The sequence below is a fragment of the Mucilaginibacter limnophilus genome, from assembly GCF_004005815.1.
Lineage (GTDB): Bacteria > Bacteroidota > Bacteroidia > Sphingobacteriales > Sphingobacteriaceae > Mucilaginibacter > Mucilaginibacter limnophilus.
The window spans coordinates 1-57,671 of record NZ_SACK01000002.1 but is presented as its reverse complement, the minus strand read 5'-3'; the positions used below and the strand labels follow the sequence as shown (position 1 = coordinate 57,671).

Here is a 57,671-nt window from a genome sequence, read left to right as displayed (position 1 = left end):
TGATATTCGGCCACCACTTCGGCTGATTTATGCCCAACAAAAAGCTGCGATAATGAAAACACCGTTGCAACAGCCAACGCTATTTTAAATGATACGCGGGCAAAATGTATATGCCGTTGTTTAATCAGATAATATGCACTGATGCTAAGTACCAGGAAAGCACCCGCCAAAAATGATCCTATCCAAACGTGCGTAAGGCGTGTAACTGATGAAGGATTAAAAACCATGGCCCAGAAATCGGTTATCTCTGCACGGGCGTGCATGTCTTTACCTACAATATGATAACCCGCCGGTGTTTGCTGCCACGAGTTGGCTACAACTATCCACACGGCCGAGAACATCGAACCCAGCGTAACCATAACCGTTGAAAAGAAATGTACACCTGGTTTTACCTTATTCCAACCGAAAAGCAGTATGCCAAGGAAGCCCGATTCAAGCGCGAAAGCGAATATGCCTTCAGCAGCCAATGCGCTCCCAAACACATCGCCCACGTAGCGCGAGTACACCGCCCAGTTGGTGCCAAACTCAAACTCCATAACAATACCGGTGGCTACGCCGATTCCGAATATCAACGCAAATATTCTGACAAAGAAACGGGTCATCTGCTCGTACAGCTTTTTACCGGTTTTAAGGTACATGCCTTCCATTATTGACATGATTAAACCCAGGCCAATACTTAACGGCGGATAGATGTAATGAAAAGCGATAGTAAAGGCAAATTGAATGCGGGCTAAAATTTCAACATTCATAAATTATTTATTTTGAGCAGGATATATATCGGCAAATGTCGTTACTGAACGCTGCATTGTAACATTGCTGCAACATAAAAGTACAATTTAGAAAGTATATGAATTGAAAATTTATTTGGAGGGTGCATGGCGGATAGAGCTAAAAACTGTTATTGCGAGCGTGGCAATCTCTTTAAACTCAGTGCTCCGTGAGGAATGGCAGTGTGCCTTATGTAAGCCAGTGGATGTTCATTTTCTTTGTCTTAGCCACAAAGAAAACGAACCAAAAGAAAAGGCCAAGCCAGCAAAAACCTACCCTGCCCACAGGCAAAACACCCGGCCACGGTTTGCTGGCGGGGCCTTTGCGCACTTTTTTAAATTCGCCTGCTTGGTCATGCTGAACTTGTTTCAGCATCTCACTTGCAAAGTAAGCATGTCATGAGAGATCCCGCAACAAGTTTGGGATGACTTATTGGAAAGCATAAGGAAATCAGCAGTTCAGACAACCATGCGCCCATCTGCCGCCGCCCACCCACAAAATCCCCCCTTTTGGGGTTATAACCAATGGTGTTATTGGCATATTACTGCTAGCGTTTGGTGCCCAACTTTGATAAAAAAATAACACCATGAAAACTAAGATTATCCTGCTTTGCCTGGTTATGTTATCAGCCACTGCAAACCTGTTCGCAAATAATGATCCTGATCCTAAAAACGTAGCTGCATATAACTCTCTTATCCGCGATTATATTAACTGCCACATGACCGGCGATGCAAAAAACCTTAACCGCATACTTGACGAAAACGCCAGCTACAAAATTCCGCGTGGCGAAAAAGTAATGCTACAGGGTAAATCAAAGCTGGTTGAGCAAATGCGTAAAGAAAACGGCATACAGCAAAACTGCCAGTCGGACTACCAGATACTTGCCGCCAGCGATGCCATGGTAATTGCCAAAGTTGATTTTACTTATGGCGATTGCCTGCAAAGCAATTATGTGATAATGGAAAAAAGCGCCGATAAAGTGTGGAAGATCACGCAGGTATGCAAGTTTTTTGGTGACGTAAAAAGCGCCGCGCTAACACAACCTGTTGCCAGCAAATAATGTAACACCGGCAGCCTCTCATCATCTAAAGTATTAATCACCCCAAGGGGGTGATTTTTTTTATTTTTAAATAGCCGTATTTTAAAGTTGTTTTGCTGTGTATCAGCAGCATATATGTGTAACGTGTTGAAAAGGCCTCAATTGTTTTTAAAGTTTAAGCTATTTGCGGTATTGGCCGTGCTGTTTTGTGCTGCGCCATTATTTGCGCAAAAATACAATTTCACCCATTATGATATTGAGGATGGACTGATACAATCGCAGGCGACAATGATCGGTCAGGATGCGCAGCACCGCCTGTGGGTAGGTACCTATGGAGGCGCCTGCCGTTTTGATGGTAAAGATTATTTCAATCTTACCAAGGCAACGGGCTTAAACAGTAACCTGGTGTATGCGGTGTTTACCGATAAACAGGGTCGGCTGTGGCTGGGCACGCATAAAGGGCTTTCAAGCTATGACGGTAATAAACTGATCAATTTCCGTGCGCCCGATAGTGTGAGAAATAAATGGGTAATGCAGATAGTGCAGGATAAAGAAGGCAATATCTGGACCGTGATGGATAATCATCTGCTAAAAATAAAAGGCCTTAAACTACAAGCTGAGAAAGTAAATGGCGTTGAAGATGGTTACGTAACCAGCCTAACCGTGCACACCGATGGCAATTTGTATGCTGCCGTATATAAAAAGGGTGTTTATGTATTAACACAGGGAAAATGGCGGCCTTTTATCAGGCTGCCTGATGCCATGCCACCGCATATTACTAAAATAGCTTTTGACCGCAAAGACAGCCAGACAGTTTACCTGCTTACTTTTAAAGGTCTTTACGTTTCAAAAAAGGGGATAATAACACCAGTTTTTCCAAAGCAGCTCGGCGATAACCTGTTTACCTGTTTAAGCTTTAAACAGGATAATGAAAATAACTTATGGATAGGTACATCGCATGGCGTTTATTGCATTAAAGGAGGCCGTACACTACACTTTATAGCAGCTAACGGCTTTACCGATAATCCCGTAACTGATATATATACCGATGCGGGCGGCAATACTTGGCTGGCTACAATGGGCAGCGGTATTTTCAAATATGGCGGCGACGCATTCGTTACGTACGATGAAACCAACGGGTTAAAAGACAACCAGGTGGTAATGGGTTTAGCACGTTATCAAAACCGCCTGATTTTAGGTACGGAAGCCGGACTGGTACAACTTGACGGCAACAAATTTTCAAGACTTACCGACAACAACGGCCGTACTGTAGGAAGGGTGCAATGCTTATTCACCGATAGCAAAGGCAATTTATGGGTGGGTGCAGAAGCCGGCTGGAAGTATAATGCCCAGGGCTTTAAAATGATTAAGGGAACTGAAAAGCATACGGTTATCGCATATGCCGAAGATGAACACGGCACAATATGGATAGCTACTCCATCGGGTTGTTTTTATTATGAAAATGACAGCCTGAAACATGTAGAAGGCAGCAATATGTTCGTCACGTCGATATTATCATTGGGTGGCGATTCAATATTACTTGGCACACAGGAAGGTGTGAGTTTGGTTGTAAATAAAAAACACGTGCCTGTTTATAAAGAGCTATCAGTGCTCAGGCATTCATCCATATTCGGTATGCTGAAAACCCGGAACGGCATACTGTTCGCTACTGATGACAGAGGCGTGTTTGTTTGGAATCAGCTTGCACATAAAGTATATAACTATACCGAACGCAACGGCCTGCGCTCGAACACGGTTTACAGCTTGGTAAGTGATAATAAAGGCATGGTGTGGATTGGTTCGGGAAGAGGCATGAACCGGATGATCTTTAAGGGCAAAAGCTGGCAGGTTCTACCCGACCAGAACGAATACCCTGTTGTTGAATCGAACCAAAATGCTGCATTATATTATAACAGCCGGGTATATATCGGTACGGCAAAAGGACTATCCGTTTATAACCCGAATGTAAAGCAGCAAACATCTGTAGCGCCGTATGTAATGATAGAAGATGTGCGCTCGTTTAGGGATGGAAAGGCCCACCTGCTTAATCCGTCAGGTGATAGTGCCGATAACAGGTTGCCTGCCGATGGTAATCATCTGTCGATATCATTTGCGGGTATTTACCTGAGGGATGCACGCAGCGTCACCTATCAGTACCGCCTTGTAGGTCTCGAAGATAAATTCTCTCAACCCGTAAAAAATAACTCGGTTGATTACCCCTCGCTTCCACCGGGTAAATATACGTTCGAGGTGCGGGCATTAAGTCCGGATGGTGCGGTATCAAAAAACACGGCTACTTTCAGTTTTGAAATAGTGCCGCCTTTTTATAAAACTACGTGGTTTATCGTGCTTTCGTTATGGGTTATAATAGGGCTTGTGGTAGGTGCACAGGCGCTGTGGCATCGTCAAAAAATACAAAAGCAAAAAGCCATTGAGGCTATCAAGCGCGAAGAAAAGCTGAAGATTCGCCAGCAAACGGCAGAAGACTTTCATGACGACCTTGGGAATAAACTCACACGCATTACAGTGCTGTCTGAAATGCTGAATGTTAAAATTGAAAAGCCTGAGCAAAAGCAATTGGTAGAGCAGATCAGGCAGAACGCGGCATCGCTTTACAATGGCACACGTGATATCCTTTGGGCGCTCGACCCCAAAAGCGATAATTTATACGAAACGCTGAAACATATTGAAGAAATAGGCGTCGAACTGTTCAGAGATACCGAGATCACCTTTAAGCACGAAGGTGTTAGCGATGAGTTTAAGCAGGTTAAGCTGTCAATGGAGTATAACCGCAATATCACCATGATATTTAAGGAGCTTTTGAACAATGTGCTAAAACATGCCGATGCCGACCTGGTGGTATTAAAAGTAGGCAAGCTTGAAAAAAACGAGGTGCATATCAGCCTTACGGACGATGGCAAGGGTTTTGAATCTAAAGAAACATCACGCGGGCACGGACTAAAAAATGTTAAAACGCGCGCCGGGCGTATCGGCGGCGGCTTAAATTTCGTATCGTCTCCTGACAAGGGAACCGAGGTAACGCTCAAATTCAATATAACTACTAAAACGCAGCCGGCATGAACACACGCAATATTAAAGTAAGTATTATTGAGGATGATGAGACCATAAGGCACGGTTATTCATTTTTAATTGGCGAAACAGAAGGTTATGAAGTAGTAAGCGCTTACAGTTCGTATGAAGATGCTGCACGCAAAATAGCTTTGGATAAACCGGAAGTAATATTGCTGGATATCGAACTGCCCGGCACCAACGGTATTGATGCCATTCCGAAATTAAAAAAACTGGTGCCGCAGGCCTATATACTGATCCTCACAGTATATGAATCAGAAAAACAGATATTTAATGCCCTGTCAAACGGCGCATCAGGATATCTTACCAAAAACACACCATCGGCGCGTATCATCGAATCAATAAAAGAAGTAAAAGATGGCGGCGGGCCAATGAGCATCAACATTGCCAAACTGGTGATCCGGTCGTTTCAAAAGAACCAGGAATCGCCCTTGTCAAAACGCGAGACCCAGATATTGGAAATGATACGTGACGGCAAAAACCGAACACAAATAGCCCGTGAACTCTTTATCGATCCTGAAACCGTGCGTAGCCATGTTAAAAACATCTATGTAAAGCTTGATGTAAACTCGCGCGCCGATGCGATAAAAACCGCACGGGAAAATAAATTGATTTGATATACTCCCCTGTCATTTCGAACGATAGAGAGAAATCTTCTATGACATGCATATTAGTTCATATTGCTTGCAGAAGATATCTCTTCGTACCTAGTCGATGTGGCACTTCGCTGATTGCGTATGTCTACCCGTTCCCTCTTAACCATAAATTAATCTCATAAATCCCCCACTTCGGGGGATACTTGGCCCTTTTCTATCATCTAAATTTGGAATATCGGAAGTTCATTTTACTGACCGGCTTCTGAGCAATTAACCCACCGGAATATCCCAGTTAACGTTTTTACTTTAAAGTAACTCTGCTGTTTCCGGGCAACAAGCACAATTAGCCGGTATGGTAACTGAAATGAAGTTGAAATATGTTCCTGTTTATGCAGGCGATTTTGAAGAACAGCTAAAGTTCTACACAGAAAAGCTGGGCTTTAAGGTAGCCGACAATGTTCTTTTTTACGAAGATGCTGAATGTACACTACTCGAAACAGGAGATTACGACGTTTTACTTGCCATTTCAAAACACAACCCGCACACCGACACTAAAGGCTGTATTATTTTAAACACCGATGATTGCCTGAACGATCATTATCGGTTACGTACCGCGGGTGTGCAATTTGATACCGAACCCGAATACCAGCCTATTGGCCTGGTAGCCGAGTTTAGCGATCCGTGCGGAAACAAATTTGTGCTGCTTGAAGAAAGAAATTATAACGAATTGTAAGTACACTACCTATGGACTACGCTTTGACCCTTCGTAATAATAACAAGATCTACAGCCGCATTAACACACGGCAGCACGATCTGCAATGCTCGGCCGATTTTAACATCCGGTTTGTAATGAGCGGGAGTGAGAATTATCAGCTTGGCAAACGCCAGCTGTATATCCACCCCGATTCGTTCCTTATCCTGAACAAAGGCACGCAGTATGCCAGCAGCGTGGCATCAAATGATCCGGCACGGTCATTCTCCATAAACTTCGATCAAAAGTTTCTGGACGATTTTAAAAACTGCTGGATGCACAAGCACGAAAACCTGTTAAGCCAGCCCGACCTGATTCAAAAGCAGGAAAGGGAATTTAACGAAACCATTTATCCTTTTAAAGGCGATATCAGATATAACATTTTCCATCTTAAACACCACCTTGATAACAACACACAGGACGAGCTGCTGATAAACGAATACCTGCACCACTGCCTTATTAATTATTATCGTATTTATAACGACGAGATATTTAAAAAGGCCGAACGGCTTAGCTTTTTAAATAACAGCACGAGGGTTGAAATTTTAAGGCGACTTAACCTGGCAAAGGAATACTTGTATAGCTACTATAACAAAAATATTAGCTTGGAAGAACTTGCCGCGCATGCATGCCTTTCTGTAAATCATTTGCTGCGCACTTTTAAGCAGGCTTTTAACGTTACCCCACACCAATTTTTGGTTCAACTGCGTTTACAGCGTGCGCAATTATTGTTAAAAACTACCCGTTATCCAATAAACGAGGTAGTAAGCATGGTAGGCTTTGAATGCCCAAGCTCATTCATCAGGCTGTTTCGCACACACTATAAGGTAACGCCTTTAAAATACCGCCAAACGGCTTAACTATATTACATTCCTAATTAACGGAGGCGGTATTATTACCGCCTTTTTTATTACCCAATAGTCAGTTTATTGCCACAAACCTGCGCCGATATGCGAAAATTAGCATAATGGTGATTGCCGCATATTCGCCCGGCTATGCTTTCGCTAAAATTACACTTAACGTTTGCTTCATTGTGAATTTACATCTGTGCAGCCCCCGCCACCTGCGCACAAAACAATTGGTATATGCAGAAAGATCATCCTACTTAACAACCCCGTTATGAATTATTGACAGCCCCAAATGGGCTTTTGCTTTAGTATTAATTGACCACATAAAAAGTATATGAAATTAAAATTACTCTCAATTTTATTGCTTGGCCTTTTTGCCGTTTCGGCAGCTAAGGCGCAAAGCAAAACGGTTTCCGGTACGGTTACCGGTAAAACCGACGGGCTGCCCCTGCCCGGCGTATCTGTAACAGTTAAGGGCACAACCGCCGGTACACAAACAGATGCCAACGGACACTATAACCTGGCAGTACCGGCAGAAACATCGGTTTTAGTGTTCAGCTACTTAGGATATCAATCTACAGAAATCCCTGTTGCCGGCCAAACTACCATAAACGCTACTTTAACTGACGATACACGCCAGCTGGCCGAAGTGGTAGTAACCGGTTATCAAACCAAAATGCGTACCGATGTATCATCGGCCATATCAACTGTACAAGGCCGTGAAGTTGCCGACAGACCTGTACCCAGCATTGATAATTTACTACAGGGTAAAGCTGCCGGTGTACAAATAACCAGCGAAAACGGCCGGCCGGGCGGTAACGCTTACATACGCATACGTGGTGTGGGCTCTATAAACGCTGGTCAGCAACCGTTACTGGTGGTTGACGGACTACAAGTACCGGATGACGTAGCACCACAGTTTTATACCACCATAAACGCCAACGATATTGAAAATGTATCGGTATTAAAAGACGCGGCAGCGGTATCGCTATACGGAGCACGCGGATCAAACGGTGTAATAGTGATCACTACCAAAACCGGCGCCGGTAAAGATAAGCCTGAAATTGCCTACACCTTCCAGTACGGTACAAACGCCAAGATACCCGATAACTTTAAACTGATGACCACTGCGCAAAAGCTGCAGTATGAATATGATTTGGGTTATGAAAATGCCGAGATAACCAGCTATCTGGGTCAAAACAACTTCCCGGATGGTGCTGATCTTTTTAATATAACTGATGCGCAGCGTCAAACAGTGTGGGATGCTTTGATACGCCAATCGCACAACTGGCTGAATGATATATTGCGAACCGGTAAAATCCGTCAGCACCAGTTATCAGTAAGCGGACATGAGAATAAGACCAATTATTATGTATCGTTCCAGATGTTTGATGTGGACGGTATAGTTGTAGGGTCAGACTATAAACGTTATACCGGCAAAGTGAACCTGAGCACACAGATAAAGCCATGGCTTTCGTTAAGCAACAATATGAGTCTTGGTCATAAAAAAACCAATGAACTGCGTGACGTTTATAACGCTCAAAACCCTTTTTATGCTATTTATGGTTATAACAGCTATGAGCCTGTGTACAATCCCGATGGTACTTATAACCTTACGGTGCAGGGATTTCCGATACTCGAAGCACTTAAAGAAAACCCTGAAACGCAGCGTTTCCTTAGCGGGTATAATATCACCACGCTTGATTTTCACCCGATAAAAGGATTGAATGTATCATCATCAATAGGTTTAACTTATGATGATTACAAACGTGCTGCGTTTATAAGACCCGGCTCTATACTTGACCAGTACATTGGCGACCCTACGGCGCCCGGCTCAAAGGTTGATAATGGCTCTACGGAATTTGCCTATGATTGGATAAACAAGGCGATATACAAATTTGACCTGAATACCGATCACCATTTTAACATTCTGGCTGTACAGGAGTTTCAAAAAGATCAGCTTGATAGCTACGGCCTCGAAAAGAAAGGCTTTGTGTTAAGCGATTATGTTAGCACTCAGGATAACGGTGCTGCCAACACCGGTACTAATACTACCTCACAATCTATCTGGACCATCGCTTCGTTGCTGGGTGAGCTTGATTATAACTATAAAAACAAATACTATGTTACCGGTAGCTTCCGCCGCGATGGTTCGTCAAGGTTCGGGCGCAATAACCGCTATGGCAACTTCTACTCGGCAAGCTTATCATGGGTGCTTACTAACGAGGAATTTATGAAACCGCTTACCTGGGTTAACGCTTTAAAACTACGCGGCTCGGTTGGTACAGCGGGTAACTTCAGCGGCTTGGGCAACTACCAGTCGTTAAGTTTGTACCGGTTTGGTACCTACAACAACCTGCTAACAGCATTCCCGGCGCAAATACCAAACCCCGACCTTACCTGGGAGAAAAAGCTGAAACGTGACGTGGGTATCGATTTTGAACTGTTCAATTCGCGTATCAGCGGTACGTTTGATTATTATAATGAAAATACTACAGCATTGCTGCTGAACGTACCTGTATCACAAACAACCGGTTTTGCATCGGTTATTAAAAACGTTGGTGCAATGAACAACAGCGGTATAGATATATCGCTTAACGGCGAGATCATTCGCAGTAAAGATCTGCGCTGGTCTGTTTACGGTAACCTGAACTATAACCGCAACAAAATAACCGAGCTGTACAATGGCGCTACCGAAATTGCTGATCTAAACCAATTAGGTACTGTTAAACCAGGTTATGCCATTAATACTTTTAAATTAGTGCGTTATGCCGGCGTTAACCCTGAAACAGGCGCGGCGCAGTTTTATACCAAAGACGGCGAAATAACCGAAGAATACTCAGGAGATGATGCTGTTATTTTAGAAGGCAAAAGTCCTAACCCTAAATTTTTTGGTGGTTTCGGCACTAACCTGAATTACAAAGGATTTGAGTTTTCAGCCGACTTTACCTATACCCTTGGCCAGTACATCTTTAACTATAATAAAGAGATACTGGTATCATGGGGCGACCAGGTGTACTATCCGCAGGCACAGGAAGCGCTTAACTATTGGAAACAACCAGGCGACACCAATGTACTGCCAAAACCCGACCCGAATAACTTTACATACGATACTGATTATTATCTGCAAAAAGCATCATACATCAGACTGCGTAACGTAACACTGGGATACACCATTCCATCGGCCATTACCCAAAAGTACCATGTGCGCAACCTGCGCTTCTTTGTAACCGGGCAAAACCTGCTAACCATCAACCCGAACAATTTCTTCGGCGATCCGGAAGTGGGTATAGGTAGCGAGGAAAGTTTTACTACTACTATCCCGGGTCAGGCTACGCTGTTTGCGTATCCTACAACAAGGCAGTTCACCTTTGGCGTTAACCTGACCTTTTAATTGACTATTAAAGAAAAAATGATGAAAAAGACATATTTATACGCATTAATATTGTTGTTTTTAGCAGCAAACGGATGCAAAAAAGAAATAGATCAGGATCCGCATGATGGTATCCCGTCTGAAGACGCCTTTATAACGCCTGATGATTTTACCAATGCCATTCGCGGCGCGTATTCTTCACTACGCGGCCTGTCATATTACGGCGGTCAGGATAACGACGCCATGACCAGTACCCCCGATGTGCTGTCTGATAACCTGGTGCTTAACCAGCAGGGCCGCCACTCGCAGCTGAAGTTTTACACCTATAACTATGTAAGTACCGATACGTGGCAACTATGGGGAAATGCTTACCGGGCAATACTGCGTACCAACTTTATACTGGCTAATATTGATAACCTGCCCGATGGCGATTTTAAAGACAACGTACATGGCGAGGCCTTAGCTATAAGGGCACTGGCGCATTTCGATTTATTGCGGGTATATGCTAAGGCTTATGGATCAGCCAGCGATGCCGACCTTGGCGTACCATATGTAACCACCGTTGACTTTAACGCCCAGCCATCGCGCACGCCGCTGAAACAGGCTTACGGGTTTGTGGTAACTGATTTCGTACAGGCAATACAATTGCTTGGCTCAAATAACGGGCCGGGCCGCATACATAAGGCTGCTGCGGAGGGATTACTGTCACGTGTTTATTTGTATATGGAACAATGGCAAAACTGTGTTGACATGGCTACTGCCGCTATTGATGATGCCCCGGCTTCAAACGCGTTGGCAACAATTGATGAGTTTCCGTCTATATGGACAGATGAAACCGAAAGGGATGTGCTGTTTAAAATACGCAACCTTGATGCCGATGACGATCCGATTGGCGTAGGCTACAAGCAAGGAACACCTGAAGGTGTATTGCCTGAATACAGTGTCGACTATGCTTTCTTCCAGTTGTTTAGCGATGATGATGTGCGTAAAGATGCATACATAGCGCAAACCAACTTTAACGGCATCGATTATAATTATGTGTATAAGTACAACGGCCGTCCGGTTGGTGATGCTGATGTGGTAGATATTAAAGTGATACGCATGGGTGAGGTGTATTTGAACCGTGCTGAAGCATACTATCAGTTGGACAACGATGCAGCCGCGCTTGCAGACCTTAACACACTGCGAAGCAACCGTTATGCTGAGTTTACTGACGGCACCGAAACAGGTACAGCGTTGTATAACGCCATACTTTTACAGCGCCGCCTGGAACTGGCATTTGAAGGATCACGTTTCTTTGATTTGAAACGCCTTGGTTTGCCAATTGAGCGAAGCGAATTTGGCGACCGCGCCGATGGTTCAGGTATCCCGGTTCCGGATGAGGCGGCAACATTGCCGGCTAATGATCCGCTGTTCCAGCTACCTATACCTCAGGCCGAAATAAACACCAACCCTAATATTAAACAAAACGATTATTGATATGTTAACATAGCATCGAAGATGAAAGCACGGTTCTGTTTAGGTGATTTTCACATATAACAGCGCTTTCCATCTTATTATGTTTGTTGTAACCAGATAGTTTTGTCGTTAAAAATATTTGGTCAGTTAATAGTTAATTAAAAGAAGTCAGATACGCGAGGTATCTGACTTTTTCTTTTTTAGGTAAATGTCATTTCGACCGGGGGGAGAAATCTTGTTGGATATGCGTTAGTAAGCCGTTTATAGAAGATTTCTCTCGTTCCTTGTTCAAAATGCCAACTTTTTCCTATCAATTCTCCAATCATTACAATCAGTGACCAAAATGTGCGAAAATCACCTTTTAGCTTCTCAGTTGTAACGATCATGTTTTTATTACGTCTTTTAACTAAAAACCTGTCCAATGAAAAGAATTATTCTCCTTAGCCTTACAGTTGCCGGTGGCTTATACGCCCAAACATCAAGTCCGGGCGGGCAAGACCGCGAAAATAAACCACAGCACCGCTCAAAGCTTGAAAGCAAAACTTCAACTAAGCCTTGCAGTAATAAAAGCCTGATGTATCTGTCGTAACCGGGGGTCTTATTTGTCTTTTACAGTTTGATATTGCATTTTTAGCAAATGCAGCACCGGCGTAAAAAGATACTTATCACAACTATTGCAGTAATCGCAATAGGGTTTATTGTGTTATCAATACTTGTACTGCTGTTTCCAGAAAGCAGTATCGACAGAAGCTTTTCAGCAAACGTGCAGGCGCATCGTTATCCGGCGCTTGATGTTTTAATGAAAGCCGTTAGCTATCCGGGATATACCGAGTATGCGGGAGTTATGGCAGCTGTAATTGCGGGTGTTTTTTTAATATTTAAATACCGTAAAGAAGCGCTGTTTGTTGTGCTTACACTGGCCTCTGGTATTGTCAGTTCTGCCGTGAAACTGCTGGTGAACCGCCCTCGCCCTTCGCAGGATATTGTTAGCGTTTTAGAAAAAACCCGTCAGCAAAGTTTCCCCAGCGGACATACGCAATTTTATGTAGTGTTTTTTGGCTTTATGGTAGTGTTAATGTACACCCTGAAAACGCTGCCTGCATGGCTGCGCTTAAGCATAAGTAGTGTTTCACTGCTGATGATTTTCATCGTACCCTTTTCGCGCGTATATCTTGGTGCACATTGGTTTACCGATGTACTGGGCGGCTTTATGCTGGGCCTGATATGCCTTTCAGTACTGTCCTATTGGTACTTGCGTAAACAAGGGGAAAAGATATAGCAACTCACTGCTATAAACAAAAGCAACCGGCCGCTTTTCAGCTTGCCGGTTGCCACTTTTAATCGATTTTTGCTTTTACGATTTACTTTGCGGGGTAAGCTCCAGCTTTTCAATAATACCGGTTACCACTTTAGGCAGGTCATTGATTGCCTTTTGCGGATTACGAACCTCGCCGACACCGTAGCCGCGCCATACCATTTTACCGGTTTTGCGGTCAATCAGATCGATAATCACTGTGCCTTCGCGGAATTGCTCACGTACAGGGTAGCCACCCCATGCACCGCCGTAACCCCAGCCGCCATAAAACCATGGGCGGTACCAGCCCAAGCCGTATCCCCAGCCGCCCCAGCCAAAGCCACCGTAACCGGCGCCATAGTAGTTGGTACGGTATCCACGACCTGTCATAGTGGTATAATTAACCAGCAGGTCGGGCTCTGACGATTGGGTTAAGCCTTTGGCAGTAAGCGCCGCTGTTGCGGCATCCTTAATGTTTTCATCGGCAATATCATTTGCATATATCTTTTTCGGATTATTGGTTGGTTTTGGTGTTTCAACCCATCCGAAGGTGCGATACGTGCTTAAATTAGTTTTGTTTTTAGCCGCAGTGTAGTACTTGTAGTTTGAGCAGGCAGTTAAGCCCGACAAGATAAACAACACCAGGCCTGCATAAATTGCTCTTTTCATCGTCTTTTATCTCCCTCTTTTTTGTGTTAGACCTTCTGTAACCTAAAAAGGTTTAACAGCAGTTTAATTATTTTTTAAGATAAATATTTACCTACTATCGGCATACGCCTACCCATGCCAAACGCCTTTGGCGATACCCGCAAAATAGGCGGCGTTTGATAACGTTTATGCTCGGCAATGTTCACCAGCTTTATCACCTTACGTACAGTTGCCTCTTCGTATCCCATTTGAATGATTTCTGATGACGAACACCTGTTTTCCAGGTATTCAGCCAGTATCCTGTCTAAAATATCATATTCGGGCAGCGAATCGGTATCCTTCTGATCAGGCCTTAACTCGGCCGAAGGTGGTTTAACAATGGTGTTTTCAGGGATGATCTCCCGCTCACGGTTAATGTATCGCGCCAGCTCAAAAACCTGAGTTTTATAAACATCTCCAATAACAGATATTCCGCCGCACATATCACCGTAAAGTGTACCGTAACCTACCGCCGCTTCACTTTTATTTGAGGTATTTAGTAATATATAACCAAATTTATTACAAATAGCCATTAATACAACAGCCCTGCTGCGCGATTGTATATTTTCTTCAGCAATATTAAATGGTAGGCCTTTAAACTGCGGATGCAAAGCGGTTTCAACCGCGTCGGTTATATCCTTTATTGCTACGGTTTCATGTTTGCAACCTAAAGCTTCTACCAAATCCATAGCATCTTTCAGCGAATGGTCGGTTGAGAATTTTGAGGGCAGCAGCACCGCCAGCACATTTTCAGGCCCAAGCGCCTCGGCAGCCAGCGCGCACACCACCGCCGAATCTATACCACCCGATAGGCCGAGCGTAGCACGGGTAAACCCTGACTTATAAAAGTAATCGCGTATACCTAAAATCAGCCCCTGGTATATTTGTTCAATGTCGCTTGCGCGGTTAGGCTTTATCCGTTTTTCATGCTCAAACGTTACCGTCGAATCATCATTCAGGGTATAGTATGAAATATTCTCTTCAAAATAAGGCATCTCGTCAAGCAGTTCGCCCTTACTGTCAAACACCAGCGATCCGCCGTCAAAAATCAGTTCGGTTTGCGCGCCCACCTGGTTTACATAAAATAACGGCAGCTTGTAACGTTCGGCATTATCGCGCAAAATATCTATCCGCTCTTCATCATGGTTATAAGCGAATGGTGACGCCGCTATATTGATCATCACATCGGGTTGCTGCTCAATCAGCGTATCCATTGGCCGGGTTATGTACAGCGGATTTTCAATGTCGTTCCATAAGTCCTCACAAATGGTAAGCGCTATGCGGTGACCTTTAAAGTCGATGCACTTAAACTCGGTTGACGGTTCAAAATAGCGGTACTCATCAAATACATCATAATTTGGCAGCAGCGCCTTATCAACACGTGCCTGCACTTTGCCTTCGCTTATAAAGTAGGCCGAGTTATTCAGGTCTTTTCCTTCGGGCTTGCTGTTAACGGTTGGCAGGCCTATAATACATGCGATATCGGTACAAGCTTCAGCTATTTTGCCTGCAGCTTCTTCACATAATCCTATAAATTCTTTAAATTCTAAAAAATCACGGGCCGGGTAACCGCATACTGCCAGTTCGGCAAATACCACAAGGTCGGCGCCGTTTTGTTTAGCTTTATTAATAGCATCAATAATTTTAGCCGTGTTAGAGTCGAAATTCCCTATGTGATAGTTAAGCTGGGCTAAAGCAATTTTCATATTAGTTGGTTGTTATTTATAAATTTACAGCATGGCTGCCTGTAACAAAGCAAAGCAATTTTATTTAATTTTTATTACCGGGATACTGCTAACCGCCTGCGGCAATAACAAAAAGCCCGACTTAAGCAATATCAACCTCACTGTAAATATTCAACGCTTCGACTGCGATTTTGATTTGCTGCGTACAAAAAAACCCATGCAGCAGCAAGCTGCTAACATGCAAAACAAATACGGCAGCTTTTATACCGACTATATTGAGCGCATTTTAACCGCAGGCAACACAGCCGATACCGCTTATTTTAATACGCTTAGGCAGGTATTTGCCGGTAAGGCTTATGCCGACCTGAAACATGAGGTGGATTCGGTTTATCCTGATGTTGACAAGCAGAACGAAGAGTTAACCCAGGCGTTTAAATACATCAAATATTATTTCCCGCAAAAGCAGCTGCCCAAGGTTTACGCCTACTTTTCGGGCTTCCAGGCGCAGACATCTATTGGCGACGGGTATGTAGCCGTTGGACTTGATATGTTTTTGGGTGCCGATTCAAAATTTTATCCAGCCTTGGTGCAGAATTTTCCGCATTACATTTCACGTCGTTTTACGCCTGATAATATAGCGCCGCGAGTGGTTGAGGCCATTGCCCGGGAGGACATGTTCCCTGAGGATGATAACGACAAAACCTTGCTGGCAAAAATGGTGTACAACGGTAAGATCATGTACTTTATGGATAAGGTATTGCCTGATATGCCCGATTCAACGAAGATAGGCTACACCACTGCTCAACTGAAGTGGTGTGAAGATTTCAGATCAGACATATGGGCTTTCTTTTTAGAAGAAGAACTGCTGTACAACAGCGATTACATGAAGATACAAACCTACCTTAACGAAGCGCCTTTTACTCCGGGGCTTGGCGAGCATAACGAGTCGGCGCCGAAGCTTGCTGTTTGGACAGGCTGGCAGATAGTACGTGCATACATGGGAAAACACCCTGATATTACCCTGCCGCAGCTAATGGCCGAAAAGGATGCGCAAAAAGTGTTGAATGAGTCGAAGTACCGACCGAAGTAACTTCGACATTCAGGTAATTAAGTAATTTGCTGCCCGATTTTCAAGTGGTGACGATGTTGACGTCAACACCTGATGTTTACGAAAATCCAAACACAAATCCCGCCTTAGTAGTTGTTTGTTATATATCTCAAAATCCTATGAGCAAACCAATTAATCCGGGTACTACCATCAATTATAACGTTTACGGCAATGGCGAAGTAACGCTGTTTTTCATCCATGGCTCGTACATCGATCAAACTTACTGGGATGCGCAGGTAAAATATTTTGAGCCGCGTTACCGGGTAGTCACAATGGATCTGGCAGGTCATGGTAAATCGGGCCACGAGCGGGAGGACTGGACAGTACGCGGTCTTGCCGACGATGTGACGGCGCTGGTAAAATTCCTTAACTATAGCAATGTGATATTGATTGGCCACTCACTGGGTGGCGACCTGGCGCTAATGGCCGCAACAAGCTACCCCGACCCGTTTATCGGCATCATCGGTGTGGATACATTTAAAAACGCTGGCACGCCTATAGCCGAAGAGCATCAGGGCAAAGTGAGTGAGATACTGGAAAATCTGAAAACAAATTTCGCCGACACCAACGAACAGTATGCCCGTATGGTATTGGTATCAGAAGCTACACCTGCTGAAATCACCGACAGGGTAATACATGATTATAGAGGCGCCTATCAGCCTTTAGGCCAAGCCACCACGCCCGAGATATTTGAGATGTACAAGCAGGAGGCTGAGTTACTACCCAAATTAGAGCTAAAGCTGCATCTTATAAATGTTAACAACATCCCTACCAACATCGGCGCACTTGAGCAGCACACCACAAACGGTTTTAAACTGGTTGAGATAGAAGGCACCTCACACTACCCAATGCTTGAAAACCCTGAGGCACTCAACACCGCGCTCGATAAAGTGATTAGCGAAATAGCGCAGCAGGTAATTGAATAGTAAAACAAAAAGCCCCGCAATCGCAGGGCTTTTTGTTTTATTTTGAAGGTATCAGCTTTAGCAAGGCGCCGGGGCCTTCGCTTATGGCATACAGGTAACCATCAGGGCTTTGAGCTATGTACCTAAAGCGGCCTTTGTTCTGCAGCAGCCTTTCTTCTGATTTATAGTTTGTGCCGTCAAGCGTAATGCGGTTAATATGCATCAGCGCCAACGCGCCTACCAGCAGGTTGCCCTTCCAGCCGGGATATTTATCGCTGGTAACTATTGATAAACCGCAGGTGGCAATTGAAGGTACCCAATGGTGCTTAGGATTTTCAATGCCCGGCAATTCCTTATTTGGCGTAAGCACGGTTCCATCGTAGTTAATACCGTATGATGTTTTCGGCCAGCCGTAGTTTTTACCCTTTTCAATCAGGTTAAGCTCGTCGCCGCCTTTCGGGCCGTGTTCAACTTCCCAGATGCGGTTATTCTCGGCATCATAAACCAAGCCTTGCGGGTTGCGGTGACCTAAAGTCCAGATCGATTTGTGTGCACCTGCCGTATTTTCAAACGGGTTACCTGAAGGTATGCTTCCATCGTCATTCAGGCGGTGTATTTTGCCATGGTCGTTATCAAGTTGCTGAACTTTTGGTTGGGTGCCGCGTTCGCCTACGCTTACAAACAGGTATTTATCTTTATCAAAAACTACGCGGCTGCCAAAATGAAAATCGGCAGTAAGGTATGGCTTCGCGGTAAAAATATCAGTCAGGTTAGTGATAGTGGTTCCGTTCAATTTGAAACGGGCTACGGCTGTAGTTGCGCCGCCTTCAACCGGTTTTGAGTAGGTAATGTATATCCAGCCATTAGTGGCATAATCAGGGTGTAACTTGATATCCATTAAGCCTCCCTGGCCATGGTTAAATACCTTTGGCACACCTGTAAGTTTTTGGCCGGTAAACTTATCATCCTTAAACACCAGTATCTCACCAGCACGCTCAGTAACCAGCAGGCGACCGTCCGGCAGCCACACCATTCCCCATGGGTTGCTCAGGTCACTATATATAGTTTGTGCAGTAATTTCAGTTGTGCCGGTAGCTGTGGTATCGGCAGACGGGCCTACAGGATCTTTTATATTATGGCTATCGTTTGAACTGCACGACAAAAGTATAATTGCCGATAACAGTACCGCAGGTGCAAAAAACAGTTTCATTGTTTGGTAGATAAGTTTGTTCTTCATGTTATAAAGCTACGGTATAGTTGTTTGGTTTTAAATTATTTGCAGTTAGATAAATGTAAACAAGCGATTTGTAATTGAATTTTTACCGCTTAGCCGATTATGCCAGTAAATATTATTAGTTGCAAAACAACGTTTGCGTATATGCCCGCTACCACATCATCCATCATTACGCCCCAGCCGCCCGGCAGTGCTTCGGTGCGTTTAATATAAAGCGGTTTCCAAATATCAAACAAACGGAATAGCACGAATCCAGCAACTAAAAAATGCCAGTTAGCCGGTGCTAAAATCATGGTTACCCACATGCCGGCCACTTCATCAATAACAACACGGTAACTGTCTTTACCCCAAAAAGGCTCAACTTTGTTGCCTACGTAAACACCTATTAGTGTAATGGCAATGCCAAGCAATGTAAATGGTAAGGGGTGCTGCCAAATAGGGTATTTCCACAAAAAGTATATTATGATTGATGTAACAGCGGCAGCTATAGTGCCACCGCCCTTGATATATCCTATGCCAAAAATTGAGGCAATCAATTTATTCATGCGGCAAAGCTAATATTAGTTTACAAACACATTCTAAGAATGTGCATATGCAGCTCTTCCATGTCACTAAATTTTGGTTCAGGTTTCCATGGTAATATACTTTTGAATTTGTTCTCCTATTATCATGTAATATCGATAGTGTTTAATACTTTTAAGTATTTTTTTATAACACAGGTAATATAAATCAAACATTTTCATCATGTATTCCTTTTAAGAATAAAGGAAAATTGTTATGTTTGCATAGTAAAATCATTGGCAACGATGCTTAAAAACGCTTTTCTAAAATACATACTTGTTTGCTTTTTTATACTTGCAATATTGGAGAAGACAGGCGTTTCTGTGCTTTCGCTAATGGCCAATGGTAAACATCTTACTGAAGCACTGATGGATGACCAGCAGGATGATGATGCAAGGACTGCCAATGAAAGTAAAGAGTCGGTTAAGGAATACTGGCTTTTTGAAAATAGCCTGGATATGCCCGAGCCTTACCTGTACTGCCAGCCGCTTACTTATGCTGATAATGTAGCAAATAATCCATTGGCTTATTTCCCTTCGGTGCCTACTCCGCCGCCAAACCCTGCTGTATAATTTTAGCATTTTTAGTATTGCGGACACCAATGCATAAGCAATGGTACGCGTTATGGTTAAATTTTAAATTTATACATCATGAACTTTCTTAAAACCACTATTGCTTTAGCAATTGCCATTTTATATTTTAATATACAAGGCGCAAACGCGCAACAGCTAAACGAAAAAGAACTTAAAGTAAATACCACGCCTGTAACAAGAGCACTTAGCGCAATCACACAGCTCGATCCGGTAGTTTTTGAGTTTAATACTAACAAGTTTAAACAGCTTAATCTGCCTCAAGGCAAACAATACGGCTTTATAGCCGAAGATGTAAAGCAGTTTTTGCCGGGTGTTATATCAACCGAGACAAAATGGCTGCCTGCAGGTAAGAACAATTACCGCACAGTGAACACCAGCAACGTTGATTACGAAAAATTGATTCCGCTGCTTGTAGGCGCTATTAAAGAGCAGCAGGCAGAAATTGAAGAACTGAAAGCTAATTTACACCAATTGAAAAGCAAATAGTTTAGAATAAAAACCTGAACTACTGAGGGGGACGCGCATGGCTAAAAGCCTGCGCGTTTTTTGTTTAAAACAACTCTACCAACTTTTCTAATGCCATACCGCGCGAACCTTTTATTAGTACAGTAGCATTCTTAACAGGATTTGCCTGTAATGCTGAAATAGCATCTTCGGTGGTCTTATAAAAAGCTCCCGCTTTAAGGGGCTGCGGGGCTTGCTGATAAAATTCTTTACCAACGAATATCGTTTCGGCATTAATGCTTAAAGCTTTTTCAATAATAGCTTTATGTTCGGTTGCCGCTTCATCACCCATTTCAAACATATCACCAAGTATCAGTACTTTTTTATCAGCAGTAATCTTGTCTATGTTATCAATAGCAACAGCCATACTGCTTGGATTAGCATTGTAGTAATCACATATAAGCGTATTAGTGGCCGTTTGTACAATTTGTGACCGGTTATTTTTAGGCTGATAACCTTCTATGCCTTTGCAAATTTCAGCCGGGGTAAGCCCAAGATGTGTGCCTATGGCAATTGCGGCTAAAATATTATCAAGGTTATAAACGCCCGTCAGTTGAGATTTTACCGTATGTTTTATGGTTGAGCCACGCTGCCACCACTCAAGTATTAAATGCGGCGAATTTTCAATCAGGCGGCCAGAGATCAAATTATCCTTGTTTTGCGTACCGTAATAAATAGCATGTTTAAATGAACGGCTTGCTGCCATTTGCATTAGCGTAGCATCATCACTGTTTACAAAAACAACGCTGCCTTCGTGATGGCGGGCTGCAAGATAGTCGTACAGTTCGCCTTTGCCTTTTTTAACGCCTTCAACGCCGCCGAAACCTTCAAGATGCGCTTTCCCTACATTAGTAATCAGTCCAAGCGAAGGATTTGCAATGCTGCTGAGGAACTCTATTTCCTTTTGATGATTGGCGCCCATTTCTATCACAGCCGCCTGGTGCGTGCTATCAATAGTAAGTATAGTTAACGGAACGCCAATATGGTTATTAAGGTTCCCTTGCGTAGCCTGGGTTTTAAAATGCTGTGATAGTACGGCATTTATTAACTCTTTTGTGGTGGTTTTGCCGTTTGTGCCGGTTAAGCCAACAACTGGTATTTGCAGTTGCTTGCGATGATAACGTGCAAGGTCTTGCAGAGCCGTAAGCACATCATCAACAAGAATATACTCCTCACCGACCTTATATTGGGCATTATCAATAACTGCGTAAGCAGCACCTGCTGCTATGGCTTGTGCAGCAAACGTATTGGCATCAAACTTATCTCCCTTAAGGGCAAAAAACAAACTGCCGGGTGTAATGCGCCGGGTATCGGTGCTGATAACCGGGTGTTTAAGATACATGTCGTAGAGTTTGTCGGTTGTCATGATAAAAAATTATTAATGCGCTTCCAGCCAGTTTGTTCCTGTACCTATTTCAACAATTATAGGCACCTCGGTTTTTATGGCATTTTTCATATGTTCCATAATGATCGGCTTCACTGCTTCTACCTCGCCGGTGGGCACATCGAACACCAGCTCGTCATGCACCTGCATGGTCATTTGCCCGGCAAGTTTTTGTGCTTTTAATTCACGGTGAATATTGATCATGGCGATCTTGATCATATCCGCTGCCGAGCCCTGTATTGGGGCATTGATGGCGTTTCGCTCGGCAAAGCCGCGTACCGTTGCGTTGGCTGAATTAATGTCTCTTAGGTAGCGCCTGCGGCCCATCAGTGTATTAACATAACCGTTTTCTCGTGCAAAGTTCATGGTATCGGCCATGTATTTTTTTATACCCGGAAATTGAATAAAATATTGCTCAATTATTTCGGCAGCTTCTTTACGCGGTATGCCCAGGTTTTGGGATAAACCAAAGGCCGACTGGCCATAAATAATTCCGAAGTTCACCGCCTTAGCGTTGCGGCGTTGTGTACTGTCAACCTGGTCGACAGATACGCCATACACGTTTGCTGCGGTTGCAGTGTGGATGTCAATGTTGTTCAGGAAAGCCTGCATCATGTTTTCATCCTTACTGATCTCGGCAATAATACGCAGTTCTATCTGCGAGTAATCGGCAGAGATAAGCGTGTGCTCATAATCACGCGGAATAAACGCCCGGCGAACTTCGCGGCCTTTATCGGTACGGATAGGGATGTTTTGCAGGTTAGGATTTTGCGAACTTAACCTACCAGTTGCAGCCACCGCCTGGTTGTACGAGGTATGCACACGACCTGTTTTGGGGTTGATCATTTGCGGCAGCGCGTCAACATAGGTTGATTTTAGTTTAAGCAACTGACGGAAATCAAGTATATCGCGTACAATATCGCTTTTTACCGAAAGTGACAGCAGTACATCCTCACCGGTTTGGTACTGGCCTGTCTTTGTTTTTTTTGCTTTAGGGTCGAGCTGAAGTTTTTCGAAGAGTACTTCGCCCAATTGTTTTGGCGATGAAATGTTAAAACGAACGCCCGCCTTTTCATACACCACAGCCTCAAGCTTGGCAAGATCGCCAGTTAATTCTTTTGAAAATTCCTTTAGTGCGTTCTCGTCGATCTTAACACCAACGCATTCCATATCAGCCAGTACATATATCAACGGATGCTCTATCTCGTTTATCAGCTTTTCGGCTTCGGCCTGTTTTAGTTTTGGCTCGAAAACCTGCTTAAGCTGCAGGGTAATGTCGGCGTCCTCGGCAGCGTAGTCTTTAATTTTCTCTATCTCGACATCACGCATGTTACCCTGGTTTTTACCTTTCGGACCGATAAGGGAGGTAATAGAAACAGGGGTATATCCAAGATAGTTTTCAGCAAGGATATCCATGTTATGCCGCGTATCCGGGTCGAGCACGTAGTGCGCCAGCATGGTATCAAACAGGCAGCCTTTTACTTCCACATCATACCACTTTAGTATCATGATATCGAACTTTACATTCTGCCCACTTTTGCTGATGCTTTCATCTTCGAGCACCGGCTTAAATTCTGAAACTACGATTTTTGCTTCCTGCTCGTTATGCGGAACCGGTACATACCAGGCTTCCCCGGGTTTAATGGCGAACGACAAGCCTACCAGCTCACAATGATTGGCATCGGTACCAGTGGTTTCGGTATCAAAGCAAATGTCTTTTTGCTGTTTTAGTAACGCTATAAGTTCGGCTCGTTTTTCAAATGTATCGGCCAGGTAATACTCGTGTGGCGTATTATTGATGTTTTTGGCTTCAACAGGTGTTTCAGGTTCTTTTATATCCTGAATATCAACTGTCAGGCTGGTATAGCCCGCGTTAACCGGGTTGCCAAACAGATCGGTTTGTACCGATGCCGCGCGCATTTCAGTAATGCTGTACTCGTCGCCAAATACGCGTTTGCCCAGCGTACGGAACTCCAGTTCGGCAAAAAGCGGCTCGAGCAAATCCTTACTTGGCGCGCAAATTTCCAGGCCGGCCTCATCCAGTTCAACAGGCGCGTCAAGGTTTATAGTAGCCAGCTTTTTAGAAAGTAATCCCTGCTGGGCATATGTTTCAACATTCTCTTTTAACTTACCTTTCAGCTCGTGACTGTTCGCTATAATGTTCTCAACAGAACCGTATTGCTTAATAAGCGTCTTAGCGGTTTTTTCACCTACGCCCGGAATGCCTGGGATGTTGTCGACAGAATCGCCCCAAAGGCCTAAAATATCTATCACCTGCTCCACACGTTCCACTTCCCATTTGGCCAGTACTTCCTTCACGCCTAAAATCTCCATATCGTTACCCATACGCGCGGGTTTGTATATAAAGATGTTATCGCTCACTAATTGGGCAAAATCTTTATCAGGTGTCATACAATACACCTTGTATCCCTGCAATTCGGCTTTTTTAGCCAGTGTACCGATAATATCGTCGGCCTCGTAGCCGTCGGCGGTAATAACAGGAATATTGAAACCCAACACCACTTTTATAACATAAGGCAGCGCTTTTGACAGATCTTCGGGCATAGCCTCGCGGTGCGCTTTGTACGCTTCAAACTCGGTATGGCGTTCAGTAGGGGCATCAGTATCAAACACTACGGCCATGTGGGTAGGCTTTTCTTTGCGCAGTACATCAAGCAGGGTATTTGTAAAGCCCATTACCGCCGAGGTATTCAGTCCGCCAGATGTAAACCGCGGGTTTTTGCTGAGCGCAAAATGCGCCCGGTATATCAAAGCCATGCCATCCAGCAGGAAGAGTTTTTTCATAGTATGTTGTGATTACACCGATTGTTTTTTGATTACACCGATGGCTTGTAATAGTTACTTTTCAAAAGTACAATTTATGATAGGTTATCGTAAATCGACATCTAAACTTTTATTAATTTCAAAATCGTTGCAATCATTCATATAGGTGTAATCCTCTATCGAAAACTACAATCGGCTCTATGGTCATTCACCATGCCGGTGGCCTGCATGTGGGCGTAACAAATGGTAGTACCGAAAAATTTAAAACCGCGTTTTTTCATATCCTTGCTTATCGCATCAGATATCGGAGTGCTAGCCGGTACGGGAGCGCCTTTGTTGTCAATAGGTTTACCATCGGGCATAAAGCTGTACAGGTATTTATCAAACGAACCAAATTCTTTTTGTACTTCAATAAACAGCTTCGCATTGTTTATTGCCGCCAGTATTTTTAAGCGGTTGCGGATAATGCCTGCGTCTTGCATTAGTCGTTCAACATCTTCATCAGTAAAGGCAGCAACTTTTTCCACATCAAAATCAGCAAATGCTTTGCGATAGCCTTCCCGGCGGCGAAGTATAGTTATCCAGCTCAGGCCTGCCTGTGCCGATTCCAGTATCAAAAATTCGAACAGTGTTTTATCGTCATGTACTTCTTTGCCCCATTCTTCATCGTGGTATTTAATATACAACTCGTCGGTGCCGGGCCAGCTGCAGCGGATAATGGGTTTGCTCATGATGTAAGATTTTAGTTGGCCTAAATATAGAACAAATTGCTAATAAAGTTAGCGTATTTTTATCTCACCAGTCTTCCTTTCCAAACGTATTTTCTGCTGTTTCCGATGATGCCAATATATACCAGGTAAAAAATGTGCATCAGTGATAACGGAGCAGCCAGCCAAACTAAGGCAGGCCGTTTAAAAAAGCGCATAATTGGTAAAATAAATATGGTTTCGGATATCACCTTAAACACGAATAGCCCAAGCAACACTTTCCAAAAGTAAGCATCGTAAAAGCCAAGCAGTGTGTTAACCATCAGCATAACGTTAAATAGCCAAATGTAAACCGCCAAAGCGACTATCTTTTTGTTTTTGTACTTGGTTGATTTTGACGACCACCTTTGCCGCTGCCTTAAAAAGCTTTTTAAAGTATGCTTGGCATGTGTATATACTACAGCATCGGTATGTTTCAAAAAACCAATACGGCCGGGATATACCTCGGCTACTTTTTGCAGCAGCAGTTCATCATCGCCCGAGGCCAGGTCGTCAATCCCTTTAAAACCGCCCACCTCATAAAAAACATCTTTGCGGTAAGCCAGGTTAGCGCCATTACAGGTTGAAGCTCTTTTGTTGCCAATAAATGAGGCGCCAATGCCAATTAAAAATGAAAACTCAAGCGTTTGCATATACTCAAACCATGTTTTCTCTTCGAAATAAGTTACCGGAGAGGACAGCATTACCGGGTTATGCGTTTCGTAATAATTTACGATAGTTGACAGCCAGCTTATGCCCATACGGCAATCAGCATCGGTAGCTATCATCAGTTCGCCTGTTGATAGGGCAATGGCCTCGGCAATAGCTTTTTTCTTGTACGAATTAAGCGCCTCACCGGCTTGCATTTGGTGCAGCTTAATACCCTGAGGCGCATAGCTGCGGATGATGTCGGCGGTACGGTCGGTTGAGTGGTCGTCAACTATAATTACTTCGGTAAGATGTTTTGGGTAATCCTGCGCTAATATATCTTCAATAGTAAGATGTATGCCTTCTTCTTCATTACGGGCGGCAATAAGCACGGTTATTTTGGTAACCGGTGTTTTAGGCAAAAGCTGCGGGCGCTTTAAAGAGGCCCAGCCTTTTATAAGGTAAGCATATATAATAAGCATGCCGCCCGCAAGCAGCATTGAAATAAAACTAAGCGTCGCGATCAAAAAACTTCAGTTTAAAAACAAACAAACAGCCTATTACGGCCGGAATTATTAAATTAATCAGCCAAATTAATGACACACACACCACTACGGCTATCTGGTGTGTGGTAACATAAGCAAACAGGTTTGCCGCTGTAAAGCTGCGCACACCAATATCAAAAATATCAAGCGATGGCAGCGCTGATTGTATCAGCAAAAAGGTAAACACCGTCATCACGATAGTAAGCAAACTCAACTGCGGCACCAGTAGATGTATCAGCAGGTAATACTGCAGCGTAAACACAGCGAACCGCCCGGTTGAATACCATAAAATATTCAGCAACTCGGTAGTATGGTACCTTGCCATTATGCCAAAAAAGCGCTGGTACTTCCGGATGAACTTTACGCGGTTAAGCACCCGTACCATTAAATCAATATTAAAATAAAACAGGTTGAGCAGAAATAAAAATGCCGCTACAAAAACTACTATACACCAAAAGTATAAGTCGCCTATTTTATCCCGCACATAAGTATGGATAAACCATAATACGCCTATCAGTCCTAATATGTTGGTCACCAGGTTTTGCCCAAGCCCGCCTACTATCATGGCAAATAACCCGTGAATGCGCTTACGGTTTGGCAAAAACATAATCCGGCCACCATATTCGCCCACACGGTTTGGAGTGATAATGGCCCAGGTAAGTCCGCAAAAAACCGATTCAATTGCTTTCCACCTGGAAATGTCAATAAGCTTTCGGGTAACATATTGCCACTTTAAAGCTTCCAGAAACCAGTTTAGCAACATTAGTACAGCAACTGCGCTAATAGTAAAAGTTACTTGCGTACGGTCAAGATTAGCTATAAAGTGTTTGAAATGATCAAGGTCGGAATTTTTATTGGCCAGCTTATGGTAGATAAACCAGGCAGCCAACGCCAGTATAGCTGCCTTTAAGCTCCATGACAATATCTTTTTCGCGGTAACGGTCAACAGGTAAAATTTGTCAATATTACAAAAAAAGAAACGGCGGGTTTGTGTAAATGTTAAATGTGCGTTAAAAAGGCTGATACTTCAGTATTGAACAAATAGATTATAAAACAACTTTCCATAAAACTATGTTTGTTATTTTCGATGAATACAAACGCTTATAAATCAGTATTAAAGATTAAAGTACTATTGTGCTTTGCTATTGTGTTTATCACTTCATTCGCAAATGCGCAAACAGCGCCTGATACTGTTAGGACGGGCATTTATATTACCAGCATACACGATATCGATTTTAAAGACAGGGAGTACACGGTTAACCTATGGCTTTGGATGAAGTATAAAAACAAAGACTTTGATTTTGAGCGTAATCTTGAAGTGCCGCTTGCCAAAACAGTTGAAAAATCATTTTCTACTATTGATACTACCGGCGGACGTGTTTACCTGATGATGAAGCTGCAATGCGTAATGAAAGACAGCTGGACTATCAATAATTTCCCTTTTGATAAACAAACGCTGCGCTTTTCAATAGAAAATTCGCAGTTTGATTCAAAAGCGCTGGTTTTTGAACCTGATACTTTAGGTAAACATTTCGATCCGAGATTCGCCTTGCGCGGATGGAACGTTGATAGTTTGAACATCAGCACCGCTGTAAAAGCCTATGAAACCACCTTTGGTGACGAGACGCTTGACAAGCCGCACACCGAATACAGCAGCCTGCGTGCCAAGCTGGTGATACACCGCGATGCCATGGGCTTGTTCTGGAAGATGTTTCTGGGCATGTACGTAGCCTTTCTCATCGCCTACATGTGCTTTTATATTCACGCCGATAGCATCGATTCGCGTTTCGGGTTAAGCGTTGGCTCGCTGTTCGCGGTGATAGGTAATAAATATATTATTGACGCTTCATTACCTGATTCAACTACCTTCACGTTGGTTGATACGCTTCACTGTATTACGCTGCTGTTTATACTTATTGTGATTATTTGCACATCATATACCCTGCGGCTTATTAAAAACAATCAGATTGAAAAATCACGCAGGTTTGATCTGATTTCGGCAAGGGTACTGCTAATCGTATATATTGTTCTCAACGCTTACTTTATCTTTACAGCAAGCAGAGGCTGATGCCCGTGTAGTGTTATACACTTAAATACACATCCTTTCCTTCATAGTAATTGCCAGTGTCTCAATGGATAACTTTATCTTGAAAACACTTACAACTATGAAAAACAAATTTACCTATGCGGCTTTGCTATTAATTGCTGCCGCGCTAACCAATTGTAAAAAATCGGACAAGATTGACCAGGAACTTGCCGGCAGTGAAAACAAATTAACGGCAGCGGTGGCGCCTAACACGGTTGAAACCATAGCCGGGACAAATTACCAATCAGGCCCAAAGCTTGTAGATGGCCCCGCTGCAACCGCACGGTTTTACTATCCTTTCGGCCTTGCAATGAAAGATGACGGTAGCTTTTTTATTGCCGATATTTATAACCAGGCTATCAGAAAGGTATCGCCTCAGGGCATAGTGTCTACAGTGCAGTTGCAGGCAAACAGCAACGGCGAGCGTATAGCCCAGCCCACATGGTTGGGCTTTGATGATGACAACAACCTGCATGTGATATGCCGTAATGTTGATTCCGCAAACGGTTATAGCCAATCGTGGATTTTTGCGCCGGGCGGTAAAGTAGTAGCCTCATGGTGGTACTGGTATGGAGAGTTTTCGTGCCTGGCAAAAGATCCGTACGAAAACGCCCTTTGGTTTAGTGATGGCATTGATATTGGTAAACACAAACTTGGTGAAGGTGGCAGGATTGGCACTGACTATCTTGAATACGACACAGACAAGCTGCCGGAAACCAATGACCGCGGGCGTACCTTCAGCGCTATTTTTGTAGGCTATAACAAAGTAAAGTATATTGCTTTAGATAACCTTATATATAAACTTACACCAAGCGGCGTTTTTGAACGGATATTCACAAATCTCACATTTAACAGTATAACAAGTATTGTTGCCAATAAAGACAGCCGTACAATATATATAGCTGACTCAGGCGCAATCAGAAAAATTGAGAATAATAAAGTAACAACGCTGGTTGGCCCAAATAAAACTAATCCGCATGGCCAGGATGGCGTGGGCGCTAATGCCGATGTATGGGCAGGGGAGCTTGTGCTTGGCAAAGGCGAAAACGTAATCTATTTTACTGATATAATCACCAAGACATTGAGAAAACTAACGCTTAAATAAGATGGAAAAGCATTTTAAATTATTTGCAACAACTGTATTTATTTTATGCGTTTGTTTAGCAAGTTGCAAAAAATCAAATCAGGTAGAAGATGGAGATACACGCTCAGGGTTGGCAGCGACCGCCTCGGCAACTTTAAACGCGGTAACTACTATCGCCGGCTCTGCCTATACATCAGGGCCAACACTTGCCGATGGTACCGGGGCTGAGGCGCGTTTTAACATACCAAACGGTATTCAATTAGCAGATGATGGTAATATGTATATTGCCGATTCAAACCCCGGTGTTATCAGGAAACTAAGCCCTCAAGGCGTGGTTTCAACTATAACATTATCTAATGCGGCATCGGGCGAACAAATGCTGGGTTCCAAATACGTGGGCGTAGCAAAAGACGGAACCATTAACGTTATCACCGGCAGTAACCTGAACAGCGATTTTCCGGAAGCCTGGATTTTCAGGCCCGACAAAACCGTGTTTGTATTTTCAGGCTATTATGCAGCATACTGTAATCTGGCAAAAGACCCTTATCAGGACATTTTTTGGTTTACCAACGGTTTCGGTATGGCCAAATATAAAGTTAGCGCGGATGGATATGTCATTGGAACCGATAGGGAAGTATTTGATGCTGATTCCATTTTTTCGCAATACAACCCGCATTCTTCGTTTAGTGCGCTTTATATTGGATATAACAAGGTGAAGTATACATCTGAAGGCTATTATATTTATAAATATACTCCCGGGGGTATATTACAACGGATTTTTAAAGAACTGGGTGTTGAAGGTTTTACCAATATCACCAGCCTTGTTGCCAACAAGGACGGCCGAACTATCTACATAGCCGACGCGGGATTTATCAGGCGCATTGACAATGGAAGGTTAACAACAATCGCAGGTCCGAACCCGTCAGGAGACAACAGGGATGGAATAGGTAAAAATGCTGATGTTCATGCTTCTTGCCTCGCTCTTTCAAAAGATGAGGGCACCCTTTATTTTTCTGATAGTAAGGCAAAGGCTATAAGGAAGATCACATTGAGGTAGCATTTTCGGACTGCTATTTAAAAGAAAAGCCGTTCTCAAGCGAGAACGGCTTTTCTTGTGGACTGTTAACTATCTAATATGAACACTTTTTATACTTGAATAACCACTGTTACTAATCCACTAATTCTGCGGTAAACTTTACGGCGGCAAGAACTAACTAACCGAATTTGAAGGACGCTTTTGGAAGAGTTTTAAAAAGAAAAAATTAAACTAAATATTATTTTAATGAGTTAAAACTTTTAAAGATAGAAGGTTACAAAAATGTACGTTTGTTAGAAAGAATAGCTAATATCATGAAAAGGATTTTAAGTAAAAATCAATATGAATATATGAGTAACGGGATCAAAATGTCGATGCCTTACTTAATTAACAAAATTGATTCACAGGTAGTTAATGATAAAGTCATCATTAATGTCTCTGAAGATGTAGCCTGCGGTATAAGGGACTGGGCTATGGATAGACAAGTTAGAGTCGGATTTGACGAAAACTATTCCTTAACAGATGAGGGGCAAATATTGAATGATTTAATTGATGTTTTTTATGAATAATTAAGTAATAGATTTATTTAATAATCAAGAGTATTAATTATGTCTGAATTATATGATATTAAGTTTAAAAACATTAATGAAATACTCATGGCATGGAATCCATTGAGTGTGGAAGGGCCAGCATTGCAAGATGAATATATAAGTATGATACCATCAATATTAAAAGCGGGAGATGATTATTCAAAACTTGAAAATTATTTTGAAAAAGAATTAACAGGCAGGTATGGCGTTGAATACAATGCAGTAGACCTTCAGGATGTTATTAAAAGAATACTTAGAATTTAATTTTACTGTGGTTGATATTTGATCTGCACCGCAGGATATACATGACAACTTGTTTTAGTTACGTGCACAGGTAACCATATGCCGATAGACCATGACTTATAAATAATTATTATGACAAAGGTCAATTACAATGAAATCTCATGTTTTAAGCATATTTATCTTGAAGATAGTTATGTGCTAAACATAATAGCTGAACCGCGTAAGCTCCGCTTTATAATGGAATTTGTTTTGGAAAGGGCACATCGATTATATCTTCCTCCTAAACAAGGCGAAAGCTATTTTTATAAAAAGGGTGAAATCATTTTTATAAATACAAAAGTTATTCAATGGGAAAATAGCGAACATGAATTTTTTTCAACAGATATAAACAATGAGATTGATTTAGGGAATATAGATGCTTTCTATAAAGAAGGTGATGTTTATTATTTGAATGGTGATTGGGGTAACATAAGTGCCACCTGCCAAGATATTAAGGTAACATATACAGAAGAAAGTTATTAAAATGCGATTGTTTGATATTAGTTAGACCAATTATTAAATTCTAGACTTTTGAGAATAATTTCCTAAGTAATTACACGTCATTTGATATTTAGCCGCAAGCTGCGGTACAGCGATTAAATTTTGCAATAACACTCACTAAGATACTTCAGAGAAACTTGTATAATAATATGGCTTAGTGTTTAATTATGGGAGGTTCAGGCATTACCTATTAATTTGCTCGTAAACGAAAAAACGCCGTTCTCTGTATGAAAACGACGTTTTTAGTAGCCCGTAGGGGAAAAATCTCGAACCATTTTATCAAAGACTTAAAACGGTTGGCAGGTAAATGATTAAAACGTTATCGAATGGAAAAATCTAATTCGTCTACCATATTACGTGTCGTTCTTTTGCAGCCCTGTCATCTGCTCTTGGCGATAGCACCACAAGGAAATTAGACTTCTCAGGCTGCTTCATCTAAATCACGGTTGAAAATAGATTAACGTTAATTCAACATCTTTTCCAGGCATTTTCCCAACACCTCATAGCCCTCGGCATTTGGATGCAAACCATCCGGTTTAAACAGATGGTCATTTAGGGATTTCCCCTGCAAGAAGGATTTGGAAAAATCAAAATACCGGCATTGTGTGAGCTTTGCTACCCTTTTTATCTGACTGTTCAAGGCTAAAACACGTTGTAGCGTACTCCTTCGCGGTAGTATACCGCTCATGTAAATTATAGCTGCTGGTTGCCGTGTTTTGATTTGCTCAATTAAAAAAGTTAAACCTTTTAATATCTCCCCGTCGGTATTCCACACCAGGTTATTTGTACCTATCATTAACACAATCTTCTTTCCCTTGAACTGGTCCAGTTCCCCGTGATAGACGCGCCATAGCACATTTTCTATACGATCGTTTCCAAAGCCCGCGTTTTGAACCTTGGAAGGTTCCATATAACGCTGCCAGGCGTCTTCACCACTAAAAGCAACTTTTTCCGGTTTCGGCTTTCCACCCCAGTAATTAATGATCGAGTTTCCAAAAATGATGACTTCCGGCCGATCTTTGGAAGTAAGGTCAATGATTTCCTCATGGCGTTTGCGCCAGTCAAACCCATCCCGATATTGCTCTACGGGCCGCTGTGTACTGATGTCGCCAACCGGCTCCGCCAAAATTAACCTGATCTTTTTTTCGTATGCCCGGGCGTACTGCATCATGCCCCGATCGTTGGGGTGCGTACCGTCCGTGGTGCTATTGATATCGAAATTTATTTCTGCTTCGTTTAACAAGTGCAGGTTCGTGACGCCTTCGGCCGCCAGTTGATCGTAGATCTTTTTTATCGTTAGACTTGCCAGATGGTAAGTGCTTACTGTTGCAGTATCCATATCATCAGGCATTGCGCCGGCAGGATGCTCGGCTAAGAGTATTGGAACTTCCGGATGACGCGCTCTGAGTTTGCTTATTCCATACCGCAGACGGCTGATGATCGTATCCGGTGGAAAATACTTTTTGATGAACAGGTTAGGCATGCAATCGAGTATGTACAGCCTGGCATTTACCTCCGCCATCAGGTCAAAAATAGGCGCATCGAAACGGCCGTTCCCGCTAAATCCAAGATTGATCACATCACGACCAAGCGCCCTGTGTAGCATATTTGTCCAGGCCAGGCCGGGTCTGGAAGCAACAGCACCTTGCATAATGGACGTGCCGTAAGCGACAATGGGGAGATCATGATCAGGCTTCAAATATTCAAACCTTTCGCCTTGAGGAATTCCTATCACAATTTCCTGCACGATGGCGTAAAGCGGCAGATAGAGATAGAATTCTGCAGTGTTTCGTGCAGTAATCTTCAGGTCTTTATATTCGTATACACAGGTGTCGCCAAATGCATACTTCGCCGGCGGTGCCCAGTTCCATTGACCGTGTATATCTTTAGCGTATAAGTCAAGACCGCTTACACCGGTTGAAGGCATGTGCCGTAAATGGTAGGTTTTGCCGGACAGGCGGTATTTGATCGTAAAAGAACGTGCGGTAGTACGAATATGTAAATACTCCCCGGCAGAATTTAAGGATTGGTTCCACACGCCTTTGGCAACCCTGCTTTGCAGCCTTGCCGGTAGCCTGTGAAAAACATTTTCCGTATCCGGCTCACAGATACCAATCGCCCATTCCGCTTTGTGCCAATCATAAGCGCTTTGGGCATCGGCTTTGATGTAAAGCGCAGTCACCGCTAAAAGGGTAAACCACAACTTAAAAAGGTTAGTCATTTGTTCAAGCAAATAAAAGGCTGCTTACTTAAATAGTAAGCAGCCTCGATAATGATTTAATAGCGTGGTTTCTCTATGCGATAGGTACTGGTTTGATAGAAAGTTTGACCGAATACATCGGTTGCCCTCACCTCAATTTTATGCGCGCCGATACCAATGTTCTCAGGCAATGGCGCGGTCCATAGGTGTGTGCATTTGGCTGCTTCTGTTGGCCTGCGGCCACGCATGAGTGTATCAGCCAGGTCCCATTCGTTGCCTTTGGCCACAAACGCCGGGTCCGGGCCTTCTACAAACTTCATCGCTTTCCAGGGCCGCGCATCAATGCGGTATTCAACCTTGCTGCCCGAGTAGCCCATAAAAAAATTCGCGTAAATGAGCCCTCGCCCTTCCCACCAGATGTCATTCATCACCTTACGATGGTAAAGATTGATCTGGTAGGCCGCCGGTTTACCGGCAACTTTATAGTCAATCGTATATTGATTGCCGTCAATATTCAGGAAGGCATAACCTTTAGGCGTACCATCGCTCATTTCAGCATCGGCTACGCCACGGTCATCTATCTTACCGGACCACCAATTGCCGCAGGTGGTACCGATATTAAACTCATACAATGGTTTCTCATTACGCCAGCCATATTCCTTCCCGTAAAAGTCCTGGCGCTGGTTATGCGAATGCGCAGAAAGCACCAGCACATGCGGAAATTTTTCCAACATACGAAAAACGCGGTCGCGGTCATCTTTACGGAAGGAATTCGGTGATTGGTTCTCCAATGGCACATGCATTGCCAGTATCACCAGGCTGGATGTGTCTACCAGTTTTAAGTCGTTTTCCATAAATCTTAACTGGCTCTGTGTCATGCCTCCACGGAAACCTTTGAAGGTAGTATCCGGAAAAGCGTTATCCTCAATGATTACAAAGTGAGCCTTCCCATAATTAAAGGCATAATTGGCCGGACCGAAATGCGCTGTAAAGCTTTCATCGGTCAGGCTGTCTATAGGAGCATCTACATTCATATCATGATTACCCAATACGTTATACCAGGGTATCCCTATCTTGGCGACGGTGTTGCTGTAAGGAATATGCAGATCAAGATTATCCTGGACAAGATCACCCATACTCAGGCCAAAGGCAACTTTTTTTATGCCTTCAACTTCTGAAACGATGCCTTTATCAAAATAACCGAGTTCGCGCTCGTCCAACACCTGCGGGTCACCGAAGATAAGTGCACGGAAGTTTTGATCCTGTTTTGCTGGTATTAAGCCGAAGTCGACGGAAGATGGTAGCGGACCGGTTGGCGCCACTCCATGATATTTCAATTTGGGCGATCCTTTAGGGTTGTGTACATAAAAGAACTGCGGTTCATTGTTTTTATTAAGGGGTACAGCATAGCCGGCCGGTTTTATTACCGCGATAATCGCGTCATCCCATACAGGTAACTGGTATTTGCCCTGTGCATTAGTACGGGTAACCTGTATGCCGTTAGTTACGCTTACGCCCGCAATACCCTTTTCCTTACTATCCTTTGTACGATTGCCATTAATGTCGTTAAAAACATAGCCTGTTACTTTTTGCTGTGCGACAGCTATCGTGCTGCTAAAAAGCAGGCACAGTAATATCTTTCCTATCTTTTTCATATAGTTGATAATTTGATAAGAGAGCCGCATTCATTTCGGCTCTGCGATTGGTCTTTAGTATCCCGGGTTCTGCGGGAATATGGATGGGTTATGAATAACTTCGATCTGCCCCTGTGGTATGGGATATAAGTATTGAAACGCTTGTATGCTCAACTTGGTTAAGCCCGAATTCTGCATAGCCTGCTGGGCAGTGTTGGTTCTGACAAGGTCAAACCAGCGGTTAAATTCAAGCGGCAGTTCCAGTCTCCTTTCCTGTAAAACCGCCGCACGAAAGGACTGCTGGCTATTAAGTTGTGCAGGCGTATATGCTGATGCTTTGGCTCTGTTTCGCACCGCGTTCAAGTAGATAAATTGTTCACTGTTTGCGTCGCCGCTGTAGGCTACCTCATTCAATGCTTCGACGTACATTAACAATACATCTGCATAGCGCAGTACAATATAATCATTGCCTACGGTGCGAAAAGTAGGATCAAATGTGTCAAAATACTTTTTTACCGGTGCTGTATTCGCATCTATCGACTGCTGATTAAGCAGATCACGGCGGGTGTCTGAGGCTTCATAAGCGTTAAGCAAATTGGGGTCTAAAACAGGGCGGTTAAAATAAGCAGAAACCGAATGGCCCTGTCCGGTGATGCTTTTTTCGAAATGCACAGCGAACAAAATTTCGGCATTTAATTTATTGCTGACGCTGAATACATCGGCTACATTGGGTAAAAGTGTGTACTTATACGGATTGGTACCTTGTGGCAACAGCTCTTTTAATGTAGTTACTGCTTGTTGGTATTTTTTCTCAGTAAGATATACCTTACCCAATAACCCCTTTGCAGCACCTGCCGAAGCTCTGCCCATATCTGCGGCAGCATACGTAGCCGGCAGTAACGCGGCCGCTTTGGTTAAATCTTCTTCAATTGCTGCGTAAACTGCTTCTGAAGAACTGCGGCCGATGTTCTGCGCTTCCTTTGTTGTTACAGGTTGAAGCACCAGAGGGACGTTGCCCCAGAAACGCACGAGGTTGAAATAATGTAAAGCGCGCAGAAAGCGTAATTCTCCTTCATATTGACTCCGAAGTCTCGTATCGGTTACCACATCAAGATGAGCCAAAGTATTGTTACACCTTGATATGCCGTTGTAAAGCGCCAGCCAGGTATCGCCAAAAACGGTATTATCTGCACCCGCTAAAAAACGGTCGATATTGAATTGCTTGCCTGCATCTGCGCCCGGGTTTTGGTCTTCAATATTATCGCTGCGCAGTTCCGTCATGATCGTGATGTTGGTTTGGTATAAAGCAGCACCCTGCAAGGGCGCATAAGCAGCGGTAACAGCATTAGTAATATCAGCGGTATTTTTATAAAAATTAACGGCCGTAGCAGTTGACTGCGGCGTGGGTGAAAGAAAAGATTTTTTACAGGCAGTTGTAACAACAACACCAGTTAACAGATATATCAGTGTCTTTTTCATGATGATTAAAAGCTTAAATTAAGTCCGAATACAAAAGATTTACTTAGGGGATAGCTGCCATAATCCACACCAGGCATAAGAGGATTGCTTTCCTGGCTTATTTCAGGGTTATAAGCGTTGTATTTGGTGAACATGAAAGGGTTGGTTGCCGTGAAATAAAGGCGTGCCTTACCTATACCTGCTTTTGTAGCCAGCTTATTAGGCAGTGTGACACCAAAAGTGATATCACGTATCCGCAAATATGAACCGCTACGGATAGAGTAAGTAGACATATTGGCGTTTAAACCCCGCTGACTTCGGTTCGCGCGCGGATAATTGCCGGAACCCGGATCAGCTTCAGAGTGGAAGCGGTCAAGCGCCTCGGCGGTGTTGTTAGTAAAACTCTCGAGGCTATTAATGTATCTTGAGTTGATGTTGGCGATCTTATTCCCATAAACCCCTTGCAGGGCAACACTTAGATCAAAAAGCTTGTACTGCAACTGGCTCGAAAAACCGTACGTGAACTTTGGCATATAATTGCCGGTAATGCTCCTGTCATTGGTGGGGTCGATCACTTTGTCGCCGTTGATATCCTTGAACTTCATGTCGCCGACTTTTGCGCCGGGCACTTTCGGAATATTCGGATCATTGAGTTCAGCCTGGCTTTTATAGATACCGTCCTGCACTAAGGTATAGTAGTTACCAATAGGCTTGCCCACTTCAGTAATAAAGTAAATCACGCCTTGTGCTTGTGTGATCATAGACCTGGCGCCACCCAGATCGAGTACCTTATTGCGGTTAAAAGAAATATTAGCGCTATTGGTCACGCGAAATTCGCCGATCTTATTGTCGCCGCTCAATGTGAATTCCAGACCCTGGTTGCGCACTTTTCCAATATTCTGCAAGTTGTCACGATAGCCTGATGTATGGGCCACGGGTACCTGAAGCAGCAGGTCGCTCGTATTATTAGTATAGGCATCAACCGTCAGGTGCAATCTTTCTCTAAGAAAACCGATATCGGCACCAATATTAAAGGCCGATGTTCGTTCCCAGCCCAGTTCATCATTACCTGCGGTTGATTGATAAGAACCGTTGGCTAATTTGGTTGAACCGTTAGGACCGAACACATAATTCGACGGGGATAACAGTGATAAATAAGCATAGTTACCTATCTGCATATTACCGGTTAAGCCGTAACTCGCACGTAACTTCAGTGAGCTTACGGCTTTTACAGCCTGCATAAAATCTTCACGATCCACGTTCCAGCCTAATGAAGCTGACGGGAAATATCCGTATTTTGAATTGGCGCCAAAACGGGAAGAACCATCGGCACGGATAGCAGCAGAGGCCAGGTATTTGTCCTTAAAGCTATACTGAACGCGGGTAAGTGCTGACAGCAGGGTCCATTGCTCGGTTCCTCCGCCAAAACTTTGGATGCTGGTAGCGCCATTCAGCGTTGTGACCATATCGTTTGCATAACCGGTGGCGTTAATCACGCTGTTTGCAAAAGTTTCTTTCTGTGCGCTTACAGCAGCAACTGCGTTAATATTATGATTGCCAAACTGTTTGTTATAAGTCAGCGTGTTTTCAACCAGCCAGTTCAGCAGTGAGATGTTTCGGTAAGAACCCGTAGGTATTGAAGTAAGGCTGGACGGATTCACCGTCGGTAAAACCGATGGACGAAAGGTATTACGGTTGGCGTTGTTGATATTGACACCGAATGATAGCTTATTAGACAGCTCAGGCGTGAAATCGTACTGAGCGAATAGGTTTCCTAAAAGTTTACCCTGGCCGGTATTATCCGTTTTTAAATTCGCAAGTGCAACCGGGTTAATGGTTTGCGAAGTTGCATACTGATAATTGTACTGGCTGTAGTTGTATGAACCATCGGCGTTATACACAGGGAAAAATGGTGCTGCCGTTAAAGCGATGGGTACAATAAATTCCTGGCTGGCAAAACGCCCCTCCGTTGGCTGGAACTGATACTGCTCGTAACCATAATTAATGGTAGCTCCTAATTTAAATTTATTGTAAGATGCATCAAGGTTCACCCGGCCGCCATAACGTTTAAAGCCGGATTGTATCACAACCCCTTGCTGGTTAAGATAATTGCCCGAAACGTAGTATTTAATGTTATCTGAACCGCCAGCTACCGACAGGGTATGATTTTGTGTAGAGGCCTGGCGGAAAATAGCATCCTGCCAGTCCGTATTGGTCAGGCCCGGTTTGCCTTCAAGATAGGGCATAATTTCCGGTGGCAGCACATAGGCCTGGTTGGTAGCGCCCACAGGCCCGCCCAGTTTGGCCAGTCGGGTGGCGTTATCATCACTTGCACTTCCGCTCAGTCCCTTATCAGCAAGAAGGTCAAAATATGCATTATTATGTGCATCGTATATTAGCTGCGCATATTCATAGGCATCAAGCATATCAATTTTTCTTAAGACTTTCTGATAACCCGCATAGCCATTGTAACTGATTGTGGGTTTATCTTTCTTTCCACGTTTAGTGGTGATCAAAATAACACCGTTAGAGCCGCGCGAACCGTAAATAGCCGCAGCTGACGCATCTTTAAGTACGTCTACGGTTTCAATATCGGCTACGTTGATGTTGTTAAGCGGATTAACGGTCAAACCCGGGCCATTGGAATTGGATTCTGAGAGCGGAATACCGTCTATCACATACAATGGCTGTGTACCGGCAGTGACTGTCGCCTTGCCGCGAATGGCGATGGTAATACCGGCTCCTGGAGCACCATTGGGTTCCAGTACCTGCACACCGGCCATTTTGCCGGTCATTGCTTTGTCCACTCCCGTTCCCGTAAAATTATTGATCTCACCGGCTTTGAGTGAGCTTACCGCTGTTGTCAGATCACCGCGGCGCTGCGTACCGTAGCCCACTACAACCACCTCATTAAGCTGGCTGCTTTCCGGTTCCATGCGTACGTTTATAATTTGCGTACCGCTGATTACTTTCTCAACCGTCTTATAACTTAAAAAAGAAAAGATCAGCGTTTGTCCGTTTTCAGCGTCTATATGGTATGTTCCGTCGGATACAGTGGCGACTGAATGCTGCGTGCCTTTAACGGCAACGGTCACACCCGGCATGGGTAATCCTTTTTCGTCTTCAACACGTCCGGTTACAGTGATTGCTGCGCCTGGACGCTGAGTTACCGAGCTAACTTTTTTCTCTTCCTTAGCGGTATCGTTTTGTGTTTCGATAAGTACGTTATCACCGCGCTGGCGAAATATCAGTTTGCGCGGATGCAGCAGGTCGCTGAGTACATTTTCAACACTTAGAGAATTCGCGGAATAGTGCTTTACCTGGTAAGGTTTTACCAGATCAGTCCTGTATACGAAGTGAAAGCCGGATATTTTTTCAATATCGCTGAGAATCGCTTCCAAAGACTTTTCTTTAGCGACTATCGATATTCTGGTGTCTTTTAAACTTTGCCCCTTGCTGTCCTCGGCAAACATCGTCAATGTACTTGCTGTTAACAGCAACCACAGCGCAACTGAAATTTTCATGATCTTTCGGCATAATGGCCAATATTGAATGGATAACTTCTTACTCAGGTGAAGGCAATACCCCGCCTGTTGCATTCTTTTAAAAAGAATTTGCATAGATTTGTAATGATTTTAATGATGAATAGCTTGTTGTTAAGATCCCTTAACCGTTTTGTCTCGACCACAAAGCGGTTTTTTTATACTTTGCTCTTGTTTTAAGTGTTACATAGGCATTTGCTTTAATAATTTAAAAAAAGTACAATCACAGGCACGTTACGATGCGGTTCTTTGCATCGTAACGGTAATTCACGTGGCTGACCTCCGACATTATGAGCAGCAATTCCTGCAGCGGTATATTGCCGTTAAAACTTGCTGTAAACCTCGTATTCTTTAAGTGCTGATCATTAAATATGAACTTGACGCCATACCAACGCTGAAGATGGATGGCGATATCCTGCATCGGCATATCGATGAATGCAAGTTTGCCGGCCGTCCAGGATACCATCTTGCCGGCATCAACACCTCTTAGTCTAGTTATCCCTGTGTTTTCCGTATACTCCAAACTGCGGTCAGGCAGCAACAGCCCCAGCACCTTTTTGGTATTACTTACTTGTACCTTGCCGCGGGTAACGGTAACAGTTTTAACCAGTGCTCCGGGGTATGCAGAGACGGCAAACGCTGTACCCAGCACATGCGTTTTAAAATCGCCGGCCTCAACATCAAATGGCTTTTGCTTGTCGTGTTTTACGTCAAAAAATGCTTCTCCATCCAGCCAGACGCGCCGCTTTTTTTCGTTGTAATCAGCACAGTATTTGAGCTGGCTACCTGCATTAAGCAGTACCCGGGTACCGTCCGGCAATTGAAAGCCTTTGATTTGGCCGGTCGCGGCGCTAAGAACGACATAGTGTTCAGCGGCATTGCGCTTCATTAACAACATGCCGCCAACGCTTATTAATACCAGGATACATGCCGCCGCAAGCCACTGCCATTGCCTGCGCACTGGCCGGATCTGGGAGATCTGCGCGGTGTAGCTATCATCGCCCATCTGAAGCTTTTCCCGGATTGCCCGTAAGGATCGTTCAGCCGACGCATTGATGGCTTTTTCCTGGCCGTCAAAAAAGTTACGCTGTTCTGGCTGCAATGCATCATACCACCCCTCGATGACCCTGGCTTCCTCCGGTGTGCACGATCCGGAAAGATATTTATCAATAAGCACGCTCAATTGTGTTTCTTTCATCTGTATGCTGCTCTACTTATTGCAATATGGCTTGTGTACCTCTATCCTTTTTTTATATTATTTGTTATTTAATCAAGCGTTCACCATTTCTTAACAAATACCGGGAGTTTAGCTTAAAATTGAGATCCTAATTTTGCTGCGTAAAACAAGCACACTTGAAGACCCCGCTATTAACCGACCCATACTTATTGCAACAAATAGTTGCAAAAGACGAGCGTGCGTTTACCATAGTTTATAATAAGTATTACCTAGACCTTTGCCATACCGCATTTAAAAAGATACCCGATGAACCTGCTGTGGAAGAGATCGTGCAGGACGTCTTTATTGCACTTTGGAAAAATGCAGCTACGCTGGACATCAACGGTGATCTGAAAAGCTATCTTTTTGCCACGTTGCGCAATAAGGTGTTGTATGCTTTACGCACGCGTATAAGTCATGCCGCACTTTCCGCACATTTTGAACCGGTTACGGAGTTCTCTACCTCTGTTAACGCTGTTGACTTGCTGACCGCAAAAGAATTAGAGTATCGTATTCACGCAGTAATTGAAAGTTTATCACCACAATCAAGAGAAGCTTTCAAGCTCAGCCGTTTTGAGCAAATGCCTTATAAGATGATCGCGGAGCAACTTAACATTTCAGTAAGTACCGTAGAGAAACACATCAGCAAAGCGTTGTCTGTCTTACGAAAGGAGTTCTCCGAAATAGATGGCGCATTGGTTATTGCGCTGGCTATCTATTTTTCTAACTAAAAAATAAATATCCTTTTTAATAAAAAGAGCATCGAACCGCTTGTTGAGCATTAATTAACTATATTGATTTGCAAAATTTATCGATGTTAATTAATTTGAGCTTTTATTGATCATGCAACCTAAAACTAACTTATTGCACGAAGTTTGGGACAAGAATATTGATTTACTTGCCCGTACAGAGGTAGAACTCCCAACAATTAATATTGAGGAGTTATTGGCTTCATTTTTCTGCCCAGGTCCCTTTTATTATTATGTAGTTGATTTTTACGATCGAAGAATAATTCATATGAGTCCCAAAATTAAAGACGTTTTAGGGTTAGAACCACAAACTGTCACTTTTGATGACATACTTAATAGAATAATGCCAGAAGATATGAACTATGTTGCCAATGCTGAAACCACTGTGTATGATTTCACACAAAAAAAAGGTTGGGATAAAGTAACAAATTACAAAACTGGCTATTGCTTCCGCATGAAGTCAGCTAATGGCAATTTTCAAATGTTCCATCACCAAGCCTTAGTTTTGTCAACTGATACCACTGGAGGAATAGGCAAAACGCTTAACATACACACCAATGTAGAGCATTTAACGACTGTAAATAGTCACAAGGCAACTCTTACTGGTATTGGAAATAGTACTGACTTTTTTGTGTTTGATGTACCTTTGCACTCTCAGCTAAGTAATACGTCATTGTTCACTAAAAGAGAAAGAGAAATTATCTGTCTTATGGCCGCAGGGTTTAACAGCACAGCGATAGCAGAACGGCTTTTTTTATCGCTACACACTGTGAAACAGCACCGAAAGAATATACTAGGCAAAGCTGGCGCTAGTAATAGCTCGGAATTGATCGCGCTGTGTTTGAAAGCCGGCTTGATTTGATCAAGGGCAATATTTTGAAGACAGTTTATCCAAGTCGCTAGTGGCGAGCCCATTACGGCGCGCAAGCACGAGATCTTCACAAATGAGTTTTTTTGCTTCTGTGTTGAGTGCGTTATTATTCTCGCTCTGAAGCGCGGTCGCGTACGCTCTTCCATAATAATATTCCGCTCTTATCTTCGCATTCGGTTCAAATTGAATCGCCTTGCTAAAAGCGTTTATAGCTGCCGAATAATCGCCACTGTTAAAAGCCGAGTAAGCTACAATTACATAACAGTTGTTTTCTTTATAATTTTTTATTAGCCAATTTCCATAAAATATTGCCTTTTGATAGTTTTTTTCCTGAAAAGCGCTGTTAACCGCAACCTGAGCCAGCATATGGTCGGGAAAACTTGAGAAGGCCAGGTCAGCGTCTCGAAGCGCATCAGCATGTTGCTGAAAATTGTAATGTACAAAAGCTCGAACTCGTAACGCATGAACTAGAAAACAAGAGTAGGTAGAGCAATTCTCTTCTGTATATCTGATGTTTTTTACCTCATTTAATGCTTCAATAGTGAAAATTTTGTTAAGTAAATTTAAGGCTTCCAAACTTTTGTTCAATTTGAGCAATTCAGTCGCCTGTAGTTCCGCGCAGTATATATAAAAAGGGGATTGCACACCTTGCCCTGACATCATTTCCTTTATCATAGATACAGCCCTTTGAGAGTCGCCAGCGTCTATCAGCTTCCTGGCAGCAGCCGTATGCACGGCGATATCAGATCGGTTACCTTTAGACACCATCAACTTTGCCGGCTCATCATTCTGCAAATCATAGGAAATGATGTTTGTACCGTAAAAGGCTTGATAAACATTTTTTCCAGGTATGCTAAAAGTGGTCTCCCCTCCAAATTTCTCATCGTTTTCAATCGCCGATTCAAACTCTTTTACACGCATTTTTATTTGGCCAGAAGCAACACCTTGCCGTAATTCCAAGCCATCACACCAAACTTTCCCGGTAAAAACTTTTGTCAATGACTGTTCGCGTTCGTCACCAGGCACAATGTCCATCGAGACTGACTCGGGTTTAAAACACACGAACACACTTACTATGGTACCACTTTCCATTACATCAAAATAAACACCCGAGAGCTCATAAATTTGTCCAAAAAACCCCTTTGTCACAAGCTTGGCACGTCCGTTAGCTTTTTCAACCGCACCAATTTTCGTCGATGAAATATGAACGGCAGTGCTGCCAACGGTTACGATTGATGTATTTTTCGAGAGATAAATATCAAGCGCCGAAGATTTGAGCGACAGCGAGATTAAAAAAAGCAATAGAGATAACTGTTTGAAAAGATGAATTGCCATATGCAAAGGTTTTTACAAAGTTATAATGATCAATTACGCGTAACAATAACTCTAAAGAGGTATTGTACCGGAATTGTTAACTAATGAACTTTGAAGCGATAATTTTAAACATATGATTCGCAAATCGTTACCCTTATTAGTATTACTCTTTGCATTGCAGGTATTACAAGCGTATAGTCAAACAAGAGAAGAGTCGATTACTTGGCTTAAAAAAAATATGTTAGCAGCATTTCCTGATGATGCCGGCATAACCGCTGTTAAAAAAGTTACAGATTGCGAAGTTGTGGTTACGGGCACCTCTGAAGATGGTCCCATTGAAGTAACATTTTCCACAATCTTCTCTGGCTTGGATCAGGAAGGAAATATTAGTTATGAATATGATGGTGCCCTAATGACAAACCTGGACACCAGGGGGCAGGAAATAAGCAGAGCTATGCCGCTAAAAGATAATGCCAAAGGAAGAGAGGTAGCCAGGCATCTTAAAAACCTTGCAAGTCATTGTAGTACCCCTGTTTTGCCGGACATAAAAAAAATGTCCAAAGAAGCACTAATCAGTTGGCTGAAGGTCCATTTGCAAAAAAGTATATATACCACATCGGGGTTTGACGATATAATTGTTGAAAGCGTTTCCTCGTGCAGAATTGTATTCAACGGAAAAGAAGAAAAAGATAGCAAATCAAGATTTCGCCTTGCCATTCCCACCGCTGAAATACAAGCCTTTAATGATGAGAATAGGATTTCTACGTTAAATAAAACAATCACCTTAGACAATTATGTTGCGGGGAAATCAATTCAATTGTACAAAACAATATTCTCCTTCCGTGAAATGCAACCTGGTGAAAAAGACTTTATTTTAAATGCGATCAAGCAACTTTCAATATTTTGTCGTGAATAACATCAAAAAATTGCATTAACTTGCCTCTTTACGATGGCTGCGATCGATGTTATTGCGCAGTCACAACGTGAAACCATTAATGGCTTACTCAAAAATTTAAAGGGCCCGTATGCGCCTATACCACACCTCCGCGCATCTTATTCTGAAATTGATAACGATCGGATAAAATCCATTTAAGTGATTACAGTTATCCAGGCGACACTCCAACAAACGCAGTGCTGGTATTATTATTGACATTGATTATCAGTCACTTATCAGCTAGCAAGTTAATTTCAATCGACTATAAAGTAAGGCAATATGAAATATGTGCTTTTATTAGTAATCTTATTTTCCTACTCCTTCGTTAAGGGTCAAATTCCATAGCGAGGGAACATTATAGCTTTCAGCTGTTTATATTATATGATTAAGTCGTTACTTTGTTTAGATGATAGCCTAACAATAATTATTTATGAAAATTTACAGTGCAGCGGCGGAAGATAATGAAATGGCCAAGCTTGAGCCGGCGAGATATTTCAATCTAGCCATTGAGCAGATCAACGACATAAAAGAGTGGATGCGAACTTCTTCAGAAGGTGTTCAGCCATTGTTGGTACACATTGAAATTTTTCTTCTACTTAGTAAGCGTTACCCTGAATTAGCGTCACGCAGGGTTGCCAAGTTAAACCGCAAGGAGCTTAAGGAAATCTTTGCCATTTGGTATGAACGAAATTTGAATAAAATCCCATTGGAATTTCAGGCTGGGATCAATGCATCGGCAGAAGAATTGTTTTCGGAACTAGAAAAACTGTAATAAAATGTGGGGAAACAGACCTTGGGAAAATGATCGTGCAGCGGACTGGCTTTCTACGCTTGTCGATGAGTCCGGCTTTGCAGAGAAGGTAAGGAAGATGCTTCGATGTCTTATGGAGAAAAAGGAATGGGACGATGAAGAGTACCTGGTAAGGGCAGCGGGGTATTGTTTGTTGAAATTTGGTCACGTATACATCTGGCCTGTAGATGAATTGAGTGCTGATCTTGAACTAACTATCTCAGCTTACGACCGCTTGCTCTCGATATCTGATAACCAAATCAACGAAAGCTTTCAGCCCCAACTTGACCAAGAGCTTACGGAATTAAAAGCGCGCCTAAAATCTATATCTTCCAGGTAGCTAGTAACCTCCAGCCATGACTTCTTTATGTATCATATAAGTCCAACCACTGCCAAGTGGAATGATTTTTACTTTTCCAGGGAACACCGCACCTTTATTTGTTACTGCGTGTAGCATTATGCTGTCGCTACATTCGTACCGGTGCAATTGGTACCTGATCTCTGATAAGGCGGGGACATACGAAATGCCGACTCCCGGCTTATCGAGTGAATTCAAAGCTTGATTGGTCAGACTATCAGGTTTTAGATATCCTTTCCATACCGCTATGCTTCCATAGATCTCAGATGTATCTTCTGGGTGTTTCTTTGTAAAAGCTGTTATTACTTCAACGCGTTTACCAATAATGGCATTAGCAATCCGCGTGAAATTGCCGGCGTGTTTACCTATTTCAGGATCTTCCTGTAAATTATTAATGCAATCATTTTTGTCGGCACAAGCTGAGATAAAAAGAGATAGTATGAGTGTAGTAAACGACTGGCGAAGATTCATAAAACACAGGATATGAGTAGCTTAAAACAAACGGAAATGTCTAATGTTTTATATCATTTATCCAGTCTACAGCTATGAGAAAGTTCCGTTACCTGCTCCTACTAATCCCGTATTTCTTTTCCTGCGGTAATTCAAACAAGCAGCAAGGCAATTCTGATACTTCCAAAAATCTAATAGTTAATCAACAAAAACTACCGAAGCTTTCACTACCGCTGGGCATGGAACTTTTGTCAACCATTGATTTTCCTGAGAAATGGACAAACAGGCCTGTTGATGATCAGGCTGAAGGTTTTTTGTTGAGTAATGTAAAAAGTGACGACTACAATAATTTGTTCTACTTTGTGCAGAAACATTACAATAAACTATACGACAGCCTTGAAGTGAACGGGGCCATGTACAAAAGCAAACCAGTCCTTCCTTTTGCCGACCCCGTAAGGTTTGATCCGATGATAAGCGCTGCAGCGCTGGTTTGGGAAGAAAAAAACTATAGCGTAGTATTGTATAAAGATAGCGGCAAGTACAACGACCAGCCTGCCGGCAGTGAAACAGGTAGCACGATTAACTATATGTACCTGGTAACAGAACATGACGGTGAAAGATTGGATAGCCTTTTGCTCTATTACACCGAGCGAGACCCTATTTTTTCACGAAGACAATATTACCTGGTCGACCGGGAAAAAGTTATTCATCTATATCGCTTCCAGGCGGAAGAAGACGAAACCTCATTGCAAGAAACTAAAACGTATCATATAAATGCGAACGGAAAGTTCGTTGAAAGTTCTCAAAAAGAAACAATGACCAAAAAGAAAACCAATCTATCCGCATGGAAAGGTACTTACACTGCTTTTATCGAAGGCGAAATGACAACCTCAGGAACTTCAAGTACAAAATGGACAATTAATATTGAAAATAATGCTGTTAACGTCTCATCCATCACCTTTCATGAGCCGATTTTATGTAACGGGCAGTATAGGGCGGTTGAACGAGCGGGAAAACTCGAATTATTCTACGATGGAGATGAAGCGGGCTGCAAGACATCTGCGCCAAATTTCATCCTTAAGAAAGAGAATGGTCGGATCTACGCGCACGGCCCATTCGGTGAAAGTAATGTTGGCCAATGGATTGAGTTATTGATAAAGTGACGCGAATCTTTATTTGCGTTAACTTATTGCCCAAATAATAGGCACCTAAAATTTATGAATGGGAAGCAGTGGAGGGATAAACCTTTTGGAATGGATTAATGTTATAATGACTATAAACTCATACATTGAATGATTAACTATGTATAAAATCAAATCCAAGCTTATTATTAATAGTTTACTCATCGCTACTTTAAGCTGTTTGGTGTCTGGCTGTAAAAAAGACCATCCAAACGAGCAACAGACAGAACAAACAAAATCATCACAAAAGGACATTCTTACTTTTGAATTTTTCAAAGCTGACAACAGCAACCTGATCGCCGATTACAATACATTACAGACGGATAATACAATTACGGCAACCTTACCATCAGGCACAAATCTTAACGCGTTGAAAGCCGCCTTCACAGTTTCCAAAAAAGCTGTTGTAATGGTGAGTGGTCAGTTGCAAACAAGTCAGGTAAGCGTTAATGATTTCACAAAACCTGTTATTTACACTGTTAAAGCAGAAGATGGAAGCACAAAAAGCTACACTGTTACGATAACCACTAAATAGTGTCTTGGTTTTACTGCTGCAAGTGAAAGAAAGTAATTGATGGCCTTTTCATTGAATTCCGCATTCTCATACCTTGAAAGTGAGATAGGCACTTTCTTCGATCGATGGAATAAAGAAACTAGTTTTCTAACCACTCCCTTTCAAAACAAGATTTGTACTTATCAACCAGCACCAAGATGGAACAAATATGACATGCCTTACGAATCAATACGCAATTTAAATGTGATGTACGTCACACTGGACGCTCGTTTTTCTGCCGTAATTTTGATCTAACAAGAATTCAAAACGATTTCAAAAATTATTTTTATAACCGCCGCTTCGGCAGGGATTTGGCAGGTCTGGGGAGAAGCCTCCTTAAAACGCGGCGATAAAGTTATTGTATCCTTCGTGTTCATTTGATTATTTTCGGCATTATCTTCGTTTAATCTATGACAACCCGATCATTTCTGCCACCTCCGGCCCTGAGCGCCTATGTAAGCAGCATACTCATGATTGAGTACAGCGATGGCATACCCGGGTTTCACATTCCATTATTCGCCAATGGTGCGCCGACGATCATTTTTCAGTCGGCCAAAGCAGTTGGACAGAACAGTTACTTACAGCTTTATGGACAAACCGTCAAGCCGGCCCAATTAAGTTTTAACGGGCCTGTAACGCTGATCGCTTATTTTCTTTACCCCCATGTCCCAAAGGCTTTTTTGGGTATCGATGCGACTGAACTGACAGATCGTTCTATAAATCTGCATGAAGTGAAGGGATTGAAAGAATCGCGCCTGCAAGAGCGACTGCTTAATGAGCAAAGTTTACCCGGTCGCCTAAAGCTCATGGATGACCTGATATTGAAACTGGCATCAGCAGACCGGTTCGACGCGGCGAAGCTGACCTTTGCTACACAACACCTCAAAAACAACGATGCGCCGGATGCACTTTTGGAGTTACGGCGACAACTGAACATCTCTGAACGATCGCTGCAACGGTTGTTCGAAACCAATATTGGCTTGTCACCGAAAATGTTCAGGCGGGTATGGCAGTTCCATTCGGCTTTTCAGCAATTGAACCACCATCAGTTCGAGAAACTTACCGATATCGCTTACGAGCATGGTTTTGCCGATCAGAGCCATTTCATCAGGGTATTTAAGGAGTTTACCAACCTCACCCCTAAAGAGTATCTGCAAAAAGCAGCACCCTACGATCCGAAATTTTAAGCCGCTGTCGGGTTTGTTCTATTTTGCCGTTATGAGGGCTAATAGTTTTGTCTTATTAAAACACTTCAACAATGAGACAGATAATAGCTTCAGAATGGGTGTCATTAGATGGCGTCTTTGATTCAACAAACTTCGGAACCTGGTTCAATCCTTACCACAGTGATAGTCGTGCGGCTTATATTCAACAAACTATTGACAATTGCGACGCGATGCTTTATGGCCGTAACACTTACCAAATGCTTTATCCATATTGGTCATCGCTTAAAAACAATGAGATGGGCGTGGCAGACAAATTGAATAATGTAAAGAAATACATGGTATCAGGCTCGATAACCGATGCACCTTGGGGCGATACAACGATCATTAGCAAAGATGTGATTGATGCCATTGCTGAAATTAAGCAACAGCCAGGCGGTAATATCCTCATTCAGGGAAGCGGGCAATTGGTGAATGCTTTACTGGAAGCAGGTTTAATTGATGAATTAAAGCTGTTGATCCAACCGCATATCGCCGGTTACGGTGAACGCTTGTTGCAAAAACCGGTTGCGGAGGGCTTTCAATTGAAACAGGCGGAGCAATTGGAAAAAGGGGTTATTGTGCTGAGCTACGTTCCCGTAAAGTAGAGACTACGCGTCAACAAGTTCCCCACGCGGTCGCAGCCTCGGAAAAGTTAATAGCAAACAGCCTTCTTATCGAAGGCTGTTTGTCCGTAGCTGTCAATCCGGTCGTTTGTGCAGCACCGCATCTGCAGACCACCGTCCCGATCCTAGAAGGCCAAGTGCGGCAAGACCCGCAATATAAACCAGATTGATCTCATAACCTGGCGGTCCGAATACCGGGCCATCAGCCGTCAGTCCGATCGTTTTCACCGAACTGAAGCCATAATGCAGGTGAATGCTAAACATGGCGAACAGCATCGTACCGATAAGCGGAAAAACGACGATCCGGGTATAAAAGCCAATGAAAAGTGCCGCGCCACCTATAAGCTCGGTAAGTATAGCCGCCCAGGCCATCTCAAACGGAAAAGGGATGTGTAAATGCATCAGCAAGTGTGCTAATCCGGCTGGCCCTCTGTCCAGTTTGGCCCAGCCATGCGCCATAAAGCCAAAGCCGATGACCAGGCGCAGGATCAATGTTGCCAAATGCCGGTTGTTCTTACCAGCAACAACAGAAAGAAAATGTCTCATGAAATGAAATTGATTTGATGAATAATAAAAAAAGGGCATTCGCGCCTTATCAGTCCATCATATTCATCAGATCCGCCAGACGCGGTTACACAGATAGAGCGGTCGTCGTTTTAAATCAAAACGACGGAACACCCGCAAGGAGGGGAATGGCTGCTCCGGCAAAATGCTGCCGAAGAACAGTATCGTCATAACAACCGCAAAAGGGACAGTTAATCGCTTTGTATCGGAAACTGTGCTTTCCTTAGCCAAAGTTAGTGTGCAGTGTTCTGTACCTGTCAAGAGATGTGCACCGTTTGTTTTCGGGACGCTCTGGTGGTTTTGAAATAAGGAGGCAGCCAGCACATTCCGCAAAGGACAAAAGCCCAGCAAGAGGAAAAGTACTGCTATAGTCAGCGAAAAAAATCCGCGGACGCTAAGTGGCTTATGTTGACTGCGATCCATCTTATCGGCAAAGGTACATTCTGTTTTGTTAACCTGCATGAGTGGTAAACGAGAATTTTATCCAATTAGCACATTGCTACATATAAAAAGATCAAACGGGAGATTGAAGAGCTGATTGACAAACAGCTGACCTTACTCATGCTAAAAGTACAGGAAGCAGCGCAGCACTCTTCAGGCCATGTCCATGTAACAGCGTAACTACAGACATTTTACCCAAAGTATAGACTCGCTATTTTAGTTATTTTTGCTAAATTCGTTAGTGAAATATATTGCTTTTTCAGACGTCAAAAAACATTTAGTAACGAGTTTAAAACGCGAATCTCACTCAAATAGCTGAGACCATGGAATATACAGAAGTAAAGCCTTGCAGAGAATTGCAATCCTTTATTCATGCTTTTTGGGAGTTGAAGGGTGCGGAGAATGACGGGCAATGGGAACGAATTTTCCCTGATGGATGTCCAGGACTGGTAATGAATTTGGGAGAGCGTTGCAAGACAGACAATGGTTTGGTAACCATGGAGTTCGGTAAAACTTATGTTGTAGGCGCGATGACATCTTTTAAAGATAGTTTCATAGATCACAACACGCATCTTCTGGGAGTTTGTCTAAAGCCTGCTACTTTTTCGAATTTTTATAAATATGCACCGCAAAGTGAGCTAAAAGACAACACCATCGAGTTTGATAGATCTTATTCTTTTAATACCGACAGAATTATAAAAGAGCGATCTAATTATCTCAACCAATTTTTTTCTCAAAGAATTATAGACAAAAAAAATCAACTACATTCTGCTTTAGAAGATATTCAGCATTCAAACGGGCAATTGAACATTTTTGAGCTTGCAAAAAGAAACCACATGACGCTAAGGCAGTTAGAGCGGAATTTTAAAATGCAAATTGGAATTACGCCAAAAGAGTATTCAAAGATCATCCGTTTTCAAAAAGCTTTATCATTGATCAATAGCGCTTCTAACAGAACTTTGTCTGAAATAGCTTATGAATGTGGCTTCTATGACCATGCTCATCTCAGTAACGAAATAAAAGAGCATACGGGTTTGACCCCGTCAGAGCTTTAGCACTTATAGAGCGTCCATTTATTTGGCAGCGGTCTTTAAAGACGCTTTGAGAAACTTTCCGGTGATTGAGTTAATACTTTTGACAAGCTCCTCGGGCCTTCCTTCAAAAATTATCTTCCCTCCATTCTTTCCTGCTTCAGGGCCGCATGTGGTCTTAGCTCATAATTCCGCTTATATTTAGTCATGAAGATGATTCAGGGACTATCATATTCTAATTTGGGAATGCAAATTTAACTGATGCTTAGTGTTAGTCTTTTGAAGAAAAACGACCTTTTTGTTGTTGTTTGTCGTTTTTTTCCAAGGATTGAAGCGAATTCAACACTTAGTTTTGTTTAAAAATGCAATCATGAAAAAAGTAATATTAAACTTGGCAATTACCTTGGATGGTTTTATAGAAGGTCCAAACGGAGAAGTTGATTGGTGCGTTATGGACGACGATATGAATTTTGAAGCCTTCATAGAAAGCGTCGACACTATGTTTTATGGACGGGTAAGTTATGATGGATGGGGAAATTTTCAGCCAGATGAAAACGCAAGCCCTAATGAGAAACAGATGTGGTCAGCGATACATTCCAAAAAGAAATTTATCTTTTCCAGCCAAAGCAGGCCGGGTGAAAAAGCCACCTACATAACTTCAGATGTAGCCTATAAGGTAGCAGAAATTAAAAAGCAGGGCGATAAAGATATATGGCTATATGGTGGCGCCAACCTGATAAAGACCTTTATTAATCTAGGCCTTATCGACAGGTATAAAATATCGGTGCACCCTGTCGTTTTGGGTAGCGGAAAGCCGTTATTTGAAGATTTAAAAGAACGAATTGGCTTGAAATTGATAGGTACGAATGTTTTTAAATCAGGTGTTGTGGAACTCGAATACGAACCGGAGAATCTTACTGAGTTATAAAAAGGTTTGCCGACCTTCTGGGGAGCTGATCCCTTAAGCACATCACAGGCCATTTGGCATTTCAGCTCCCATTATATAGCATTAGAGTAATTTTATAACGCTACGGTAGTATGGTATATCTACTAAAAAATGTTCACTCGGTCTTTCTTGTACAAGTTCAATAATTCATACTATAATTAGAAGGGCATCTATGATAAGACCTGCTAAGGAGTGCTAGAGATTTCAATATTCTCGTACATTAAATAAGTATAGCTCGAATCAACACGCTGTGCTTACCATGTTTCATTACTCGTCTAAGCCTTTATTGTCCAAAATATTGATAATATGTTTCTCAACTCTTTCCATTCTTGTTTTGGATTGTTTAGCCGCAGAAAAATACAAAAGATAGCCCCTTTGTCTTCCCGGTGTTAGTTTACCAAACGCCATCTTCAGTTCATGCATCTCATCCAATGCAGCTTGAAATTCCTGTGGTACGTTAAACTCGGTTGTTGTTTTCTTCACCACTTTTAAGCCGGCTTTATCATTTTTTATGGCTTCTTTGATGTAGGCCTTAATAATTGCTTCGCTTTTAATAATTTCTTCGACCTCCGAAAAGCGCAGTTGTCTGGCCGATTGAACATTGGCCGTTTGTTGTACCAGCATATTGTTTGGATCTTTCAGCAAAGCACCTTGCATAAACAACAGCGCACAATAATCTTTAAAACCGTGTATTAAAACAATGTTGCTTCGCTCTTGGGCATAGCAAGGGCAACCCCATTTCAACTCTTCTGTCAAACCGCAATCCAGCACGATGTCGCGCAGTTCCTGATAAGCTTCCTGCCATTGGCCTTCTTTATTGAAGAACCATTCTACTTTGGGATTTCTCATTGGTGTTATTATTTAAGTTTAATTTCCTGTTAGCTGGCCTGAAGAACCATGATAAAACAGTTGCCATCAATAAAACTAATGATGGAACAGCTTCAGCAAATGCCTGTCCGATCACTAAATGGGAAACAAAAGCGCCCGACATGGTGAACAAATAGCCTGCATAAGCCCACTCTTTCAAAAGGCGAAATCCTGGGACGAGAATAGCGATAACGCCTAATATTTTCCATGCACCGATAATACTTAGAAGATATAAGGGGTAACCTAACGAGCTTACAATATTGTTGTAGCCGCCAATTTGTAGTAACTGCTGTACACCACCGGCCGTCATACCGATGGACAGGAATATGGTTATGATCCAATAGAAGATCTTATTCCGCTTATTCATCGTGTGTTATTTAAGGTTGTTAAGATTTCCTCTAACCGGTTATGCGCCATATTTATACCCTGCGCAAAAGGCATTTGCATCAGTTGGTTCCTGAACTCAATGGACTTAAATAAAATATGCATGGTGAGTTTACTGGTATTTTGGGTCAGTTTTTCAAATTCCAGATATTCCAACTGAACAGGAAATGGCGTATTTTCCATTTCAAATGTTCGCGTGATTTTTTGGTTCGGCACCAAATCGTGTATCGTTCCATTTGCACGAAAAACCACGTTTCCGTTGCGTGAGGTTTCAAACGAATAAGAGCCATGTTTTCTGTTCTCCATTTTAAGCACTTTGGTTTCCATCCATTGCTCAAAAAGTTTGGGTTCCTGGTATGCTTTAAAAAGAAGTTCAACAGATAAATCAAATTCTCTTGTGATGACAATTTCCTGTTTACCGTCTTCGGCTTTCACTTTTGTTTTTTTTTCCATCTATTGTTTGCTTTTATAGTTTTTCATTACTGTTTCCAGTTTGTTAAACCTGTCATCCCACATCTGGCGGAACGGCTCAATAAAGTCAGCTACTTCTTTCATTTGCTTGGCGTTGATGTGGTAGTAAATTTCCCGACCGTTTTGCTCTTGTTTAAGCAGTTCACACTCGGTGAGAATTTGTAAATGTTTAGAAACGGTAGGCCTTGCCGTATCAAAGTTGGAAGCAATGGCCCCTGCTGTCATGGATTGCGTAGCTATCAGCAGCAAAATGGCCCGCCTGGTTGGGTCGGCAATGGCCTGAAATACGTCTCGTCTTAAATTCATTATGGAGTCATTTGACTACAAATGTAAATGTAGTTATTTGACTACACAACTTTTTTATCGAAATTTTTAACTTACTCTAATATGGGAAAGTTATCAGATCACTACAGAGTTATGTGCCAATGCAAGGCCGGCCAGACCATCGGTGTTTGTCTGTTGGAAAATCGCAGTACTCACCTGTAAAACCAGCAGCTGAAAATCGATGTTTTTCTAAAAAATGCGGGACCAGGCTACAGGCACTGGCTATTTTAGTATTAACTTTATAACACTTTGTTATATGTATTACCGACGATCTCGATGGTAATACGGGCGAAGTTCAGAAGGAATTAGCTGACAAGAACAAAATATGACTAATTAGTCATTTAACTAAAAACTTACCTATGGAGATACAAAATAATAAAAAGCCCACGATAGAAGTCGCTCAAGATTTCAACGCAGATGCGACTATCGTTTTTCAGGCCTGGCTGGACACCAATGTGATCGCTAAATGGATGTTCGGCCCTGAGGTTCGTAAGGAAAGCATCACGAAGCTCGAAAATAATCCAAAGATTGGCGGAACGTTCTCTTATGTGGTCGAACGAAATGGTAACCAACTCGACCATATCGGTACCTATCTTGAAGTCCAAAAGAATGAACGATTAGTATTCACCTGGGGAATTGGCCAGGAAGCGGCCAAAGAAAGTATCGTGTCGATCAATCTATCACCATCCACAAGCGGCTGCCATTTGATATTGACGCACCAGATGGACCCGAAATGGGCAGATTATGCAGAGCGCACCAAAGAAGGCTGGAAAACCATACTTCTAAATCTTGCCGCGCTATTTGAAAAGGATAATTCATGAAAAGCAGCATGAAACATTAAACATCGGAGCACGCGAATGTTTTAAATTGTTTTACATCGCTGCATAACCATGTTAATAGCATTAGTTAAAGGCAATGATATTACCAAAAGACCGTGACCAAAGATTCATTACAATAAGAAGAGGAGGAACCTTAACGGAAGAGCATCATCGGTTACTTGCCCTTTGGGCAGCCGATTGCGCGGAGCATGTACTTCATCTCTTCGAACATGCAAGGCTGTAACCCCTCCTAAAAACCGGACTGCTTAAAGGACGAAAAGTCTTAACTTTAAACAGTCAAACGATGAAGAACTCTATTATTTCCGAAGCACAGATCGTAAAGGCCATCAAGGAATATGAAGGCGGCCGTGAGCTCAATGATGTATGCCGCGAACTGGGCATTCACAAATCCACGTTTTACAACTGGCGAAAGAAGTATGCGGCATGGACAGTCAGGAGCTGAAACGGCTGAAAGAACTGGAAGAAGAGAACCGCAAGCTTAAACACATGTATGCAGAACTGGCTTTGGATAATAAGATGCTAAAGGACGTTCTTTCAAAAAAGTTC

General features: G+C 42.8%; 57 protein-coding genes and 1 pseudogene (1 of these 58 running past the window's edge). 34 read left to right on the top strand and 24 right to left on the bottom strand.

Going from position 1 to position 57,671, the window contains the following annotated elements:
* Together EOD41_RS04565 and EOD41_RS04560 are read right to left on the bottom strand one after the other, a co-directional pair.
* Window positions 1-749 carry the 5' portion of a cytochrome ubiquinol oxidase subunit I gene (locus EOD41_RS04565; RefSeq protein ID WP_127703620.1) on the bottom strand. 622 nt of this gene lie to the left of the window's left edge, so 749 of the gene's 1,371 nt are visible here — the first part of the coding sequence; its start codon is at window positions 747-749; its stop codon lies beyond the left edge, outside the window.
* Between the two features lie 208 nt (window positions 750-957).
* Window positions 958-1,143, bottom strand: a complete 186-nt coding sequence (locus EOD41_RS04560) for a hypothetical protein (protein ID WP_127703619.1) — start codon at window positions 1,141-1,143, stop codon at window positions 958-960.
* A gap of 211 nt (window positions 1,144-1,354) precedes the next feature.
* On the opposite strand from EOD41_RS04560, the gene EOD41_RS04555 reads away from it, so the two are divergent.
* The 9 genes from EOD41_RS04555 (at window position 1,355) to EOD41_RS04520 (ending at window position 13,202) form a co-directional block, all read left to right on the top strand.
* Window positions 1,355-1,828: a nuclear transport factor 2 family protein gene (locus tag EOD41_RS04555; protein ID WP_127703618.1), complete on the top strand. Its 474-nt coding sequence runs from the start codon at window positions 1,355-1,357 to the stop codon at window positions 1,826-1,828.
* A gap of 126 nt (window positions 1,829-1,954) precedes the next feature.
* Window positions 1,955-4,888: a sensor histidine kinase gene (locus tag EOD41_RS04550; protein WP_164849885.1), complete on the top strand. Its 2,934-nt coding sequence runs from the start codon at window positions 1,955-1,957 to the stop codon at window positions 4,886-4,888.
* The gene (locus EOD41_RS04545; RefSeq protein WP_127703616.1) at window positions 4,885-5,514 is read left to right on the top strand and encodes a response regulator transcription factor; all 630 of its coding nucleotides are present in this window, start codon (window positions 4,885-4,887) and stop codon (window positions 5,512-5,514) included. Before EOD41_RS04550 ends, EOD41_RS04545 begins: the two co-directional genes overlap by 4 nt.
* Before the next feature lie 331 nt (window positions 5,515-5,845).
* Window positions 5,846-6,226 carry a VOC family protein gene (locus tag EOD41_RS04540; RefSeq protein WP_127703615.1) on the top strand — a complete coding sequence of 127 codons (381 nt, stop codon included), beginning with the start codon at window positions 5,846-5,848 and terminating at the stop codon, window positions 6,224-6,226.
* A gap of 11 nt (window positions 6,227-6,237) precedes the next feature.
* The gene (locus tag EOD41_RS04535; protein ID WP_127703614.1) at window positions 6,238-7,104 is read left to right on the top strand and encodes a helix-turn-helix transcriptional regulator; all 867 of its coding nucleotides are present in this window, start codon (window positions 6,238-6,240) and stop codon (window positions 7,102-7,104) included.
* A gap of 322 nt (window positions 7,105-7,426) precedes the next feature.
* Entirely contained in the window at window positions 7,427-10,486 is a 3,060-nt protein-coding gene (locus EOD41_RS04530; RefSeq protein WP_127703613.1) for a SusC/RagA family TonB-linked outer membrane protein, read from the top strand.
* An 18-nt stretch (window positions 10,487-10,504) separates the two neighbouring features.
* Window positions 10,505-11,944, top strand: coding sequence for a RagB/SusD family nutrient uptake outer membrane protein (locus EOD41_RS04525; RefSeq protein WP_127703612.1), 1,440 nt, complete (start codon window positions 10,505-10,507; stop codon window positions 11,942-11,944).
* 400 nt (window positions 11,945-12,344) lie between these two features.
* The gene (locus EOD41_RS20655) at window positions 12,345-12,512 is read left to right on the top strand and encodes a hypothetical protein (RefSeq protein ID WP_164849884.1); all 168 of its coding nucleotides are present in this window, start codon (window positions 12,345-12,347) and stop codon (window positions 12,510-12,512) included.
* 48 nt (window positions 12,513-12,560) lie between these two features.
* A complete protein-coding gene (locus EOD41_RS04520) occupies window positions 12,561-13,202 on the top strand; it encodes a phosphatase PAP2 family protein (protein ID WP_127703611.1) in 642 nt (213 codons plus the stop codon).
* Between the two features lie 75 nt (window positions 13,203-13,277).
* Here the strand turns inward: EOD41_RS04520 and EOD41_RS04515 are convergent, their stop codons facing one another.
* Together EOD41_RS04515 and EOD41_RS04510 are read right to left on the bottom strand one after the other, a co-directional pair.
* On the bottom strand, window positions 13,278-13,886 hold the full coding sequence (locus tag EOD41_RS04515; RefSeq protein ID WP_127703610.1) for a DUF4136 domain-containing protein: 609 nt from the start codon (window positions 13,884-13,886) through the stop codon (window positions 13,278-13,280).
* A 74-nt stretch (window positions 13,887-13,960) separates the two neighbouring features.
* Window positions 13,961-15,610, bottom strand: coding sequence for an NAD+ synthase (locus EOD41_RS04510; RefSeq protein ID WP_127703609.1), 1,650 nt, complete (start codon window positions 15,608-15,610; stop codon window positions 13,961-13,963).
* A 31-nt stretch (window positions 15,611-15,641) separates the two neighbouring features.
* On the opposite strand from EOD41_RS04510, the gene gldB reads away from it, so the two are divergent.
* On the top strand, window positions 15,642-16,679 hold the full coding sequence (gldB, locus tag EOD41_RS04505; protein WP_127703608.1) for a gliding motility lipoprotein GldB: 1,038 nt from the start codon (window positions 15,642-15,644) through the stop codon (window positions 16,677-16,679).
* Between the two features lie 137 nt (window positions 16,680-16,816).
* Window positions 16,817-17,623: an alpha/beta fold hydrolase gene (locus EOD41_RS04500; RefSeq protein ID WP_127703607.1), complete on the top strand. Its 807-nt coding sequence runs from the start codon at window positions 16,817-16,819 to the stop codon at window positions 17,621-17,623.
* A gap of 37 nt (window positions 17,624-17,660) precedes the next feature.
* On the opposite strand, the gene EOD41_RS04495 is transcribed toward EOD41_RS04500, so the two are convergent.
* Both EOD41_RS04495 and EOD41_RS04490 read right to left on the bottom strand, forming a co-directional pair.
* Window positions 17,661-18,839 (bottom strand): PQQ-dependent sugar dehydrogenase, encoded by a 1,179-nt coding sequence (locus tag EOD41_RS04495; protein ID WP_205780498.1) that lies wholly within the window; start codon window positions 18,837-18,839, stop codon window positions 17,661-17,663.
* 89 nt (window positions 18,840-18,928) lie between these two features.
* Window positions 18,929-19,381, bottom strand: coding sequence for a phosphatidylglycerophosphatase A family protein (locus EOD41_RS04490; protein ID WP_127703606.1), 453 nt, complete (start codon window positions 19,379-19,381; stop codon window positions 18,929-18,931).
* Between the two features lie 261 nt (window positions 19,382-19,642).
* Here EOD41_RS04490 and EOD41_RS04485 point away from each other — a divergent pair, with 261 nt between their 5' ends.
* Window positions 19,643-19,969 (top strand): hypothetical protein, encoded by a 327-nt coding sequence (locus tag EOD41_RS04485; protein ID WP_127703605.1) that lies wholly within the window; start codon window positions 19,643-19,645, stop codon window positions 19,967-19,969.
* Between the two features lie 78 nt (window positions 19,970-20,047).
* Window positions 20,048-20,476 carry a tail fiber domain-containing protein gene (locus tag EOD41_RS04480; protein WP_127703604.1) on the top strand — a complete coding sequence of 143 codons (429 nt, stop codon included), beginning with the start codon at window positions 20,048-20,050 and terminating at the stop codon, window positions 20,474-20,476.
* A 64-nt stretch (window positions 20,477-20,540) separates the two neighbouring features.
* Here the strand turns inward: EOD41_RS04480 and EOD41_RS04475 are convergent, their stop codons facing one another.
* The 5 genes from EOD41_RS04475 to EOD41_RS04455 all read right to left on the bottom strand — a co-directional run bounded on the left by EOD41_RS04475 (window position 20,541) and on the right by EOD41_RS04455 (window position 27,547).
* The gene (locus EOD41_RS04475) at window positions 20,541-21,860 is read right to left on the bottom strand and encodes a UDP-N-acetylmuramoyl-tripeptide--D-alanyl-D-alanine ligase (protein ID WP_127703603.1); all 1,320 of its coding nucleotides are present in this window, start codon (window positions 21,858-21,860) and stop codon (window positions 20,541-20,543) included.
* Window positions 21,861-21,872: 12 nt separating this feature from the next.
* Window positions 21,873-24,683, bottom strand: coding sequence for a DNA polymerase I (gene polA / locus EOD41_RS04470; protein WP_127703602.1), 2,811 nt, complete (start codon window positions 24,681-24,683; stop codon window positions 21,873-21,875).
* A gap of 155 nt (window positions 24,684-24,838) precedes the next feature.
* Window positions 24,839-25,393 (bottom strand): DNA-3-methyladenine glycosylase I, encoded by a 555-nt coding sequence (locus EOD41_RS04465; protein WP_127703601.1) that lies wholly within the window; start codon window positions 25,391-25,393, stop codon window positions 24,839-24,841.
* A gap of 59 nt (window positions 25,394-25,452) precedes the next feature.
* On the bottom strand, window positions 25,453-26,556 hold the full coding sequence (locus EOD41_RS04460) for a glycosyltransferase family 2 protein (RefSeq protein ID WP_240663183.1): 1,104 nt from the start codon (window positions 26,554-26,556) through the stop codon (window positions 25,453-25,455).
* Between the two features lie 10 nt (window positions 26,557-26,566).
* Window positions 26,567-27,547 carry a lysylphosphatidylglycerol synthase domain-containing protein gene (locus EOD41_RS04455; protein ID WP_127703600.1) on the bottom strand — a complete coding sequence of 327 codons (981 nt, stop codon included), beginning with the start codon at window positions 27,545-27,547 and terminating at the stop codon, window positions 26,567-26,569.
* Between the two features lie 141 nt (window positions 27,548-27,688).
* Between EOD41_RS04455 and EOD41_RS04450 the strand changes: the two genes are divergently transcribed.
* From EOD41_RS04450 to EOD41_RS04425, 6 genes are all read left to right on the top strand, one after another.
* Complete coding sequence (locus tag EOD41_RS04450) at window positions 27,689-28,669, top strand: ligand-gated ion channel (protein ID WP_127703599.1); 981 nt, start codon at window positions 27,689-27,691, stop codon at window positions 28,667-28,669.
* Between the two features lie 97 nt (window positions 28,670-28,766).
* Window positions 28,767-29,792: an NHL repeat-containing protein gene (locus EOD41_RS04445; RefSeq protein ID WP_127703598.1), complete on the top strand. Its 1,026-nt coding sequence runs from the start codon at window positions 28,767-28,769 to the stop codon at window positions 29,790-29,792.
* 1 nt (window position 29,793) lies between these two features.
* A complete protein-coding gene (locus tag EOD41_RS04440) occupies window positions 29,794-30,828 on the top strand; it encodes an NHL repeat-containing protein (protein ID WP_127703597.1) in 1,035 nt (344 codons plus the stop codon).
* Between the two features lie 293 nt (window positions 30,829-31,121).
* On the top strand, window positions 31,122-31,376 hold the full coding sequence (locus tag EOD41_RS04435; RefSeq protein WP_127703596.1) for a hypothetical protein: 255 nt from the start codon (window positions 31,122-31,124) through the stop codon (window positions 31,374-31,376).
* Window positions 31,377-31,415: 39 nt separating this feature from the next.
* Window positions 31,416-31,661 (top strand): hypothetical protein, encoded by a 246-nt coding sequence (locus EOD41_RS04430; RefSeq protein ID WP_127703595.1) that lies wholly within the window; start codon window positions 31,416-31,418, stop codon window positions 31,659-31,661.
* Between the two features lie 111 nt (window positions 31,662-31,772).
* Window positions 31,773-32,162 carry a hypothetical protein gene (locus EOD41_RS04425; protein ID WP_127703594.1) on the top strand — a complete coding sequence of 130 codons (390 nt, stop codon included), beginning with the start codon at window positions 31,773-31,775 and terminating at the stop codon, window positions 32,160-32,162.
* Between the two features lie 481 nt (window positions 32,163-32,643).
* Here the strand turns inward: EOD41_RS04425 and EOD41_RS04420 are convergent, their stop codons facing one another.
* The 5 genes from EOD41_RS04420 to EOD41_RS04400 form a co-directional block, all read right to left on the bottom strand.
* Window positions 32,644-34,401, bottom strand: coding sequence for an SGNH/GDSL hydrolase family protein (locus EOD41_RS04420; RefSeq protein WP_127703593.1), 1,758 nt, complete (start codon window positions 34,399-34,401; stop codon window positions 32,644-32,646).
* Window positions 34,402-34,457: 56 nt separating this feature from the next.
* The gene (locus tag EOD41_RS04415) at window positions 34,458-36,035 is read right to left on the bottom strand and encodes a calcineurin-like phosphoesterase C-terminal domain-containing protein (RefSeq protein ID WP_127703592.1); all 1,578 of its coding nucleotides are present in this window, start codon (window positions 36,033-36,035) and stop codon (window positions 34,458-34,460) included.
* A gap of 54 nt (window positions 36,036-36,089) precedes the next feature.
* Window positions 36,090-37,493, bottom strand: a complete 1,404-nt coding sequence (locus tag EOD41_RS04410; protein ID WP_127703591.1) for a RagB/SusD family nutrient uptake outer membrane protein — start codon at window positions 37,491-37,493, stop codon at window positions 36,090-36,092.
* 5 nt (window positions 37,494-37,498) lie between these two features.
* Window positions 37,499-40,996: a SusC/RagA family TonB-linked outer membrane protein gene (locus EOD41_RS04405; RefSeq protein ID WP_205780497.1), complete on the bottom strand. Its 3,498-nt coding sequence runs from the start codon at window positions 40,994-40,996 to the stop codon at window positions 37,499-37,501.
* A 241-nt stretch (window positions 40,997-41,237) separates the two neighbouring features.
* On the bottom strand, window positions 41,238-42,212 hold the full coding sequence (locus EOD41_RS04400; RefSeq protein ID WP_127703590.1) for a FecR family protein: 975 nt from the start codon (window positions 42,210-42,212) through the stop codon (window positions 41,238-41,240).
* A gap of 155 nt (window positions 42,213-42,367) precedes the next feature.
* On the opposite strand from EOD41_RS04400, the gene EOD41_RS04395 reads away from it, so the two are divergent.
* Window positions 42,368-42,961: an RNA polymerase sigma-70 factor gene (locus tag EOD41_RS04395; RefSeq protein WP_127703589.1), complete on the top strand. Its 594-nt coding sequence runs from the start codon at window positions 42,368-42,370 to the stop codon at window positions 42,959-42,961.
* 112 nt (window positions 42,962-43,073) lie between these two features.
* On the top strand, window positions 43,074-43,841 hold the full coding sequence (locus tag EOD41_RS04390) for a response regulator transcription factor (RefSeq protein WP_127703588.1): 768 nt from the start codon (window positions 43,074-43,076) through the stop codon (window positions 43,839-43,841).
* Here the strand turns inward: EOD41_RS04390 and EOD41_RS04385 are convergent, their stop codons facing one another.
* Window positions 43,842-45,185 (bottom strand): tetratricopeptide repeat protein, encoded by a 1,344-nt coding sequence (locus tag EOD41_RS04385; RefSeq protein ID WP_127703587.1) that lies wholly within the window; start codon window positions 45,183-45,185, stop codon window positions 43,842-43,844.
* Between the two features lie 112 nt (window positions 45,186-45,297).
* On the opposite strand from EOD41_RS04385, the gene EOD41_RS04380 reads away from it, so the two are divergent.
* The 3 genes from EOD41_RS04380 to EOD41_RS04370 all read left to right on the top strand — a co-directional run bounded on the left by EOD41_RS04380 (window position 45,298) and on the right by EOD41_RS04370 (window position 47,228).
* Window positions 45,298-46,080: a hypothetical protein gene (locus EOD41_RS04380; protein ID WP_127703586.1), complete on the top strand. Its 783-nt coding sequence runs from the start codon at window positions 45,298-45,300 to the stop codon at window positions 46,078-46,080.
* A 448-nt stretch (window positions 46,081-46,528) separates the two neighbouring features.
* Complete coding sequence (locus tag EOD41_RS04375) at window positions 46,529-46,870, top strand: hypothetical protein (protein WP_127703585.1); 342 nt, start codon at window positions 46,529-46,531, stop codon at window positions 46,868-46,870.
* A 97-nt stretch (window positions 46,871-46,967) separates the two neighbouring features.
* Entirely contained in the window at window positions 46,968-47,228 is a 261-nt protein-coding gene (locus EOD41_RS04370; RefSeq protein WP_127703584.1) for a hypothetical protein, read from the top strand.
* Here the strand turns inward: EOD41_RS04370 and EOD41_RS04365 are convergent, their stop codons facing one another.
* On the bottom strand, window positions 47,229-47,717 hold the full coding sequence (locus tag EOD41_RS04365; protein WP_127703583.1) for a hypothetical protein: 489 nt from the start codon (window positions 47,715-47,717) through the stop codon (window positions 47,229-47,231). It abuts the gene before it with no gap.
* Window positions 47,718-47,791: 74 nt separating this feature from the next.
* Here EOD41_RS04365 and EOD41_RS04360 point away from each other — a divergent pair, with 74 nt between their 5' ends.
* The 4 genes from EOD41_RS04360 (at window position 47,792) to EOD41_RS04340 (ending at window position 51,240) form a co-directional block, all read left to right on the top strand.
* Window positions 47,792-48,859, top strand: coding sequence for a hypothetical protein (locus EOD41_RS04360; protein WP_127703582.1), 1,068 nt, complete (start codon window positions 47,792-47,794; stop codon window positions 48,857-48,859).
* Between the two features lie 139 nt (window positions 48,860-48,998).
* Entirely contained in the window at window positions 48,999-49,412 is a 414-nt protein-coding gene (locus EOD41_RS04355; RefSeq protein WP_127703581.1) for a DUF5018 domain-containing protein, read from the top strand.
* 428 nt (window positions 49,413-49,840) lie between these two features.
* The gene (locus EOD41_RS04345) at window positions 49,841-50,617 is read left to right on the top strand and encodes a helix-turn-helix domain-containing protein (RefSeq protein ID WP_127703580.1); all 777 of its coding nucleotides are present in this window, start codon (window positions 49,841-49,843) and stop codon (window positions 50,615-50,617) included.
* Window positions 50,618-50,688: 71 nt separating this feature from the next.
* Window positions 50,689-51,240, top strand: coding sequence for a dihydrofolate reductase family protein (locus EOD41_RS04340; RefSeq protein ID WP_127703579.1), 552 nt, complete (start codon window positions 50,689-50,691; stop codon window positions 51,238-51,240).
* A gap of 93 nt (window positions 51,241-51,333) precedes the next feature.
* Here the strand turns inward: EOD41_RS04340 and EOD41_RS04335 are convergent, their stop codons facing one another.
* Both EOD41_RS04335 and EOD41_RS04330 read right to left on the bottom strand, forming a co-directional pair.
* Complete coding sequence (locus EOD41_RS04335) at window positions 51,334-51,804, bottom strand: DoxX family protein (protein WP_127703578.1); 471 nt, start codon at window positions 51,802-51,804, stop codon at window positions 51,334-51,336.
* Window positions 51,805-51,870: 66 nt separating this feature from the next.
* A complete protein-coding gene (locus EOD41_RS04330) occupies window positions 51,871-52,284 on the bottom strand; it encodes a hypothetical protein (RefSeq protein WP_127703577.1) in 414 nt (137 codons plus the stop codon).
* A 302-nt stretch (window positions 52,285-52,586) separates the two neighbouring features.
* On the opposite strand from EOD41_RS04330, the gene EOD41_RS04325 reads away from it, so the two are divergent.
* A complete protein-coding gene (locus tag EOD41_RS04325; RefSeq protein WP_127703576.1) occupies window positions 52,587-53,318 on the top strand; it encodes a helix-turn-helix domain-containing protein in 732 nt (243 codons plus the stop codon).
* 346 nt (window positions 53,319-53,664) lie between these two features.
* Entirely contained in the window at window positions 53,665-54,222 is a 558-nt protein-coding gene (locus tag EOD41_RS04320; protein WP_127703575.1) for a dihydrofolate reductase family protein, read from the top strand.
* 285 nt (window positions 54,223-54,507) lie between these two features.
* On the opposite strand, the gene EOD41_RS04315 is transcribed toward EOD41_RS04320, so the two are convergent.
* From EOD41_RS04315 to EOD41_RS04300, 4 genes are read right to left on the bottom strand one after another with little or no spacing between them, the layout of a single operon-like run.
* Complete coding sequence (locus tag EOD41_RS04315; RefSeq protein WP_127703574.1) at window positions 54,508-55,089, bottom strand: YdeI/OmpD-associated family protein; 582 nt, start codon at window positions 55,087-55,089, stop codon at window positions 54,508-54,510.
* Window positions 55,055-55,474 carry a DoxX family protein gene (locus EOD41_RS04310; RefSeq protein WP_127703573.1) on the bottom strand — a complete coding sequence of 140 codons (420 nt, stop codon included), beginning with the start codon at window positions 55,472-55,474 and terminating at the stop codon, window positions 55,055-55,057. The genes EOD41_RS04315 and EOD41_RS04310 overlap by 35 nt, the downstream gene beginning before the upstream one ends.
* Entirely contained in the window at window positions 55,471-55,944 is a 474-nt protein-coding gene (locus EOD41_RS04305) for an SRPBCC family protein (RefSeq protein ID WP_127703572.1), read from the bottom strand. The genes EOD41_RS04310 and EOD41_RS04305 overlap by 4 nt, the downstream gene beginning before the upstream one ends.
* Window positions 55,945-56,268, bottom strand: a complete 324-nt coding sequence (locus EOD41_RS04300) for an ArsR/SmtB family transcription factor (protein ID WP_127703571.1) — start codon at window positions 56,266-56,268, stop codon at window positions 55,945-55,947.
* A gap of 377 nt (window positions 56,269-56,645) precedes the next feature.
* Between EOD41_RS04300 and EOD41_RS04295 the strand changes: the two genes are divergently transcribed.
* The 4 genes and pseudogenes from EOD41_RS04295 to EOD41_RS04285 form a co-directional block, all read left to right on the top strand.
* Window positions 56,646-57,107 (top strand): SRPBCC family protein, encoded by a 462-nt coding sequence (locus EOD41_RS04295; RefSeq protein WP_127703570.1) that lies wholly within the window; start codon window positions 56,646-56,648, stop codon window positions 57,105-57,107.
* 94 nt (window positions 57,108-57,201) lie between these two features.
* Window positions 57,202-57,348, top strand: a complete 147-nt coding sequence (locus tag EOD41_RS21215; RefSeq protein ID WP_394342459.1) for a putative immunity protein — start codon at window positions 57,202-57,204, stop codon at window positions 57,346-57,348.
* A 60-nt stretch (window positions 57,349-57,408) separates the two neighbouring features.
* Entirely contained in the window at window positions 57,409-57,567 is a 159-nt protein-coding gene (locus tag EOD41_RS21210; protein ID WP_127703569.1) for a transposase, read from the top strand.
* A pseudogene (locus EOD41_RS04285) lies at window positions 57,489-57,671 on the top strand (IS3 family transposase); the annotation flags it as partial. The gene EOD41_RS21210 and the pseudogene EOD41_RS04285, both read left to right, overlap by 79 nt.

What these genes read in the sequence shown, in the direction of transcription:
- EOD41_RS04560 (WP_127703619.1), bottom strand. Translation starts at nt 1,143, where the DNA reads ATGCTGAAACAAGTTCAGCATGACCAAGCAGGCGAATTTAAAAAAGTG.
- EOD41_RS04555 (WP_127703618.1), top strand. Translation starts at nt 1,355, where the DNA reads ATGAAAACTAAGATTATCCTGCTTTGCCTGGTTATGTTATCAGCCACT.
- EOD41_RS04545 (WP_127703616.1), top strand. Translation starts at nt 4,885, where the DNA reads ATGAACACACGCAATATTAAAGTAAGTATTATTGAGGATGATGAGACC.
- EOD41_RS04540 (WP_127703615.1), top strand. Translation starts at nt 5,846, where the DNA reads ATGGTAACTGAAATGAAGTTGAAATATGTTCCTGTTTATGCAGGCGAT.
- EOD41_RS04535 (WP_127703614.1), top strand. Translation starts at nt 6,238, where the DNA reads ATGGACTACGCTTTGACCCTTCGTAATAATAACAAGATCTACAGCCGC.
- EOD41_RS04530 (WP_127703613.1), top strand. Translation starts at nt 7,427, where the DNA reads ATGAAATTAAAATTACTCTCAATTTTATTGCTTGGCCTTTTTGCCGTT.
- EOD41_RS04525 (WP_127703612.1), top strand. Translation starts at nt 10,505, where the DNA reads ATGATGAAAAAGACATATTTATACGCATTAATATTGTTGTTTTTAGCA.
- EOD41_RS20655 (WP_164849884.1), top strand. Translation starts at nt 12,345, where the DNA reads ATGAAAAGAATTATTCTCCTTAGCCTTACAGTTGCCGGTGGCTTATAC.
- EOD41_RS04520 (WP_127703611.1), top strand. Translation starts at nt 12,561, where the DNA reads ATGCAGCACCGGCGTAAAAAGATACTTATCACAACTATTGCAGTAATC.
- EOD41_RS04515 (WP_127703610.1), bottom strand. Translation starts at nt 13,886, where the DNA reads ATGAAAAGAGCAATTTATGCAGGCCTGGTGTTGTTTATCTTGTCGGGC.
- EOD41_RS04510 (WP_127703609.1), bottom strand. Translation starts at nt 15,610, where the DNA reads ATGAAAATTGCTTTAGCCCAGCTTAACTATCACATAGGGAATTTCGAC.
- gldB (WP_127703608.1), top strand. Translation starts at nt 15,642, where the DNA reads ATGGCTGCCTGTAACAAAGCAAAGCAATTTTATTTAATTTTTATTACC.
- EOD41_RS04500 (WP_127703607.1), top strand. Translation starts at nt 16,817, where the DNA reads ATGAGCAAACCAATTAATCCGGGTACTACCATCAATTATAACGTTTAC.
- EOD41_RS04495 (WP_205780498.1), bottom strand. Translation starts at nt 18,839, where the DNA reads ATGAAGAACAAACTTATCTACCAAACAATGAAACTGTTTTTTGCACCT.
- EOD41_RS04490 (WP_127703606.1), bottom strand. Translation starts at nt 19,381, where the DNA reads ATGAATAAATTGATTGCCTCAATTTTTGGCATAGGATATATCAAGGGC.
- EOD41_RS04485 (WP_127703605.1), top strand. Translation starts at nt 19,643, where the DNA reads ATGCTTAAAAACGCTTTTCTAAAATACATACTTGTTTGCTTTTTTATA.
- EOD41_RS04480 (WP_127703604.1), top strand. Translation starts at nt 20,048, where the DNA reads ATGAACTTTCTTAAAACCACTATTGCTTTAGCAATTGCCATTTTATAT.
- EOD41_RS04475 (WP_127703603.1), bottom strand. Translation starts at nt 21,860, where the DNA reads ATGACAACCGACAAACTCTACGACATGTATCTTAAACACCCGGTTATC.
- polA (WP_127703602.1), bottom strand. Translation starts at nt 24,683, where the DNA reads ATGAAAAAACTCTTCCTGCTGGATGGCATGGCTTTGATATACCGGGCG.
- EOD41_RS04465 (WP_127703601.1), bottom strand. Translation starts at nt 25,393, where the DNA reads ATGAGCAAACCCATTATCCGCTGCAGCTGGCCCGGCACCGACGAGTTG.
- EOD41_RS04460 (WP_240663183.1), bottom strand. Translation starts at nt 26,556, where the DNA reads ATGCTGCTTGCGGGCGGCATGCTTATTATATATGCTTACCTTATAAAA.
- EOD41_RS04450 (WP_127703599.1), top strand. Translation starts at nt 27,689, where the DNA reads ATGAATACAAACGCTTATAAATCAGTATTAAAGATTAAAGTACTATTG.
- EOD41_RS04445 (WP_127703598.1), top strand. Translation starts at nt 28,767, where the DNA reads ATGAAAAACAAATTTACCTATGCGGCTTTGCTATTAATTGCTGCCGCG.
- EOD41_RS04440 (WP_127703597.1), top strand. Translation starts at nt 29,794, where the DNA reads ATGGAAAAGCATTTTAAATTATTTGCAACAACTGTATTTATTTTATGC.
- EOD41_RS04435 (WP_127703596.1), top strand. Translation starts at nt 31,122, where the DNA reads ATGAAAAGGATTTTAAGTAAAAATCAATATGAATATATGAGTAACGGG.
- EOD41_RS04430 (WP_127703595.1), top strand. Translation starts at nt 31,416, where the DNA reads ATGTCTGAATTATATGATATTAAGTTTAAAAACATTAATGAAATACTC.
- EOD41_RS04425 (WP_127703594.1), top strand. Translation starts at nt 31,773, where the DNA reads ATGACAAAGGTCAATTACAATGAAATCTCATGTTTTAAGCATATTTAT.
- EOD41_RS04420 (WP_127703593.1), bottom strand. Translation starts at nt 34,401, where the DNA reads ATGACTAACCTTTTTAAGTTGTGGTTTACCCTTTTAGCGGTGACTGCG.
- EOD41_RS04415 (WP_127703592.1), bottom strand. Translation starts at nt 36,035, where the DNA reads ATGAAAAAGATAGGAAAGATATTACTGTGCCTGCTTTTTAGCAGCACG.
- EOD41_RS04410 (WP_127703591.1), bottom strand. Translation starts at nt 37,493, where the DNA reads ATGAAAAAGACACTGATATATCTGTTAACTGGTGTTGTTGTTACAACT.
- EOD41_RS04405 (WP_205780497.1), bottom strand. Translation starts at nt 40,996, where the DNA reads ATGAAAATTTCAGTTGCGCTGTGGTTGCTGTTAACAGCAAGTACATTG.
- EOD41_RS04400 (WP_127703590.1), bottom strand. Translation starts at nt 42,212, where the DNA reads ATGAAAGAAACACAATTGAGCGTGCTTATTGATAAATATCTTTCCGGA.
- EOD41_RS04390 (WP_127703588.1), top strand. Translation starts at nt 43,074, where the DNA reads ATGCAACCTAAAACTAACTTATTGCACGAAGTTTGGGACAAGAATATT.
- EOD41_RS04385 (WP_127703587.1), bottom strand. Translation starts at nt 45,185, where the DNA reads ATGGCAATTCATCTTTTCAAACAGTTATCTCTATTGCTTTTTTTAATC.
- EOD41_RS04380 (WP_127703586.1), top strand. Translation starts at nt 45,298, where the DNA reads ATGATTCGCAAATCGTTACCCTTATTAGTATTACTCTTTGCATTGCAG.
- EOD41_RS04375 (WP_127703585.1), top strand. Translation starts at nt 46,529, where the DNA reads ATGAAAATTTACAGTGCAGCGGCGGAAGATAATGAAATGGCCAAGCTT.
- EOD41_RS04370 (WP_127703584.1), top strand. Translation starts at nt 46,968, where the DNA reads ATGCTTCGATGTCTTATGGAGAAAAAGGAATGGGACGATGAAGAGTAC.
- EOD41_RS04365 (WP_127703583.1), bottom strand. Translation starts at nt 47,717, where the DNA reads ATGAATCTTCGCCAGTCGTTTACTACACTCATACTATCTCTTTTTATC.
- EOD41_RS04360 (WP_127703582.1), top strand. Translation starts at nt 47,792, where the DNA reads ATGAGAAAGTTCCGTTACCTGCTCCTACTAATCCCGTATTTCTTTTCC.
- EOD41_RS04355 (WP_127703581.1), top strand. Translation starts at nt 48,999, where the DNA reads ATGTATAAAATCAAATCCAAGCTTATTATTAATAGTTTACTCATCGCT.
- EOD41_RS04345 (WP_127703580.1), top strand. Translation starts at nt 49,841, where the DNA reads ATGACAACCCGATCATTTCTGCCACCTCCGGCCCTGAGCGCCTATGTA.
- EOD41_RS04340 (WP_127703579.1), top strand. Translation starts at nt 50,689, where the DNA reads ATGAGACAGATAATAGCTTCAGAATGGGTGTCATTAGATGGCGTCTTT.
- EOD41_RS04335 (WP_127703578.1), bottom strand. Translation starts at nt 51,804, where the DNA reads ATGAGACATTTTCTTTCTGTTGTTGCTGGTAAGAACAACCGGCATTTG.
- EOD41_RS04330 (WP_127703577.1), bottom strand. Translation starts at nt 52,284, where the DNA reads ATGCAGGTTAACAAAACAGAATGTACCTTTGCCGATAAGATGGATCGC.
- EOD41_RS04325 (WP_127703576.1), top strand. Translation starts at nt 52,587, where the DNA reads ATGGAATATACAGAAGTAAAGCCTTGCAGAGAATTGCAATCCTTTATT.
- EOD41_RS04320 (WP_127703575.1), top strand. Translation starts at nt 53,665, where the DNA reads ATGAAAAAAGTAATATTAAACTTGGCAATTACCTTGGATGGTTTTATA.
- EOD41_RS04315 (WP_127703574.1), bottom strand. Translation starts at nt 55,089, where the DNA reads ATGAGAAATCCCAAAGTAGAATGGTTCTTCAATAAAGAAGGCCAATGG.
- EOD41_RS04310 (WP_127703573.1), bottom strand. Translation starts at nt 55,474, where the DNA reads ATGAATAAGCGGAATAAGATCTTCTATTGGATCATAACCATATTCCTG.
- EOD41_RS04305 (WP_127703572.1), bottom strand. Translation starts at nt 55,944, where the DNA reads ATGGAAAAAAAAACAAAAGTGAAAGCCGAAGACGGTAAACAGGAAATT.
- EOD41_RS04300 (WP_127703571.1), bottom strand. Translation starts at nt 56,268, where the DNA reads ATGAATTTAAGACGAGACGTATTTCAGGCCATTGCCGACCCAACCAGG.
- EOD41_RS04295 (WP_127703570.1), top strand. Translation starts at nt 56,646, where the DNA reads ATGGAGATACAAAATAATAAAAAGCCCACGATAGAAGTCGCTCAAGAT.
- EOD41_RS21215 (WP_394342459.1), top strand. Translation starts at nt 57,202, where the DNA reads ATGATATTACCAAAAGACCGTGACCAAAGATTCATTACAATAAGAAGA.
- EOD41_RS21210 (WP_127703569.1), top strand. Translation starts at nt 57,409, where the DNA reads ATGAAGAACTCTATTATTTCCGAAGCACAGATCGTAAAGGCCATCAAG.